Genomic DNA, 57,671 nt, shown 5'->3' on the forward strand with positions numbered 1-57,671 from the left:
CAAGTACACGATGATGGTTATCGACGACCCAAATTCGACTACCACTGTGGCCCATGCCTTTCAAAATACGGTTAATTTCTGGCGAAGGCACCAAAACAGAGCCGATATCATTGGGATTTTGCAGGTTTGAAGTCGACATAAGCTGAGGCTCAACCTTGTCTTCATCCCAGTCTTCAATAGCAAAACCGAGCTTATTACCTAACATAGAAAGCGGAAAACGCAGCTCTATGTTGTAACCCGTGTCGGTGCTTTTAAAGTAGCCTTGGATTTTCGTGACCGGCTCTTGTGTTTTGGCATCAAAAGCATTGACCCAGCCATCTTGACGGGCGGCCACCACATAACTTTTAAACTCACCTTCAGGTGTTTTTAACATGATCTGTAAGTGATCATTACGGGTAAAGCTGAGCACATTTTTAGCACGATACACCAGTGAGCTATCAGTGACTTTAAATGCCGCATAAAGGTAGTTTTCGTATTTGCCTACCATGTGATCAAAACTTAGATCACTTGGTTGATGATCATTACTTAACCCCTGTAAGTAGCGCTTGTCGTAATGCCAAAATAAGCTTTGATAAGGCTGCCACTCCGACAATTTACCATCAAGTTGAATCGGGTTATTTAGGTTATAGGCGTATAAATCTCGACCTTTTACAACTTGATCTAAAAAGTTGGTTTGCGAGTCAAACAAAGCAGGGCGTTCATGTAATGCGGTAGCGAGTGCACGAGTGGTGCCCACTAAGGTTTTTTCTTGCCCTTGTCTTAAGAACTTTTCCATTTCCCAAACATACTCATAGCCAAGCCAAGGCAATAAAAATAAAAAGCAGGATAAGAAAATAAACTTTGTTCTAAGCCCCAAACGCAGCATTAAGCTTGCTCCCAGCGATAACCCATACCGTAAACGGTATCAATGCAGTCAAATGCATCATCTAAAGCAATAAACTTTTTACGAATGCGTTTTACATGCGAGGTAATGGTGCTGTCATCAACATAAATTTTCGCATCACTCATTAATTCGTTGCGGCTTTTAACATGGCCTGGACGCTGCGCAAGTGAATGCACCATCCAAAACTCTGTCACGGTTAAATCAACCAGTTGCTCTTGCCAAAACACCTGCATGCGCTGGGTATCTAACTTTAATGGGCCGCGATGCAAAAGAGCGGTTTGATCGGCGGGTTGATCGAAGGCATCAAGGCGTCTAAACAAGGCACCAATGCGAGCAGCAAGATGCGCCATACTGATGTCTTTGGTTAAGTAATCGTCGGCTCCCATGCGCAGACCGCATACGGTATCAATTTCGCTATCGCGGGCGGTTAAAAATATAATCGGTAAGGTTTTAGAAAGACTGCGTAATGTTTGGCAAAGTAAAAAACCACCATCCACTTCATGGCCAAGGCCAATATCAACAATGGCTAAATCTGGTAAAGATTGACTAAATGCCAGTTCAGCACTGGCTCTGTCAGCAAAGCCTACAACCTGATAGCCCTGAGCACTGAGCATTTCTGTGTAGTTTTCGCGGATTGCTGTTTCATCTTCAACGATTGCTATTTTCTTCATTGTTAATACTTACTTAAATTCTTTCTATAGCGAACTATACCTAATTTTTTGCCTTGCGTACTGGCAAAAACGCGATTGCCATTTTTCTGCCACAATTGCTCAGCAGTTTGCCTTTTTTGATCCCCTTTATTGCCATTTCGACTTGTTTTAATAGCTCCATACCAAGTTCGCAACACCAACCAATGTTGCCAAGCAATTAAGTAGAAAAAGGATTAAACCATGAAAAAATTAATTATTGCCGCTGTTATCACATCTGCTGTATCTGTAGCCCCTTTTGCAGACGCTGCGAGTCAAACTAAACAAGAAACACCAAAAGAAACAGCTATTGGCTTAGGTGCAGGTGCCCTTGTTGGCGGCATAGTCGGCGGCCCAGTGGGTGCATTTATTGGCGCGTTTGCTGGTGGCTTAATTGGCGAAAAAGAAGCGGCAGACAACACTATTGATGAACAAGCCCACGCATTAGTTGTAATGAAAGAGCAAACCGCTGATTACCAACAAGTGATTGCTGATAACGCAGCCCTAAGTGAGCAGCTTGAACTATTAGCTGACGAAAAAGAGCAGTTACTACAAGCCCAATTGAACACCTTATTGGCGATGACGGTACAGTTTAAAACCGGCTCTAGCGAAATAGCCCCACACTTTGCTAATCAACTCGACAAGGTCGCGCAGTTACTGATTGCCCAGCCAAATCTGGCTATCGACTTAAATGGCTTTGCAGATCAGCGTGGTGATGAGTTGGCTAATTTAATGCTTTCAAAACAACGTGTAAATGCAGTGCAAAGCTACTTAATTAAACAAGGCGTACCTCATACCCGCTTAACCGCAACTGCCTTTGGTGAGCAGCAAAGTGTTGCCGATTCAAATAACTACGAAGACAACGTGTTTGATCGCCGCGTAACCTTAACGACACGCCCTGTGTCACAAAGCAGCTTACGCACAGCGCAAAGTAACCACTAATTCATCTGTCGATGGAGTGACATATTATGTTGAGTAACCGTACCAAAAGGCTCCTTTTTGGGAGCCTTTTTATCCTCTTATTAGGTTATGCAGTTAACCCTGCATTTGCAGCCAATGCCAGTGCCGAACTGCGATTTTATGATGATTCAAATAGCCAAGTGTCTTCGGGTTTATTAGTGAAAAACGATGTCACTATGACGCTCACTGGGCTTATTAATCATGTTGTTGTTAAACAACGTTATCAAAACCCGCACCCGTTTGCAGTAAATGCCCGTTATGTGTTTCCGTTACCTGATGAAAGTGCTGTTCATGCCATGCAAATGCAAATAGGTGAGCGCATTATCACCGGTAACATTGCCCTTAAACAGCAGGCTGAACAGCAATTTGAGCAAGCTCAAAAACAGGGTAAACGCGCCGCTTTAGTTCGTCAGCAACGTGCGAATATTTTCTCTACTGATGTGGCAAACCTTGGAGCAGGGGAAGAGATTGAAATTACCTTGCAATACCAAGAGATAATCGGTTTTCGAGATGGTGTGTTTTCACTGCGTTTTCCAACCACTATTACGCCGCGCTACGAACCTTTAACGGCAGAACTACAGCAAAAAGCGAATCTAGAAACAAAAGGCACTGAACAACAGAACGACGCAACAGCTAACACAGCTCAAGTGGCATCAGCGTGGCTAAAGCCTGTTTTTCATCGTACACAAAGCCAAGAGTCTGATGCGAGCCTAAACCTTGCAATTGCGATGGATATTGGCCTTGAACTCAGTGATATCAGCGCTAATTTAGCGGGCATGCAAATCGATAATCCAAGTTTTGGTCGCTATCAATTATCACTTAATCGTGATGTTCCTATGGATAGAGACTTTGAGCTGACATTTAAACCCCTTGATAAAGCTCACTCTCAGGCTGCATTTTTTACCGAAACAGTAGCAGGGCAAGAATATGGTTTACTGATGTTAGTACCGCCAAGCGATCACTTTACCTCGCAAGCTCGTCTTCCTCGTGAAATGGTGTTTGTTGTAGATACCTCCGGCTCAATGCATGGTCAATCTATGGAGCAGGCCAAACAAGCCTTGTTTTATGCCCTTTCGTTATTGGATGAAAATGACAGTTTTAACATCATCGGCTTTGATAACGAAGTGTCGGTATTAAGTGATACACCAATGATTGCCAGTGACTTTAACATTCGTCGTGCAGAGCGCTTTATTTATGGTTTACAAGCAGATGGCGGCACCGAAATCGCAAAAGCACTGACTCAGGTACTTGATGGTAAACAGCATGATGGTTTTGTACGCCAAGTGGTGTTTTTAACCGATGGCAGTGTGGGTAACGAAACGCAGCTATTTAAACAAATTCAAACAGATTTAGGTGACAGCAGGCTCTTTACCGTCGGTATTGGTAGCGCGCCTAATAGCTTTTTTATGACCAGAGCTGCCGATATTGGCCGTGGTACATTCACTTTTATTAGTAGTACCAACCAAGTCCAGCCCAAAATGCAGCTACTTTTTGATAAGCTGGCGCATCCAGCAGTTACTGAGCTTGCTCTTGAAGGCGACAAAGCAGCCCTTGAGTATTGGCCATCGCCATTACCTGACTTGTATTTTTCAGAGCCGGTTTTGGTTGCCGTAAAGCTTGATGGCAGTCAGCACTTAACGTTAAAAGGGCAAACAAACACAGGGCCACTCACCATTAATTTAGCAACCGCCAATGCTGCACAAGGCGAAGGTATCGCTAGACTCTGGGCCAGACAAAAAATTAAATCGCTGCTGCTTTATAACGAAAAACAGGCGGTACGCGCAGAAGTCGAGACATTAGCACTTCAGCATCATTTACTTAGCCCTTTTACGGCCTTTATTGCAGTTGATAACTATGCGGATAATGAAATTGCAGAGCGTTCAATGCAAGTACGAAATAAACTTCCTAACGGCATGACGCTACCGCAAACCGACGGACAAAGCCGGGTGTTTATGCTACTTGGGTTGTTGTTGCTTTCTTTCTCGTGGTTATGGCAATGGCGACGCTAAAAAAAGCGCTGCCATTATGCAGCGCCTTACTTGGTATCGCACTATTTGTTAATGGCGGTTATATGCAGGCGAAAGCTTGGCTTGCACAGGCATTGATTGAGTCTGCTTGGCAGCAAGCTTTGCAAAGTCCTAATGAGCAAGTGAGGCCTTGGTTTTACGCCGATGGTTATGTCACTGCACACATAAATTGGCCAAGCCAGCAGCAAGAATTGACTGTACTTGCCGGTGCGTCGGGGCGAAACCTCGCGTTTGCCCCGGGGCATTTTTTGCCAAGCGGTGAACTTGGCAGCTCAAAAGGGGTGTTAATAGCTGGTCATAACGACACCCACTTTGCATTTCTAAAACATGTTGCAGTGGGTGAGCAGTTCTCTATGCAGTTGCAAAATGGCCAGATTGAACATTATCAAGTTCGCAGCATTGATGTTATTCATCAAAGCGAACAGGGCTTTTTAGCACAATCAGGCCTGTATTTATTAACCTGTTACCCTTTTGACTCGTTAGCTTCCGGGACTGAGTTTAGGCTATTGGTGTCGGCTGATAAATTATCGTCGTCTACGTCAACTTTCAGCTCTTGATGACGTTGACTAACAATAACACCGGCGAATACCACTGCGATACTCACCCATTGCCAAAGTGTGAGTACTTCGCCAAGTAGAATGGCTGACAAAATTAACGCAAAAATTGGAATGAGGTTTGAGTAAGCAGCAGCGGTTAATACCGACACCTTACTGATGGCGTAGTTGTACATGCCATAGCCGCCTAAAGTGACACATGAGCCTAAATATAAAATGCTCAATAGGGCACTTAAATCGTGTTGATTTTCGCTGGGTAGTTCGATGAAAAATAAAAAAGGCGCAAAGAACAAACTACCACTAAACCCTTGAATTGCAATTAAAGTAAGTGGTGAATAGCGGGTCACTAAGTGCTTTACACTGACGGTATAAAAGGCGGCGCACACCATCGCCATCAACTCTAAAAAGTTACCAAGCAGTGGGTTAGGGGCTTGCTCTGTGCTTGGTGATAATAGCGTTAATAAAATACTGCCACCAATACACAAGGTAAAACCAACGACGATGGCTTTACTGATGTACTCTTTTAATATTAAGAACGCCAAAATAGCGACGATAATTGGTAAACAAGAGACAATTACTCCAGCTTGCGATGCCGAAGTATATTCAAGAGCATGCCCTTCAAATAAATAATAAAAACAAGGCTCAGCCAGTGACATACCAATTAAATACTTCCAGTCACCTTGTTTGAACTCAAAGCGGATCACATAGCGCCATAAACATAAGCTAATCAATAATGTGGTTAGCATTCTTAAAAAAATGACTAATACGGGATCATAAACATTGATTGCATGCTTTAAAGCAATGTATGAGCTACCCCATAAAAAGGTCGCAATAATTAAGCATAAACTGGCTGGCATAGGTGTCGCTATTGAGTAAAAAAACGAGAGCGCGATCCTAGCATGAATTTTTTTAACTTGTTCAAAAACTGTTAGCTGGTATATATAAATTCTCTATTTTAATTACAGAATATAAGAATCAAATGCAAAGGCCACACGTCGTTGTTGTAAAGCTGGGCACAAGCGTGCTGACAGGCGGTACCGACAAATTAGATAAAGCACACATGGTTGAACTTGTTCGCCAATGTTGTGAATTAAAAAAACAGGGTTATCAGGTTGTTTTAGTATCAAGCGGCGCGGTTGCTGCAGGTCGCGAGCAACTCATTACCCCCTGTGGTCGTTCTTTGATTGAAAAACAAATGCTTGCCGCTATCGGCCAAGGGCAGCTTATTCATATTTGGCAGAGCTTGTTTGCTTTGTATGGAGTGAATGTTGGGCAAATGCTCTTGACCCGCGCCGATGTGGAAGACCGTGAACGTTACTTAAATGCCCGCGATACCTTAAATGCGCTACTCGCTCATAATGTGGTACCAATTATTAACGAGAACGACGCCGTGGCCACCGCCGAAATTAAAGTCGGCGATAACGATAACTTATCTGCTTTAGTCGCAATTTTAGCAAATGCAGAAAAGCTGTTACTGCTAACTGACCAAGAAGGTTTATTTACCGGTGATCCGCGCTCTGATGTGAATGCCAAACTCATCAATGAAGTGACGCATATTAATGATGAACTCAGAGAACTCGCTGGTGGCAGTGGCACAACCCTAGGTACCGGAGGTATGGCGACCAAACTGCAAGCGGCCGATATTGCACGTCGCGCCGGTGTTGAAGTCATTATTGCCAAAGGCGCTGGCAAAAATGTGATTTTAAATTGCATGGCCGATAAGCTCCCAGGTACACGATTTTTAAAACTCACCGCACCAAAAGATGGCCGTAAAAAGTGGCTTCTTGCTGGGCCTAAAAGTAGCGGACAATTAGTGATTGATGATGGCGCAAGCGCCGCGCTTAAAGAACGTGGTGCAAGCCTTTTGGCTAAAGGCGTAAAAACAGTGCGAGGGCAATTTGAACGTGGTGATGTGATTGAAGTAGTGACGAGTCAAGGCCAGTGTATTGCTAAAGGTCTCGTTAATTTTAATCATCAAGAAATTGATCAAATTAAAGGTTGCCATTCATCGCAAATCACCCAGTTGCTTGCGTTTGCGCCGAGCAGTGAAGTTATTCACAGAGATGATATGATTTTGTTATAGTTTTTTAGTATTTCTGATAAAGTTAACTAAACTAAAGTTATATATAGTTTTGGGGACTTTATAGATGGCGTCTAACGCTTGCGGACATGACTGGGTTGTAGAAATTACGCAACAAGAAGAAGAGGCTGGACTTGACGAGGCGCTTATAAAATCTGTGAGCGAATTGGAAGAGTTTTCGCGCTATGCAATCTATATTAACAAAGTCTTCAAACCCGGTTTCCCAGCCCGTCTACTAAATAAAGACTCGTTGATAGAAGAGCTTACTGAGTCTGAAGTTAATGAACTTATTGATAAGGTTAGCCGTAACAAAATTCGTATAAGTCGAAACTATGGCTTTATTTCGACTTACATACCTGTTTATTACATGGGTAATGTGGTTGGCGTGCTTGTTGTTGAGTCAGAAAAAGAGTTGTCAGAGAGATGTAGTATGTTGGCAATTTATATGCTCAACATTTATGCCAACCAACTAGCGCTGCTTTATAAATCACAATTGGATCCCCTCACTGAGTTACTCAACAGGCAAACTTTTGATAAAAAAGTCATCGATATCGCATCAACTACTGTAAAAGGACAAAGCGAATTAGATCCCCATCATCGCCAATGGTATCTTGCTATTGTTGACATTGACCACTTTAAAAAAGTGAATGACAACTATGGTCATGTTATCGGTGACGAAGTGATTTTGTTAGTCGCTCAACTGTTAAAAAATAACTTTCGTATTGAAGATTACGTGTTTCGTTACGGTGGTGAAGAGTTTGCAGTGCTATTTCAAGCAAGCGACGAGTTAGATGCACGTAATGCACTCAATCGTTTTCGCGGATGTGTTGCCGAATACCCGTTCCCGCAAGTGGGTAACTTAACCGTGAGTAGCGGTTTTATGCCGATTTATGAGTTTGAAATGGTTGCCAGTCTTGTGCAAAAAGCCGATCAAGCCTTGTATCACTCAAAAAACAAAGGCAGAAATTGTGTTACAGCCTATTCTGAATTAGATATCCCAGATTCTCAATGCAGTGATGACTCAATAGAGCTGTTTTAGCCTGTTGCAGCGTCTCTTGCTGTGTTAAAATTGGCCACTATTTTTAGAACCCTATGAGAAGGTGAGATGAAGTTTGTTCGTTGGTTGTTAGGCCGCATCATTTTGTTTTTTGATTTTGTATTCACGCCACGTAGTAAAAAGCGTCCGGCTGCTGAGCAAGCGGCGCTTGATTCAGTGACATCACAATTTAAGTTATATCAATTTAAGGCCTGCCCATTTTGTGTGAAAGTTCGTCGTGCAATTAAGCGTCAAGGTCTTTCAGTTGAAACTCGTGATGCCAAAAGTAACGAGCAATTTCGCCAAGAGCTTTTAGAGCAGGGCGGAAAAATCAAAGTGCCTTGTTTACGTATTGAAGAAAACGGCCAAGTAACTTGGCTGTATGAATCAAACGATATCATTGCTTATTTAGATAAAGTCGCTGCATAAAGCGGCTTTACACTTCGATTATAGCCCGTGCTGTGCTAGCATTTGGGCAAATTTTTTAATTGTCTTTTGAGAGATATAACCATGACAATTCGCACCCGTGTTGCTCCGTCACCGACAGGTGATCCGCACCTAGGTACAGCATACATCGCATTATTTAACTACTGTTTTGCTAAGCAGCAAGGCGGTGAGTTTGTGTTACGTATTGAAGATACAGACCAAGTTCGTAGTACGCCAGAATCAGAGCAAGCTATTATGGATAGCTTGAAATGGTTAGGCTTAAACTGGGATCACGGTCCCGATGTTGGCGGTGAGTTTGGTCCATACCGTCAGTCTGAGCGTAGCGATTTATATAAGAAATTCGCGCATCAACTCGTTGAACAAGGTAAAGCGTTTTATTGTTTTGCTACGAGCGAAGAACTAGATCAAATGCGTGAAGAGCAAATGGCCGAAGGTCTGCGCCCTAAATACGATGGTCGTGGTTTAAACCTTTCTGAAGATGAAATTAAAGCAAACCTTGAAGCGGGTAAGCCTTACGTAATTCGTATGAAGATCCCAAGCGAAGGCACGTTTAAGTTTAACGACTACCTACGTGGCGACATTGAGATCCCATGGGAAAATGTAGACATGCAAGTGCTACTTAAAGCTGACGGTTTCCCAACTTACTTCCTTGCCAACGTTGTTGATGATCATCACATGCAAATTAGCCACATTTTCCGTGGTGAAGAGTGGATCAATTCAGCGCCTAAGCTATTAAAGTTATATGAAGATTTCGGTTGGGAAGCGCCAGTACTTGGTCACTTACCGCTTCTTCGTAACCCAGATAAGTCAAAATTATCGAAGCGTAAAAACCCAACTTCAATCAACTACTATAAAGAAATGGGTTACCTACCAGAGGCACTATTAAACTATTTAGGCCGTATGGGTTGGTCAATGCCAGATGAGCGTGAAAAGTTCACTTTAGATGAGATGATTGAGCACTTCGATATGAAGCGTGTGTCGCTTGGCGGCCCTATTTTCGACATCGATAAGCTTAGCTGGTTAAACGGTATGTGGATCCGTGAAAACTTATCTGATGCAGAATTAATGCAACGTTTTGTTGATTGGAAATTTAATACTGAGCTATTCGCCAAAGTATTGCCAGAAGCAAAAACGCGAATTAATACGCTTTCTGACATGGTTGACCTTGCCGGTCACTTCGTGGGTGGCATTCCAAGCTATGATCCTGCGCTATTAACAGCGGGTAAAGCTGATGAAGATGTAATCCGTCAAGCATTACAGTTCTTCATCTGGCAATTAGAAGGTTTACGCAGTTGGGAAAAACCAGCGATTTTTGCTATCGCAAAAGAAGTTGCGACTTTCCATGAGTTGAAGATTAAAGACTTCCTTGAGCCAATTTTCGTGGCTATTACAGGTAAGACATCTTCAACATCAGTACTTGATGCAATGGAAATTTTAGGTTCAGACCTTTCACGTGCTCGTTTACGTGTAGCATTAGCACATATTGGTGTGTCTAAAAAGCAAGCGAAAAACATCGAACGTGCCTATCGCGATTATCCGCAAGCTTAATCGTAATATAACTTTCAAAAACCGAGCTTTATGCTCGGTTTTTTTATGTTTGATTGACAGGTTAGATGGTTTTTAAGCAAGCTGAGTTAAATGTAATACCTTTTACAAAACAGGTTTGGAAGTTAGCTCTCATATTTGGCTACTGAAATAACCAAAATCAATAACTAAAAACTGAAAACCAATGTAGCAAAATGTACATACTATTTTATATTTCATTCAATATGTTAGATTTAATTGATAGGGGATCATAAGCTATTTTTAACAGTGTAGACTGGAAAATAATTATACAAAAATGTAGGCAAACGATATGATCGCACCTGTAAGCGTTAAGAGTAGGCTATTTTTAGAGTTATATAGTTGCCATAACTGTTTTTTAATTATGGTATCGAGGTGAATCAAGTTAATGAATAAATTGTTTGGCTTAGTATGTTGTTTAACTGCATCAACTGCGTTTGCGCAGGCTGATGATAAACAGCCGCAATTAATTAAAAAGTCGACAATTCATGCCAGCATTACGCTGGGCTATGGGGGAATCGAAAACCCTGTTCTTGATGCTGATGATATTACTTCACCAATTTTACCTAGCTTTGCTTACTATGGTGATAATTGGTATTTCGACGATTTTTCTATAGGTTACAGCTTAATCGAAACAGAGAGTTTTTACGTTGATTTACTTGGCCGATTTAACGATGATGGCTTTTTCTTTGAATTAGATGGCATAGATAAGCTCTATGCTGTGGGTGTGATAAGATCAAACAGTGGCCGACCTACAATACCTACCGCTTCACCTATAAATTTAACGCCAATTAAACGTGATCTATCATACATGGCGGGCTTATCATCTGCATTGAATGTATATGATAACATCTGGCTTAGCGCAGCATATGTGCATGATGTAACTGCTGTGCATAATGGCTACGAAATTTTGTTTAATGGTTATCAAGCATTTGAGCTGCTTTCAGGAGTCGCAGGTGTTGAAATGGGCCTTACTTACAAAAATGAAGAGCTCATTGATTACTACTACACAGTTGCACCTACAGAAAGTAAAACCCGTGTATTTGATTATGACTTACAAAGTGCCATCAATTATTACGTAAAAATTAGCTACGAATACCCAATTAACGATAGTCTAAGTTTAGATTTCAAATTAAAGCACACTTGGCTTGATAGTAACTTAGCTAATTCAACGATGATCCATAAAAATGGCTATTTTTCAGGTTTTACTGGGATTACTTACCACTTTTAGGCCAGCGAATAGTGATCCTCGCCCCGCCAGTTTCTGAGCTATTAGCTAAGCTAATTTTACCGCCATGCCAGCTAGCGATACGATGGACTATATAAAGTCCTAATCCATAACCACTGGCCAGCTTATCACCTTCACCTTGTTTAAAAGGCTCTATTAAGGCATCGGCATTTATTGGTAAACCGGGGCCATCATCTGTAATGCTTATAGAGTAATGGGCTGCTTGTTCTTCACTACTTATTTGGATAGTGTGTTTTGCGTATTTTGTGGCGTTGATCAGTAAATTTTGCACTGCAATAGCCATAAAGCTCGCTTCACAATATGCAGTATCTATTTTTAACTTTGCAATAAATTTGAGCTCTTTATACAAATCGAACTTAGCAATTTCACAATTGATTAGCTTAGTTAAATCAACTTTATCTTGATTAAACACACTTTGTTGATGCTCTAAGCGAGCAAACGATAAATACTGCTCCAAACGCAGTTCAATCTCATCGATATCGCGTTCTATTTGGCTACTTTGCTCTGGTTCTACGTCAGCAATGGATAAAGCAAACCGCATACGTGTAAGGGGAGTGCGAATTTCATGAGAAATAATACGTGATAAATCATTATGAAGCTGAACGAATTTGTTAATGCGTTCAGACATGTGAGTAAAGGTACTAGCAAGCGGTGCAATCGACGAGTTAGGCTTAATATCAAGCTCGATCCGCTGCGGTTTTTTACTGAATTGGTACGCTGCGCGCTGTAACGAGCTTAAATCACGAAACACGGGGCGAATAAACACTAGGATCATAGCACCGAGTAATAGGTAAAAAGCAAAGAACGCAAACCAGTCTGTTTTGGTCTGCGAAATCAAAGTGATCGGGCCTACTTTTTGAATAGTTCCATTGCTGCCTTTGAGATACACAAACTGTTGATTATTTTCGACCACACTAATAATGCCATCGTTTTCGAAAGTAGTTTGTAAAGAACTTGGTAACACTAGCTCATTTTGGTTTAAGGTGCTGATCCGTGAATCTTTATGTTCGGCGATTTGTGTAAGCTCATGGACGCTGAGTTGTATACTCGGCTCATGCTCAGAAAAAAATTCATTATACAGCTGCCCAAACGCGAGAACTAAAGCGATTAGACTCACTGTGATGATTAAATATAATTTAAAAAACTGCTGCTTCATTAATGCGAGATATCCAAGCTGTAACCTTTACCTCTAACTGATTTTATATCAAGCGACTCTTTATGCTCGCTAATCGTTTCTTTTAGTTTCTTTCTTAAGCGGCTGATTTTAAGGTCAATAGCACGGTCTAACCCGTCGTATTCACGACCAATGACATGTTTAAATAAAACTTCACGGGAAACAGGTTGCGGACTGTTTTTAGCCAAATAAGCAATGATCTCGAATTCACTATCGTTTAGGTTGAGTGCTTTACCTTTAAAAAAGATATCTCTTTTCTTTGAGTCAATCCGAAGTAGGTCATACTCATTTGAAAAGCTATCTTGGCCGATGGTATGAGCTATGATTGTTTTTATTTTTGCCAGCAATAGCTCAGGTTTAATAGGCTTGACAAGATAGTCGTAGGCTCCGAGATCTAAGCCTTTAATTTGTGATTGCACAGAATCCAGTGCCGTTAGAAAAATGACAGGGCAACTGTACTTTTCTTTCAACTGAGAAATTAACTCAAAGCCATTGCCATCCGGTAGCATAACATCACATATGATGAGTGAAGGCATGAAGGTGATGTCGCTGTTGCGATAGGCCTCAGCAGTATTAAACACATCTATGGTGTAGCCATGTTTTAGTAAAAACTTTTGAATTAAACTTGCTAGTTTCACATCATCTTCAATTAAAAAAATATGCTGCATTATAAACTCCAGCCAAAACGCCGTTTTATGCGGTAATCTTTAGCTTCGTAATTTGCTATTGAAAGTAGTTGTTTTTTTACAATCTGATTGCTCAATGGGTTTACTAATTTAATAGTCAGTGGGTGCTTTGTTTTAATATTAAGCTGTTCAACAATTAGGTCATTTTGTGTGTAGCACTGGGTGTACTGAGGGCGTTGAGTTACTTCTAAACATAACTCATCAAAAGGGGCGATGCGAAAATGAACTTGTATTTTGAATTCACATGCTTTTTGTTTTGCTTCAGTGACACAAACGGTGGGAGATACTTTAAAAAAAGGCTGATTAGAAAACTCTTCACTCAAACACAGCGACGAAAAAAAGAAACACAAAAGCAGCAATGCCAAATATAATCGTTTGATCATTTACGCACATCTCTGATTTTTAATAGTCTTTTTTTCAAAGTAACATTAACCGTCGAACGTTGATGTAACCAACTAGCACTCATTTGAGTACTTATCTTTGCCGCTTATTATAATTATTATTTATACAACCTAAATGGTGATTACACGATAAAAAACACAATTATCATACCTTATTTATTCTTTGAGCTACAAATAGCGGGATCAACTGCTTTAGATGTATTCAGCTTGTCAGATTGAGTCATTTATTTTGATTCATTAGTGTGTTGTTTTATCAAGAGAAGTGAATGTTTATCTAGTTTAAGTTAATAGTTTTTCACTACAGGCTTGTAAGGGTAAGTCTTATTATTCGCATGGATTTGTTAATCACTTGCTACAAATTGATACAATGTTGCAGTGCTAATATTTGCTTTATTATTTTCAGTAACTTTGCTTAATTTTAACAGATTCGACCTCTCTTTATTTTTTTTCTGGTAGTATAGGCAGGTTATAAGTAGTTTAAGCAGTGAACAAATATGTTAAGTCCTTATTATCAGCAACATGCTGATTATGTTTCAATCTCGCGTGAGCAAGGCTGTCGTTTCGCCAAGTTAGTGGCTGATGATTTCAATCCATTACACGATAAAGACGCTAAAAAGTTTTGTGTACCGGGCGATTTACTTTTTTCGCTGGTTTTAAACCGTTATGGCATAAGTGAAAAAATGGAATTCACATTTGCTGGTATGGTTGATGAAAATTCAAAGCTCACTTTCCCTGAAGGTGCTGATGAGTTTGCCATTACTGATGGCGAAAAAGTCATGCTAAAAGTGAAACGAGAAGGGGCTGTTAGCCAGTGCCCTGAGTTAACAAATAGCTTAATTAAAAATTATGTTGAGTTTTCAGGCACCACTTTCCCGCATGTGATCATTCCACTAATGGGTAAGCAAGACGTGATGATTAACCCCGCGCGCCCAATGGTGATTTACGAGTCAATGCTAATCAACCTTGACCGCCTAGATATCCGCTCACCTGAACTGCAGTTTGCTGAGCCTGATTTTGAATTTACAGGTAAGCGCGGCAAAATTACGCTTCGCTTCAACTTGTTAGAAAATGGCGAGAAAGTAGGTTCAGGTGAAAAGCACATGCTTGTTTCTGGCATTCGTGACTATTGCCAAGCAACCGTTGATGATTTAATTAGTTTTTACAATCAGCGCAAAGAATCATTAAAACCAGTGTGATTTTTTCGGTTGATAGAAAAGGCGCTAATTGCGCCTTTTTTGTTTATTGTGTTAAGCGTACAATAGCGCTTTTATAGTAAACGTACCTCATATCATGTCAGCAGCGACCTTTTCAGAGTTAAATCTTGCACCAGCGCTTTTAGAAGCATTGCAAGCCGAAAATTATCACACCCCAACGGCTATTCAAGCGCAAACTATTCCTCTTATTTTGGCTGGTGCTGATGTAATGGGCAGCGCACAAACGGGTACTGGTAAAACAGCAGCATTTGTTTTGCCTTTATTAGATAAGCTATTGTCCTTAGAAGCGCTACCAAGTGCCGTCAAAGTGCTTATTCTTACGCCAACCCGCGAACTTGCCCAGCAAGTTTTTGCAAGCGTAGAGCGCTACGCTGCGCACACTGATATCAAAGCCGCGCTTGCTTATGGCGGAGCTAGTATTGGTCCGCAAATTAAAGCCATTAAAGGGGCGCAGGTTGTAGTTGCAACGCCGGGACGCTTACTTGATCACCTGATCAAAGGCAGTATTAAACTCTCAAATATTAGCACCTTGGTATTTGATGAAGCTGATCGCATGCTTGATATGGGTTTTATTGATGAGATTAAACGCATCTTGCGTCATGTGCCAAAAGAGCGCCAAACCTTACTTTTTTCAGCCACATTTGATGACAGTGTTTTTAAACTCAGTAAGCAGTTATTGAATGATCCTAAATTAGTTGAAGTGAATAAGCGTAACTCAGCCGCGGTTGAAATTGAGCAGCTAGTTTATGCAGTTGATGAAGATCGTAAGCGAGAGTTAGTTTCTCATATGATTGGCATGAAAAATTGGCAGCAAGTACTGATCTTCACTCGCACTAAACAAACAGCTGATTTGCTCGCTAAAGAAATGTGTAAAGATGGCTTAAAAACAGAGTCTATCCATGGCGATAAAAGCCAAGGAGCGCGTGATAAAGCACTACAAAACTTTAAATCAGGTGCAACAAGGGTGCTGGTAGCAACGGATGTTGCGGCGCGTGGTCTTGATATTGCTTCACTAAAATATGTGATTAACTATGAGCTGCCTTATGTGGCTGAGGATTACGTACATCGCATTGGTCGCACAGGGCGTGCGGGCGAAAAAGGCGTTGCGATGTCATTAGTTAGCATAGATGAGCAGTGGTTACTGGACGAAATAGATATATTGCTCGACACAAGGCTCACGCCGCAGTGGTTACCAGGTTATGAGCCGGACTTAACAAAAGAGCCAAAACAGGTTCGTAAAAATACAAATAAAGCACGACGTTCCCGCGATAAAAAACGTATTTTAGGGCAAAAAAGTAGGAGACGTTCCTAAATTTGGCGTATATTTATACTATCCTCTGGCTAAAGATGAGAGTTTAGTATGTTAGAAGAGAATAAATGGACGTTTCGCCGCGCTGATAAGCAATTCTCCTTAGCAAAGTGGCAGAAAACAATAGATCTCATGACTGAGCTGTTTTCTGCACCCGCGGGCTTTATAGTCCACAAAACTGATAATGTTTATCGCATTATCGTCTCCAGTGAGCAGCAAGAAAACCCCTATGAGGCGGGGGCCGAGTTAAGTGCTGACGATAATATTTTCTGTAAAAAAGTACTGCGTGATATGGCACCGCTCTATGTTGATCATGCCAGTCAAGATAGTCAATGGGATGACAGCCCGCTGGTAAAAGATGGCTTTGAGTCTTATCTTGGAGTGCCTATTAGCTGGCCAAGTGGTGACCCGTTTGGTACTTTTTGCGTAATGGATTTTAAACAAACCCATTATCAACAGAGCTTTTTAGAATTGATAGAACAGCTTCGCGATATGGTCGAAGATGACCTTGCGCTTTTAGACAACTTCACACAGATGCGTGAAATTGCCATGCTCGATTCACTGACCAATATTTATAACCGCCGTGCAATAGACCTGCTTTGCCAACATAAATTAAATATATCGAAACGTCTTGGTTTTGATATTAGTTGTTTATTTATCGATATAAATAGCTTTAAACCACTCAATGATACGTATGACCATGAAGTGGGCGATCTCGCACTGATTTGTTTAGCCGACACCATGAAAGAATGCCTACGTGAAACCGATATTATCGGCCGCCTAGGGGGCGATGAGTTTATTGCCTTATTGCAAGTTCAGCCCGGTGATTGCATAGACAGTATCGCTGATAAGCTTAATACCGCTTTTCAGATAAATTTAGAAAAGCGGGGCATTCCTGTCACGAGTTTAAGTATTGGCTCAGGGGTAATAGCTCAGCCAAAAGAAAATTTTGCTGAGCTATTAAAGCGGGCAGATGAAGATATGTATGAGAAAAAGCAAGCCTCGAAGGCGGCACGCTAAGCTATTTGCTTCTCAGCTAGGTTTAATTCCATGATTGCTTTTAGTAAACGGTAAAGATTGATTGATGCATCAATTTCTTCTTTACGGTTAGTTAAGCTCTCAATATTTAAACCTAGCGGTACATCTAAATGTGCGCAGCTTTGTAAAATTAAGTCGAGATTTTCACGGCAGATACGCACTGATTCGCTTAAAGTATTTGCAGCATCGAGCATACGGTACTTAGTTGCCTCAGGTACAGAAATACCCAACCATTCCATAAACTCTAAAGTTTTTTCACCACCACAAGGGGTAAACGTTAAAATAATGCGTTTTGGTGTTGTGCCTTGTGCTTTACAGCTGCGAGCATAACTGGTGATCAAGTCTATTGTCGCTTGGGCATTATAGACGGCTTGCGAAATAAAAAATTGACAGCCTTGCTGTGTTTTTTTAAGTAGTCTTTCATGTTCATTTCGCTTGCTCGCATGGCGCTCAGCAATCGTAACACCACCTAAAAATACATCACTATTTTGCTCTGCTAAGGTTTTGTATGCATCAGGTAGGCTTAATTTGATATCACCATCAGATGATGGACTACCGACTAGCACTAAGTTTTTTAACTCAAACTCATTACGAGTTTCGTTTAGCCATTCGGTAAATTCAGCTTCGCCACGCTGGGCAACACTTTTATAGGTGATAACATCTTGCTGAGATAAGTTACGTAATAACTTAGAATACTCACGCGGGTCGACAGTCTCTTTGAATGGGAAAGGGCGCGGAATCGCTGTACGGCTGCTTTCATCTTGAATGTCATAAATGATTACACCATCGTATTCAATTTCGTGTAAACGACCAAGAAGCTTTTGCGCAATAGTTTCTAATGTGGCTTTATCTGTGCCTGATTTTGGCGGTGTAGTACCAATTAGGTAGACGCCTTGATTGGTGTCTTCAATTTTCTCTTGTAGTGACAAAGCCATAATCCTCATTCCAGCTCGTGCTCATGTCTATGACAAACAATATAGCAGCCATTTAGACGTCTAGATAGATTTTTTTCATGAAAGTTTTTCAATGACTATGAATTTTACTCATATTGAAAGCCGAGCGTTTCGCTAAATTGACACACCTGTTTACATAAATTATTGCACTGGCTCTCATATTTTCTGGCACTTTGATGCATAATCAATCAGCAATGATCATGAAAAAAATAACTAACAAGGGAACATTATGAAATTTAGATTACTAGCAACCAGTGTTGCTGTAACGCTAGCACTAAGTGGCTGCGCGAGTAATTCACAGTCAACTATGGTTAAAGAAGTCGAAATTGAGCAGCTAGCAAGCCAAGACGATAGTCGTGTATTCAGCCAAGACTACCTTTTAGAAGAGCTTGATAATGGCCTTCGCGTGATGGTGGTAAAAACCGATTACCCAGATGTAGTTTCACTGCAAATTCCGGTATCGGTAGGTTCACGTAACGAAGTTGAAGCAGGTAAAACCGGTTTTGCACACTTCTTTGAGCATATGATGTTTAAAGGCTCTGAAAAATTCCCGCAAGATGTGTATTCAGATATTTTAAAGAATTCAGGTGTTGATAATCGCGCGTACACGACCAACGATTACACTAACTATCACTTAAACTTTTCAAAAGAGCACTTAGACAAAGTACTCGAAATCGAAGCCGATATTTTCCAAAACCTCACATACAGTGAAGAACAGTTCCGCACTGAAGCGCTTACTGTTAAAGGTGAGTATCTAAAGAATAATGCCAGCCCAATTCGCAAGTTACTTTCTGCTGTTCGTAACGAAGCATTCGAAAAGCACACGTATAAGCATACCACGATGGGCTTTTTTGAAGACATTGAAGCTATGCCTGATCAAATGGCATATGGTAAAGAGTTTTTCGCTAAATTTTATAAACCAGAGTATGTATCTTTAGTCATTGTTGGTGATGTTGATCCACAAGAAACCATGGCAATGGTGAAAAAGCATTGGGGTAACTGGAAAAAGGGCGATTACCAAGCAGAAATTCCTGTTGAGCCAAAACAACAAGCTGCAAAATATGTACATGAAAAAAATGATGGTTTACCAGGTCACTGGTTGCTTGTGTCTTACAAAGGCACGGCATGGGATCCAACCCAAAAAGACCGTGCAGCCCTTGATTTAATCTCGCAGCTTTATTTCTCTAACAACTCGGCACTTTATCAAGAGCTAGTTGTTGATAAACAAATTGCTAGCCAAATGTTTACCTATAACCCAGATACTAAAGATCCGGGTTTATTACATGTGTTTGTAAAAGTCGAAAACGAAGCGGACCTTGCTAAAGCCCGTGATGCGATTAACCGTACTTATGCACAAGCACGTACTGAGTTAGTTGATGCACAAAAGTTAGCGGATTTAAAATCAAACCTTAAATACAGCTTTATTAATGGTCTTGATTCATCGCAGTCAATTGCGTCAACGCTTGCAAGCTACATGCATTTTGAGCGCGACCCTGAGGTTATTAACCAACTGTACGCAACTGCTGATAGCATCACTCCTGAAGATATCAAAGCGGTAGCAAACAAGTATTTTGTTGATTCAAGCCGCACTACTGTGACAATGTCGGCGCTTGATAAAGTGGCTGGTTTTGAACAAGAGGTTGATTTAAACGCGCTGGTTGCAAGTATTGAACAAGCCCCAACAGAACGTCACTTTAAAGTACTTGATAAAACAAATAGCTCACCTTTAGTTGATGTTAACTGGTTATTTAATACCGGTGCAGCGGCTGATCCACAAGGTAAAAAAGGTTTAGCTGCACTCACTGCTGCGATGATAGCGCAAGGTGGCTCAGAAACTATGAGCTATAAAGATATTCAAAAAGCCTTATACCCATTGGCGGGAAGCTTTGGCTATCAAATCGATAAAGAAATGATTTCAATACGTGGCCGTGTGCACAAAGACAATGCAGCGAAGTGGTATGCACTTGTTAGCGACCAGTTGTTAAACCCTGGCTTTAGAGAAGATGATTTCAAGCGTCTGAAAAAAGAGCTTATCGATAGCATTAAAGCAGGCCTTAAAGCATCAAATGACGAAGAGTTAGGTAAAGAAGTGCTTTATCATCAGCTTTATAAAGGTCACCCATACGAAAGCTATAACTATGGTGATTTATCAGACCTTGAAGCGTTGACACTTGACGATGTGAAAGCGTTTTATGCTAAGCAGTTTACTCAATCAAAATTAACGGTTGGTTTAATTGGTGCTATTCCAAGTGAAGTTAAATCAGCAATGATGAAAGATTTAACATCGCTTCCACAAGGTAAAGAAAGCCGCTTAATGATCCCAGATGCACCAGCGCTAAAAGGTCATCATGCGACTATTGTTGAAAAATCAGCGCAATCTACCGCTGTATCATTTGGTTTCCCAATCGATACTATTCGTAGCAGCGATGACTGGACAGCGCTTTGGTTAGTTCGCTCTTACTTTGGCGAACACCGCAGCTCAAACAGCTTCTTGTATCAGCGCATTCGTCAAACACGTGGTATGAACTATGGTGACTACGCGTATATTGAGTACTTCCCGCGTGGTATGTTCCAAACAAAACCTGATGCTAATTTAGGTCGTTCAGAGCAAATTTTCCAAGTATGGTTACGTCCGCTTCGTTCTAACAACGATGCGCACTTTGCAACGCGTACAGCGTTATTTGAGCTTGATAAGCTAATTAAAAATGGCATCAGCAAAGAAGATTTTGAAGCGACTCGTAACTTCTTAATTAACTTTGTGCCACAAATGGTTGCAAGCCAAGATCGCCAATTAGGCTATGCGCTTGATAGTGAGTTCTACAACACTGAGAGCTTTGTTGACTATGTGCGCGGCAAGCTTGAAAAGCTAACCCTTGATGATGTTAACCGTGTTATTCGCGATAACCTGCAAACTGAGAATATTCACTATGTGTTTATTACCGGTGATGGCAAAGACATGCAAAAACGCCTAGCCTCAGAGCAAACATCACCTATGGTGTATAACGCTGAAAAACCAGCAGAGCTTGTTGCTGAAGACAAACTGATTGCTGACTATAAACTTGCGATACCTGCAAAAAATATCAGCGTACTTGATGTTGAAAAGGTATTCCAATAACCGCTATTCAATGCCCCTAGTTAGGGGCATTTTGCTCACAATGTCAGTTTGTGTTTGTGCAACAACTAGCTTGTTTCGACCTGTTTCTTTTGCTTGATAAAGGGCTTTGTCAGCCATGTCAATTAACGTGGTCGCATTGTCTAAAAAACCAGGCACTAAAGTTGCTAAACCAATACTTACGGTTAGTTGTTGATTATGCAACTCTTCAATATGTAGCTCGGTTAATTGCGTCATAAACCGAGAGAGTAGTTGATAGGCCTGCTCGCTATGTGTGTTACCCAAAACTAATACAAATTCTTCTCCCCCGTATCTTGCACATAAATCACTGGGTCTGCGGGCAAATTGTGTAAGCAAGTTTGCTAGACTTTTTAAGCAAATATCGCCGACTAAATGGCCAAAGTTATCATTAAGCAACTTGAAATGGTCAAGATCAATCATGGCTATAGAAATGGGCTGTTTTAAACGTAAACAGCGACTCCATTCTTGTTCAAAGAAATTGTCGAAATGGCGACGATTCGCAAGTTGAGTAAGGCCGTCAATGTGCGCGAGCATTTTTAATTGCTGTTCTGCTCGCATTCTTTCAGTAATGTTTAAGTGACTAATAACGACATAGCGCTGTGATTGATATTCTAGTGGTACTGCACGCATCAAAAACCAGCGGCTTTCAGTATCACTGTGGCAAGGGTATTCTAAATAGTATTCTTGCTGTTGACTGTTGATGACTTTTTGTAGGCCTGCGAGTGCTTTTATACCAAATTCATCACCTTGTTTTGCAGCTGATTCACAAATTGCTAAATAGTTTTGTTGGCGCCACTGCACGTCACAACTGCAATTATTATCTTGGCCAAAAGTCTGCCAACTGCGATTAACAAAGATGATATCACCTAGTTCATTGATAACTACGATATGCTCAGAGATGCTATCGAGTATTAATTTTAAGAATTCTTTTGACTCAACCACATTATTACCCAGCCAATACCACTTATGTAAGATTAGCAACAAATGATAAGTTTTCACTGTTATGGTCGTAAAAAATAATCCTAAATAGCTAGCTTTTCTGTGCTGCTGCTTTTTAAGAATATATGGATACGTCTGATAATAGCGAGGAAGGTGGCAAAACGTATTTTAGAAAATTACGTCGTTTTGGGATGCAGCTTCGTGTCAGAATCAAGCCCGAGGCTCAACTCTGACAGAGAACTTATTAAAATAAAGAGGCAATTTTCACGGCAATGCCGCACAATATTGCTACTTTCATGAAGGCTATAAGTGTTGCATAGCCACGTTGTTCCTTGGTCATTGGCTGCTCCTAAAAAATAACTAATACCGTCGCCATACCAAGAGCAAAACTAATAAACGAAGAAGCCGCTACGATTGCAGCGAGATTTTGCTTACTCACTGCGTGTGTTGCGCTTTGTTCAGATACATCGTCATCGAGTTTAATTAGCTCACCTTGGCGTACTTCAAATACTGCGCATAGGCTCATGGTGGTTTCTTTTGATGCCGCACCTTCTTTTTCAACTCGCTGAATGGTACGTAGGCTTACATCACAGGCATCGGCCAATTGCTGCTGCGTCCAATCGAATTTAAGTCTAAGCGTCTTGATTGTATTGGGATTCAGCTGCATCAGTTACTTCCCAAGAAACGGTTCAATGAAAGTAACGACTGCGTAACCAAATATTGCACCACCAATAAAACAGCCTAAGGTAACCATAGCCACTTGTTTTGGGTTATCAGTAAGCGCGGTTTGTGTGCTTTGTTTTACTAATTTACCAGCTTTGTAAAACGAACATTCAAGCTTGCCTGTGAGTATGCTTTGCATCTCAAAATCGACAGCATAAGCAGTATCTTGGTAGTTAAAGTCGTGATGACTTTTAAAGCCGAAGCTGCGCTTTTCACTAACCAATTCGTCGTTTACATATATTTGTTCTTTACCGCTCATGATGTGACCAAAGCATGCGATTTGGTTATCACCATCTTGAAAGTAAAATTTATAACCTAGTTTATGTGAGTTTAGTACGTCGTTTTTCATCATCGTTTCCTTGTTAAGTTGATGATGTAAATTTAATGATTATTTTTGTTTTTTACGCCGTCAGCGATATGCCAGTGCCTATTTTGGCATATGACAGGTAAGATGTCATATCTGTTTTGTTATTGAAATATAAGAAGTTTAATTTAACTGTTGGCTTCAGCTCTGAGTTTGCTTCTGTCATATGAGATAGCCTTAAAACTCCCTTAAAATGAGCAAAAAGTGGTTTTGCTACTCTGGTTATTAGATATAACCAGAACAAATAAACAACGGGTTAGTACATCTTGCTACAAATCCGTTAAACTTAAGCCTTAGCAGTTAGGTACAACCAGAAAGGCAATATTATGCGTCATGAAATTTGGCAAAAGCTCCGTGAAGAAGCAAACGAAGTCGTTTCCCGTGAACCGCTTTTAGCAAGTCACGTTTATTCGTGTGTGTTAAATCATGAATGTTTAGGTTCAGCGCTGAGTTTTATTGTTGCTAATAAACTCGCTGATGCGGTGGTTTCGGCGTTTACTATTCGTGAATTATTCGACCAAGCCTTTGTTAAATGTGACTTAATGCTAACGCATGTTGCTCATGACATAAAAGCAGTTAAAGATCGCGACCCTGCAGCCGATAGTTACTTAACTGTCATTCTTAATCTAAAAGGCTTCCATGCAATTCAGGCTCATCGACTCGCAAACTGCTTATGGCAACAAAACCGAAAAGAGCTTGCTCGCTTCATTCAAAGTAGAACCTCAGAGGTTTTTGGCGTTGATATCCATCCTGCTTGTAAAGTTGGCCATGGTATTATGTTTGACCATGCAACTGGGATTGTAATTGGTGAAACAGCGGTTATCGAAGATAACGTATCGATTCTTCAATCAGTAACCTTAGGTGGTACAGGTAACGAGCAAGGTGATCGCCACCCTAAAATTCGTGCCGGCGTATTAATTGGCGCGGGTGCAAAAGTACTGGGTAACATCGAAGTAGGTGAGGGGGCGCGTATTGGTGCCAATTCTGTGGTGCTGAGTGCGGTTCCAGCACACACTACGGTTGTTGGTGTACCAGCTAAAGTTGTGGGTAAACCAAGCTGCCCTTGCCCAGCAGAAAGCATGAACCAAAACTTTTTAGATGATGGTACGACTACCGCTAGTAATGCATCGCACACCAGTGCTATGTTGTAGTTTTACACCAATAAAGTGCAATGGAATTGTCTAAATTATCTTTTGGATTAGCTGTTATAGCGTCATTTATTTGTGGCGCTGTAACCATGTCATTTTTTCAACCTGACCCACAGCATCAGCCGCAAACTTATCAGCAAGAATTTGTTGAAATGCAAACAATGGAAGCCCCTGAGCAGCAAGCCACTGCTGTAGCGCCTGTTATTAAAAAACAAGTCGCTGAAGTTAATTCAGTAGCTGTTAGCGAAAGCGAGCTTGAGCAACAAGTCGCAGAGCTGAAGTTACAAGTCGAAAACCAACAAGCGGTGATTGCCAGTTACCGTTCAAGTGCGATACCTCCGCAGCAAATCAACTCACATCTAGAGGATCTTTATACTTTATTAGAAGAGCAATCTCGAGATGAGGCGTGGGCTTACCAAATTGAAACAGCCATGAGCGACTTTTTAATTATGGCAGACTTACCCGTGCAGCCAGAATTGAGTATCTCTAGATGCAAAAGCTCAGTTTGTCAGTTTAAACTGCTGCAACCAGAGGGGGTTGATGAGTTGCCAAGCCATTATTGGCGTAACATGACCGATAAAATGGTGGAGCAAAGCTGGTGGAAGCAATTTAAATTTACTTCCACCACCTCAAGTGACGATAGCCTAACCATTATTGCAAGCACGGAGTAATTTTATACAACTTTTGATTGCAGTTGACCATCGGCAAGTTCAGTAGTTATAAGCTCACCAGAACTTACATCGTTAACCGATTTCACCACCCCACCTTGTTGGTTTTTAGTAATGCTGTAACCACGCGCCAACACACTGAGCGGGCTCACAGAATCTAAACGACTCGCCTGTAATGAAAGCTTGTTTCGAGAACCTGAAAGCTGTTGTTGCATTGCCTGTGTAAGCCTAGCATGTAATTGCGCCAGCTGATGCTCGCTCTTAGCTAACTGCTTTTCAGGAGAACGTTGCATTAAGCGTGGTGTTAAGTTAGCAAGTACTCGCTCATATCGCTGAATTTTACTATTCATCGCGCCGTGTAAGGCTAAACTTAGCTCATCTAATTTTTGCGCTTGTTGATTGAGTTGATTACGCGGATGACAAAGCTGTAAGCGGTGCTCAAATTGCGTTGCGGTACTGCGTTTTACTGCCAATGAATGTTTAAAGGCATGATTTAAGTGTCTAACTAACTGCTTAACTTTGTTGTGCAGCTCTTCGCTGTTTGGGCTAACAAGCTCCGCAGCAGCTGAAGGAGTGGCTGCGCGAATATCGGCGACATAATCACTAATCGTGGTATCGACCTCGTGACCAACGGCGCTAACGATGGGTAAGTGACTTGCAAAAATGGCACGAGCCAATTGCTCATGGTTAAAGCACCACAAATCTTCGAGTGAGCCACCACCGCGACCTAATATAAGAACATCTACTTCGTTACGCTGGTTGGCGATGTTTATTTTTTCTATTAGTTGGCTATGGGCATCTGCACCTTGCACCATTGCTGGGTAAATCACGACTTCAAGCTGCGGAGCGCGGCGTTTTAATACAGTAAGAATATCGCGAATAGCAGCCCCTGTGGCAGAGGTGATCACCCCAACACGATTTATATTGGTTGGTAATGGCTTTTTGTGGGCTGAGCTAAATAGACCTTCTGCAGCTAAGCGCATTTTAAGGGCGTCAAATTCTTGTTTTAATAAGCCTTCACCGGCAGGGGCCATGTGTTCAACAATCAGCTGATAATCACCGCGGGGCTCATACAATGACACGCGAGCGCGAACGGTCACTTGTGCACCATTGCTCGGGCGGAACGTTTGACCGCGATTATTGCCACGCCACATCGCTGCTTTTACTTGTGCTCGGTCGTCTTTTAAAGTGAAGTACCAATGTCCTGAGGCTGGGGCAATAAAGTTAGAAATTTCGCCGTTTAATACCAGCGACGAAAAGCCTTGCTCTAAAACATGACGAATTTCTTTATTTAGTCGCGAGACTGTATAAACAGGCTGTGTTGATTGCATGAAAGCCATTAAAAACCCCAGTAAAAAAATCTGTGTGTACTTTAACACAAATAAATGAATAATTTTATTTACTCGTGCCAACAACGCTGATAAAATTTGGCCGCAATTCCTTATACTCAGATCCACATGTGAGAAGTTGCACTATGCTAAGAATCGCTAAAGAAGCTCTTACCTTTGACGACGTACTTTTAGTACCAGGTCATTCTACTGTTTTGCCACACACGGCAAATATTTCAACTCGTTTAACGCGTGGTATCAATCTTAACTTGCCGCTAGTTTCAGCATCTATGGATACTGTTACAGAAGCTCGCTTAGCGATTGCTTTAGCGCAAGAAGGCGGGTTAGGTTTCATCCACAAAAACATGACAATTGAAGAGCAAGCTAAAAACGTACGTAAAGTAAAAACGTACGAAGCAGGTATTGTTTCTTTCCCTGTTACTGTGACTGCGGATCTTACAATTGCTGATGCTATCGCGCTTTCAGAAGAAAAAGGTTTTTCAGGTTTCCCTGTAACCGATGCTGACAATAACCTTGTAGGTATTGTAACAAGCCGTGATATGCGTTTTGAAACTAAGCTTGAACAGCCAGTTTCTACAGTAATGACGAAAAAAGAATCGTTAGTTACTGTAAAAGAAGGTGCAGACCGTGATGAGATTTTAGGTCTAATGCACGAGCACCGTATCGAAAAAATTCTTGTTGTTGATGATGCATTTAAATTAAAAGGCATGATCACTGTAAAAGATTATCAAAAAGCACAAGACAAGCCACACGCATGTAAAGATGAGCAAGGTCGTCTTCGTGTAGGTGCCGCTGTTGGTGTTGGTCCAGGTACTGACGAGCGTATCGCAGCCCTTGTTGAAGCAGGTGTTGACGTATTACTTATCGATACATCACATGGCCACTCACAAGGTGTAATCGACCGTGTTGCTCAAACACGTCAAACATACCCAGATTTACAAATCGTAGCAGGTAACGTTGCAACAGCTGAAGGTGCGATTGCTCTTGCTGATGCAGGTGTTGACGCTGTTAAGGTAGGTATTGGCCCTGGTTCTATTTGTACTACTCGTATCGTAACAGGTTGTGGTGTACCACAAATTACGGCTATTTCTGACGCAGTTGAAGGCTTAAAAGGCCGCGATATTCCTGTTATCGCTGACGGTGGTATTCGTTTCTCTGGTGACATCGTAAAAGCACTTGTTGCCGGTGCATCATGTGTAATGGTGGGGTCAATGTTAGCGGGTACTGAAGAAGCACCGGGTGAAGTTGAGCTATACCAAGGTCGTTACTACAAGTCTTACCGTGGTATGGGTAGCCTTGGCGCTATGAACCAAAAAGAAGGTTCATCAGACCGTTACTTCCAAAAATCGAACGAAGCAGACAAGCTTGTTCCTGAAGGTATCGAAGGCCGTGTTGCTTATAAAGGTCCTATCGCGACAATCATTCACCAACAGGTGGGCGGTCTTCGCAGCGCAATGGGCTTAACGGGCTGTGCAACAATTGAAGAGTTAAATACTAAACCTCAATTTGTTCGCGTTACTTCAGCTGGTATGGGTGAGTCACACGTTCACGACGTGCAAATTACCAAAGAAGCGCCAAACTACCGCTTAGGTTAATTACCTTAAGGTATTGAAATTACATGGGCTAGCATTTGCTAGCCCTAATTTATTGATCATCTCCCTTTTTGGGAGCAGTTCCTGACTAACGAGATACTCCATGAGCAAAGACATTCACGATTCACGAATTCTCATTTTAGATTTTGGTTCGCAATACACACAGTTAATCGCACGTCGTATACGTGAGATTGGTGTTTACTGTGAGTTATGGGCATGGGATGTAACTGAAGAGCAAATCCGCGAATTTAATCCACAAGGTATTATTTTGTCGGGTGGCCCTGAGTCTACAACACTTGAAAACAGCCCACGTGCTCCTGAGTATGTATTTAACGCAGGCGTTCCAGTACTTGGTATCTGTTACGGTATGCAAACAATGGCAACGCAACTGGGTGGTAGCGTACACAGCTCTGATAAGAAAGAGTTTGGTTATGCGCAAGTTGAGAAAGTAGGTAACTGTGCGTTATTCGATGCTATCGAAGACCACATTACTGACGGCGGTGCTGGCGTACTAGACGTTTGGATGAGCCACGGCGATAAAGTAATGGAAATTCCAGATACTTTCAAAACTACTGCTAAAACATCAACATGTCCACATGCTGCAATGTCTTGGGAAGAAAAGCGTTTCTACGGCGTACAGTTCCACCCAGAAGTAACTCACACTCATCAAGGTCAACGTTTACTTGAGCGTTTTGCAATTGATATCTGTGGCTGTGAAAAGCTATGGACACCAGCTAAAATTATCGATGATGCTATCGAGCGTATTAAAGAAACTGTGGGTGACGACGAAGTTATCTTAGGCTTATCAGGTGGTGTTGATTCATCTGTTGTAGCTATGCTTATTCACCGTGCAATCGGCGACAAGTTAACGTGTGTATTCGTTGATAACGGTCTACTTCGTTTAAACGAAGGTCAGCAAGTTATGGACATGTTTGGCAACAAGTTTGGCCTAAACATTGTTAAAGTAGATGCTGAAGATCAATTCTTAGCAGACTTAGCTGGTAAGTCAGACCCAGAAGATAAGCGTAAAGCGATTGGTCATACTTTCATTAAAGTATTTGACGAGCAAGCTAAAAAGCTGAAAAGCGCTAAATGGTTAGGTCAAGGTACTATCTACCCAGACGTAATCGAATCTGCTGCATCAGCAACAGGCAAAGCACACGTAATCAAATCTCACCACAACGTAGGTGGTTTACCAGACGACATGGAAATGGGTCTTGTAGAGCCATTACGTGAGCTATTCAAAGATGAAGTACGTAAAATTGGCCTTGAGCTTGGTCTACCTTACGACATGCTTTACCGTCACCCATTCCCGGGTCCTGGTTTAGGTGTTCGTGTACTTGGTGAAATCAAGAAAGAGTACTGTGACTTACTACGTCGCGCAGATGCTATCTTCATCGAAGAGCTACACAAAGCTGAGCTTTACCACAAAGTAAGCCAAGCATTCACTGTATTCTTACCAGTTAAATCGGTAGGTGTAATGGGTGATGCGCGTAAATACGACTGGGTTGTATCACTGCGTTGTGTTGAAACAATCGACTTTATGACGGCACGTTGGTCACACTTACCTTATGAGTTCTTAGGTGTGGTTTCTAACCGTATCATCAACGAAATCGATGGTATCTCACGTGTTGTTTACGATATTTCAGGTAAACCACCGGCAACAATCGAATGGGAATAGGGCTAGCTCAAAAGAGCTAATAAAGCCTTAAGCCAATAAAAAATGCCAGTCAGTTTTACTGACTGGCATTTTTTTATAGGGATAATGACTGTTGGTTTTCAGAAATCAGCAAATCCAGAAATCGACAACAGCTCTAACTCTGCATAAGCGTGCCAAATCTGAGTAAATAGCCAACCAAAGAGGCTGAACACAGCACACATTTGTGCTGATAAGAGTTTGTGATTAAGTGACAAGGTCTTCCTGTTAACACTTTTGTCAGCCATGAAGCTTAAACTCTCGTGACAAATGTGACGTTTAATGAGTTAGCACCAATAGCTATTTAGTCTTCGATTACACAGAATATGTGACACAGTACGAGTTTTTTTGCTGAGCTGCAGATACTTCATAACAGTTTCCATCTTGGCGCAAAGAAAATGGAGAAGTATCGATAGCCCACCGTTTAAATTTTGTGCGCGTTGTAGTCAGCCTGTTAAATATTTAAGGTTAAACAAGCGTACCTTTCGAGCCATGTGGTTCAGAGCGCAAATATTGAGGCGGAGCCTGAACCTGAGCACCTAGCGCAACGGCAGCTTGCCAAGGCCAATGCGGATTAAAAAGCACAGAGCGACCTAATGCAACCAAATCAGCATCCCCTTGTTTCAGCGCTTCTTCAGCCTGCTGAGGCTCAGTGATTAAGCCTACACCTATTACCGGTATTGTAACTTGTTGGCGAATGGCACTAGCAAACGGAAGCTGATACCCTGGTTTTACATCAATGGATTGCTGCGGCGAAAGCCCACCACTGGAAACATGCAGATAGTCACAACCCAGCTGTTCTAGTTGCTGACCAAACACAATCGATTGCTCAACATCCCAACCGTCATCAACCCAGTCAGTTGCCGAGAGACGAACTCCAACAGGGACTGAAGAAGGGATGGCTTTACGCACAGCTTCAAATACTTCAAGAGGAAAGCGTAGGCGATTTTCCAGCGAACCACCATATTGGTCCTGCCTTTGGTTACTTAGTGGAGAAAGAAATTGGTGGAGTAGGTAACCATGCGCCGCATGGATTTCTATTAGATCAATTCCTACACGTACTGCACGAATTGCGCTGTCAACAAACGCCTGTTTAATACGCGCAAGACCCGCTAAGTCGAGTGACTCTGGTGTTTCGTCTTGCTCATTGAAGCCCAACGCGGAAGGAGCAACTGTTTGCCAGCCACCTTCATCCATCGTCAATTTATGACCTCCCTGCCATGGCACATGACAAGAAGCCTTTCGCCCGGCATGACCAAGCTGAATACCTATACGAATGGGAGACCAGGCGCGAACATCAGACAAAACACTGTCTAATGCGGCTTCTGTCGCGTCATCCCACAGTCCTAAATCTCCCGCTGAAATACGGCCAATAGGTTCAACAGCTGTGGCCTCCAAAATTAGCAATCCAGCGCCAGACGTTGCCAGCGAACCATAGTGCATGCGGTGCCAGGAGCTAGCCTGTCCAGATTCAGCGGAGTATTGACACATTGGTGCGATAACTATGTGGTTTGTAAGATTGAGCTCTCCGATTTTCGCGGCACTAAATAATTGGCTCATTTTAACCTCTCAATGTTGTTTTCAGCAGAATGCCATAGGATGGCCTCACCCCCAATTTTTCTGAGCAAAGTAGGGGAGGCTGAATTCCTCCTGCTGGTACCTATTTTTTGTATTTGCTTATTCAGTTGTTATTGCTGAATAGCATGAATATGAAATGTGATTACTGTGTCTATTAATCATAAGGTTAAAGTGGTCATCACATGTTCCTTTTTCAAGGGCGGTTACTGTTGATACTCAATAAATTGCGAATAAGTAACATTGGCTTTAATTTTAGTTAATTAATGGCTTCCTATTTTCTCATGCCTTGTGCATTTCAATATTCAAAGCGACGAGTCGCAAAAAATCAAAACGGCGAATTAGCGTGCTAATTCGCCGTTTTGTTTATTTAAGAAGCAGTTAAACTAAAAACTGTGTTTTTTTACTTTACCTTTGAAAAAAGCTCTATATAATTCGTCGTCATTGCAGGGGCGTAGTTCCAATTGGTAGAACAGCGGTCTCCAAAACCGACGGTTGGGAGTTCGAATCTCTCCGCCCCTGCCATTTCTTCCTGCTTTACTTTAATCGCAAATCTTCCTATATTACTTGCTCTTAATCATGATTGAGTTGTTATGAATCCAAGTTACGCTGCGATATTCTCTGTACAATCACTCGAGTTAAAACAACATTATCGAACTGTGCCTGAAACTCAGGATGAACAAGTCACTGTAACAGCACAAGCACCTTTAGTACTTCCACTGCAGCTACATCAAGATCTTGAAAAAGCGTTTGCTCCAATAGTGATCACACAGGTAGTAAAAGCTGAGAATATTAGCTGGCAGGATGGCTGTTTAGCCTTGCCGAGTGAGAAGCTCACAGCTGAGCAGAAAAAACAACTTTGGTCTTTAATTGGTGAACAACTTGATAAGCTTTAAACCTGTAGATGCAACCTATATTAGCCAGTTAATGGCTATTGAAAGTGCCTGTCATAGTCATCCGTGGACAGAAAAGACCATGCTGTCGTGTTTAGCTGGTCGCTATTTTAACCTTGCAGCCTTTAGTGATGATGAAATGCTTGGCTTTTACATCGGTGAACAAGCAGGGCCAGACTTTACTCTAATGGATATTTGTGTAGCGCCAGCGTATCAAGGGCAGGGTATTGCAAAACAATTATTAAACGCATTTATTGAGCATGGTGAGCAATACCAAGCAGAGAACTTATTTTTAGAAGTACGAGAATCAAACAAACCTGCAATTGGTTTGTACGAGAGTGCAGGCTTTAGCTCAATGTCAGTGCGTAAAAACTACTACCCAACTGCGACAGGTAATGAAGATGCTATTTTGATGGGGCTAACTTTAAGGCTTTAGTTAAGCGGCCTCTTTTAGGGCACTAATGAGTGCTTCATAACAGTCTGCAACTTGTGCCATTTGGTTCGTGCTCAATGCCATTTCTAGTTGACCTGCCGTTTTGTGGATTTCTTCAAAGCTAAAACACCCTGCGCTGCCTTTAATACTGTGTGCAAGAGATCGTAATGCCTCCCACTCTTTTGCACGATACAGTCGTACCACTTGGCTTAAATAATCAGGCAGTTTAGAACGGTAGTTATCATTGATCTGTTGGAATTTCTCACTTTTCAGTAAGTTTTCCCATTTATTTTGACTGTCTTTTTCAATATTTAAGTAGCTAACTAGTACTTTCTCGAGAGCGTGTTTATCGATTGGTTTAGCCAGTGCCTCATCGCAACCAGCTTCTAAATAAGTATCAACGTCATTTTTCATAACGTTTGCTGTTAAGGCTATGATAGGGCCATCGTATGCAGCATGACGGAGCATTTGCGTTGCTTCTAATCCACCCATTACTGGCATTTGCATATCCATGATAATCAACTGATAGTCATTAACCAGAGCCATTTCTACGGCTTCAGCGCCGTTTTTCGCAATGTCAGGTTCGAGCCCCCAAGTTTGTAGCAATAGTTTTATCAATAATTGATTATCTGGATTATCCTCAGCCACTAAAATATGAGCATCAAAACTATTTTCAGCGAAGGATAATTGTGTATCTGAACCCGGAGACAATTGTTCGTAGTTGTGAATAAACGCATTACGTTGTAATTGTTCAGGGTTTAAATGACAGGCCACTTGCACGGTAAAGCTACTACCTTTACCTAGCTCGCTGACAAGCTTTACATCTCCCCCTAATAGCTGAGCCAAGTTCTTTGAAATACATAAACCTAGGCCTGTTCCACCAAATCGACGAGTTGTTGTGGCATCGGCTTGTTCGAACGGTTTAAATACTCGCTCAACTTCACGCTCAGACATACCAATTCCGGTATCTTCAATGACAAACTCTAATAGCTGTCGCTCATCGTTATAGTGAATATCAAGCGAGATAAAGCCTTGCTCAGTAAATTTAACGGCATTGCTAGCAATGTTTATTAATATTTGTTTTAAGCGTGTGGTATCACTGTTAATGCTTTGAGGAATTGGTAAGTTGTAATTAATATTAAACTGCAGTTGCTTTTGATTCGCTAATGGACGAATGATTGAATCAATATCATGAATTAATTGAACAACCGAGCAAGGGCTTCGTTCGACAGCCAGTTTTTCTGCTTCAATTTTAGATAAATCGAGAATGTTATTTATGAGCTCTAAAAGGTGTTTAGAGTTTCGCAAAATTGTACTTAAATGCTGCTCATCATTCACCGCATCTTTGTTGTGTAGCAGTTGCTCAGTAAAACCCATGATTGCGGTAAGTGGGGTGCGAATTTCATGGCTCATATTTGCTAAAAAGCGGCTCTTTAATTGGTTTGCTTGTTCAGCTTGGGCAATAGCCACTTCAAGTTTGTTATTCATAGCTTCAAGCGCTTTAGTTCGGCTTTCTACTTTTTCTTCAAGGTGGTGTTTGTACTCTTCGAGTTCATCTTGGTAGTCACGAATTTGATTTACCATGTGATTAAAATCGTTAAATAAGACACCCACTTCATCGTTAGTATGCGCAGGTAAATAAACTGATAAGTCACCATCACCTACTCGGTGACTTGCAGCACCTAATAATTCGACAGGGGTTAACAGTAAATTACGAACAACGATATAAATTAAAATTGGTAACGAGATCACTGAGATAATTACAATCAGTGCAGTTATTAAGCTAATTGCTTTACCTGACTGATAGAGTAAATCTTTGGGAGTTGTTGAAATGAAATAGTCGCCGTCCGTCATTTGCACAGCGTAGATAATTCGCTCTTCTTTATCGATACTTGATAATTCAATATCGGCCAGTTTTCCGTAATCAGCTAATCTCTTTATTTGCTCGAGCTCATATTCACTTAAGTAGTTGCCGCGCAGGTCATAATCAGAGCTAAATAAAATTTGCCCTTTAGTAGTTAAGAATAAATTTAGGGTGTTATTAAATGGGGCTTCTAAAATACTGGCGTTTAAAATAGATGGCTCAACATGTACCACAATAAAGCCAAGCTGCTGAGGCTGTTTTAGGTAGTAATCAATGTTATAAATTGGATGCACAAAATAGAGGCTGGTCGAACCGTCTTCTTTGGGGATCATAAATTGCTGTTGACGCAGGTTTGATTTGAGTACTTGTTTGAAAAACGGGTAGCTCTTTGGCGCTGGAGTCAATTGGCTTGAATAAAAAGCGTCACTTTTGCCGTCTGGGGCAACATAATTAATACTAATTATATCTGGGTAAGCTTCTGAATAACTGGCAAATACATTCATTAATTCGCCAAGTCGCTCGATATATTGATTTTTAGAGCCCGGCTCTCGAGACAAAAAGTCGGCAAGTACTGGAGACGTTGATAATAAACGCGTAATAGAATGAAACGAGTCTATGTAGTTGAAGATCTTCTGTTGTTGTTGTTCAACAAAGCGACTCACAATCAGCTCAGCTTGTTTTTTTGTTGAATTGGTCACATTGGTTAACGTAAAGCCACCTAAAAACAACAAAGGTAAAATCACTAATGGGGTGATATACCATAATAATCGAATACTGAGCTTACTGGTTTTCATGACCTAAATTAATATCCTCCGTGCAATTTATCCATAGTATGCGTTACAACTTGATTACACAAGCTTAGCAAAAAAGTGAACAACGAAAATCCCTAACCCAAGGTGAATAATTACTTACAATCGCTGCTTTTTTGGCTAAGACAAACAAGGTATAATACTCGGCAATTCTATTTTATTTTTACAGTGCGCACCGAGCTTTATAATTTATAAGGCAGTTAAGTGCGCTTTGTTATGACTAAAAGCAGCTTACATGTCTAATTTAACTACCGAAATTAATAAACGACGCACCTTTGCGATCATCTCGCACCCGGATGCGGGTAAAACCACCATTACAGAAAAAGTTCTGTTATTCGGACAAGCGATTCAAAAAGCGGGTACCGTAAAAGGTCGTGGCTCAAACCAGCACGCAAAATCAGACTGGATGGAAATGGAAAAAGAACGTGGTATCTCGGTTACTACGTCAGTTATGCAATTTCCTTACAATGAGCGTCTGGTTAACTTACTTGATACTCCAGGACACGAAGACTTCTCTGAAGATACCTACCGTACATTGACAGCGGTTGACTCTTGTCTAATGGTAATCGACGCTGCGAAAGGTGTTGAGGATCGTACTCGTAAATTAATGGAAGTAACACGCTTACGTACTACACCTATCGTCACCTTTATGAATAAGTGTGACCGTGATATTCGTGACCCAATGGAGTTATTAGACGAAGTTGAAACCGAGCTTAACATCGCCTGTGCACCTATCACATGGCCGATTGGTTGCGGTAAAGAGTTTAAAGGTGTGTATCACATTCACCGTGAAGAAACGATTTTGTATAGCACAGGCCAAGGCCACACTATTCAAGAAGTTCGAACAATCAAAGGACTCGATAACCCAGAGCTTGATCAAGCTATTGGTAGCGAACTGGCAGAGCAGCTTCGTGAAGAGCTTGAGCTAGTTGTCGGTGCATCACACGAATTTGACTTAGATCTGTTCTTAGCGGGCGAGCTATCACCTGTGTATTTTGGTACGGCATTAGGTAACTTTGGTGTTGACCATGTACTTGATGGCTTAACAGAATGGGCGCCTGCACCACTACCACGCGAAACAGAAGACCGCCAAGTTGTTGCAACCGAAGAGAGCTTCTCTGGCTTCGTATTTAAAATTCAAGCGAACATGGATCCTAAACACCGTGACCGTATTGCCTTTATGCGTATTGTATCAGGCAAATATAGCCAAGGTATGAAGATGAGCCACGTGCGTATTGGTAAACAAGTGAGTATCTCTGATGCGGTAACCTTTATGGCCGGTGACCGTGAGCGAGCGCAAGATGCTTACGCGGGTGACATCATAGGTTTACACAACCACGGCACGATTCAAATTGGTGACACTTTCACACAAGGTGAAAAAATGAAGTTTGGTGGTATTCCTAACTTCGCACCAGAATTATTCCGTCGTATTCGCTTAAAAGATCCACTTAAGCAAAAGCAATTATTAAAAGGCTTAGTTCAGCTATCTGAAGAAGGTGCTGTGCAAGTATTTAGACCACTTATTAACAACGACCTTATTGTTGGTGCGGTCGGTGTACTACAGTTTGATGTGGTTGTTGCGCGCTTAAAAGCAGAGTACAACGTAGATGCGATTTACGAAGGTGTCAGCGTAAACACTGCCCGTTGGGTAAGCTCTGACGATGTTAAAAAGTTTGAAGAATTTAAGCGTAAATGCGAGAGCAACTTAGCATTAGATGGCGGCGATAATCTCACTTATATCGCACCAAGCCGTGTTAACTTGAACTTATCGATGGAACGCTATCCAGACATCAAGTTTAATCATACACGCGAAAACTAATACACTAAGCTTGCATCAAATTTAAGTGCCCGTACTGCGGGCCATAAAGGTAAAAATTACAATGAATATTCGTACTCTTTTAATCGAAAAAGCAATTGCAGCTATGGTTGCAGCTGGATTACCAGAAGACACAAATCCAGCGGTTACACAAAGTACACGCCCGCAGTTTGGTGATTACCAAATCAATGGCGCAATGGGCGCGGCTAAAAAATTAAAATCAAACCCGCGTGAACTAGCACAAAAAATTATCGATAACCTAGACCTTGCTGATATCGCAGAAAAAACAGAAATTGCAGGCCCTGGTTTTATCAACATTCACTTAAAGCCTGAGTTTTTATCAGCTAGCTTAAAAGCAGCAAATGAAGACGAAAAGCTGGCTGTTGCGCCACATGCAAAAGCGCAAAAAGTGGTTGTTGATTATTCATCACCTAACCTTGCCAAAGAAATGCACGTAGGTCACTTACGTTCAACTATCATTGGTGATGCGGTTGTTCGTGCCCTTGAGTTCCGTGGTGATGAAGTTGTTCGTCAAAACCACATGGGTGACTGGGGTACTCAGTTTGGTATGTTAATCGCACACTTAGAAGATCAAATCAACCAAGGTGTTGATTTAGAATCTGTTGCACTTGCGGATTTAGAAACCTTCTATCGTGATGCGAAAAAACGCTTTGATGATGAAGAAGGCTTCGCCGATAAAGCGCGTAACTACGTGGTTAAATTGCAAAGCGGCGATGCACACTGTGAAAAACTTTGGAAGTTATTCATTGCCACTTCTGTAAAGCACTCTGAAGAAGTTTACAAACGTCTAAACGTAACGCTTACGCAAGATGACATTATGGCAGAAAGTGCTTACAACAGCGAACTTGCAAACATCATCGCGCTATTAAAAGACAAAAACATTGCTGTTGAATCTGATGGCGCACAAGTGGTGTTCTTAGATGAGCTTGCTAACAAAGACGGTGAGCCTTCAGTATTTATCGTACAGAAATCAGGTGGTGGCTTCTTATATGCAACAACCGACTTAGCTGCATGTGATTACCGCTCAAATAAACTCGGTGCTGATCGTATCTTAATCTTTGTAGATGCACGTCAAAGCTTACACTTCAATCAAGTTGAGCTAACAGCACGTAAAGCGGGTTTATTACGTGATGAAACAAGTTATGAATTCTGCCCATTCGGCACCATGATGGGTGAAGACGGCAAGCCATTCAAAACACGTACAGGCGGTACTGTTAAACTTGCAGACTTACTTGAAGAGTCAATCACTCGTGCTGCAGCTAAACTTGCTGAGCGTGAGTCAGATTTAAGCGACGAAGAGCGTAGCGAAATTGCCCGTAAAGTGGGTATTGGCGCAGTGAAATATGCGGATCTGTCTAAGCACCGCACTAGCGACTATATCTTCAACTGGGACACTATGCTGAGCTTTGAAGGTGCAACAGCCCCTTACTTACAATATGCATACACGCGTGTTCGCAGTATTTTCCGTAAATCAGGTATCGATGCTGCCTCATTAACAGCTGACGTTGCAATCAACGAGCCACAAGAAAAAGCGCTAGCACTTAAACTTCTACAGTTAGAAGAAGTGCTTGATCTAATGATCAGCGAAGCAACACCGCACGTATTATGTGGATACCTATACGAACTAGCAAGCCTATACATGACGTTCTACGAAGCATGCCCAGTTCTAAAAGAAGGCGTAGAGCCAAGCGTACGTGACAGCCGTTTAGTACTGTGTAATTTGGTTGCGAAGACGCTGAAGTCAGGATTGGACCTGCTAGGTATCGAAGTAATGGAGCAAATGTAATCTGCTTCGTGTAGTTCGCTTTAGCTGCGTTAATGAGTTTATTTAGCCTAAGTCACATACAAAACACGTATGCTCCTTGGCATAAATAAACTCATTGCCTTGCTAGCACTCCTACACTTGCAGAAAGTTTAAGAACTCAAAGGGATAAGTCGGTTTTCCGCCTTGTCTTAGGCTAAACTACTTAGGTGAATTCTGCTTCGTGTAGTTCGCTTTGAAAGCACTCCTACACTTGCAGATGATGCGCTTTGTAGGTTGGGTAGAGCGTAGCGAAACCCAACAAATTGACAGCTCAACAACCTTGATTAATCTTTAGCTGATAGCGATAGAGGGAATTTTATGAAACTTGAAGATATTCGCCGTGAATATTTACAGGATGGTTTATCTGAAGACATGCTTGATGCGTCTCCGATCAAGCAGTTTGAAAAATGGCTTGAGCAAGCTGTTGCCACTAATTTGCCTGATCCTACGGCGATGGTAGTCGCAACGGTTGATGAACATGGCCAGCCTTCGCAGCGTATCGTACTGTTAAAGCATCTTGATGAAAATGGCTTTGTGTTTTTTACCAATACCGGCTCGCGCAAGGCGCAGGAGCTTAAAGGTAATAACAAAATCTCTCTGCATTTCCCATGGCACCATATGGAGCGACAAGTCATTGTTTATGGTGAGGCTAAACCCTTACCAACAACTGCTGTTGCTAAGTACTTTTTATCGCGTCCTAAAGAAAGCCAATTAGCTGCATGGGCATCTCAGCAAAGTCGTCCTGTGTCATCACGTAAGGTGTTAATGGAAACATTTGCGAAAATGAAGCAAAAGTTTTCTGATGGTGAAATCCCATTGCCTGATTTTTGGGGTGGCTATTGTGTTGAGCCTACTAAAATTGAGTTTTGGCAAGGTGGTGCGCACCGCCTGCACGACCGCTTTATGTATCAACGCCAAGCCGACGGTAGTTGGCAGTTTGGTCGTTTAAATCCGTAAATGCGTTTTATCGATTCCCATTGCCACCTTGATTTTAGCGAATTTGATGAAACTCGCACAGAGCTCATCAAAGCATGCAAGCAAGTAGGAATTGAGCATTTTATTGTGCCAGGTGTGAGCTTGGCACAATCTACAGCACTTTTTTCTTTTGCCAAATCAGAGCCAAGTATTTCAGTTGCTTTAGGCTTACATCCTTATTTTTTATCTGACCACCAAGCTCATCACCTCGCAGAATTAGAGCAGTTAGCAAAAGCCAATTTAGGCCAGTTTATTGCCATCGGTGAGTGCGGTCTTGATCGTAGTATCGACAACCTCGATAAACAAACGCTGCTTTTTGAAGGGCAGATAGAGCTTGCCAATCAACTTGCTTTGCCACTGATTGTGCATCACAGACAAAGCCATGATTTAATTGCCCGCTCATTTAAGCGCTGTAAACCCAAATATGGAGGGGTTATTCATGCTTTTTCAGGCTCAGAACAACAAGCCTCAAGTTATATAAAACAAGGTTTTAAGCTTGGAGTCGGTGGCGTGATAAGTTATCCACGCGCGGCGAAAACTCGTAAAGTCTTAAGCGCTATAGAGCCACAGCATTTAGTGCTTGAAACCGACTCGCCGTCAATGCCACTTGCAGGCTTTCAAGGGCAGGTAAATACGCCGCTTAAGGTGCGTGATGTATTTGCACATTTATGTGAGCTTAAAGGCGTGATAGGTGATGCAAAGCAGCAACTTGCTGCTGAACTTTATGATTCTTGCTCTGCACTTTTTTTGATATAGCGATTAAATTGCCAGCGTTTTAGGCCACGGCCAAGTTGCCACGTAAAAATACAAGTAATTACGAGCATAAGTAATACTTGTCTGCCTAAGTCATGAAAGCTACTGTGGCTGGTGGCTATCGATGCTTGCGTAAGATACGTTATTGCCACAAACCCCAGTGGTCTCTCGTTATCACTTATAACGGGCTCAACAAATGGTGTTTTTAATTTACTAATGCCCGGCGTTGAATCCGGTAACAAACCAAAGGTATGGTGACTTTGCCAGTTATCACTGGCAGCTACTTGAATACCTTGTTGGTCGTAAATTATTGCAGCTAACACATACTCATCTGCAGCTATGTGGTTACATAGCGCCTTTAATTCTGGTTTGTTTTTTTCTAGTAGTGGGGTTTTAGCGTTTAGGGCCATAAACTTGGTTAAGCTTATCGCTGTGCTGTCTGCACTATCATAAAGTAACTGATGACTTTGAAAACTACTATTAACGGCAACCCAGCTCAGCAGCACAAAACAGGCTGCAGCTAGACTTAAACGCACCAAACGTTGGCGGTATGTAGCCGAAAATGGAGTTTTTAGTTGGTTATTTTTCATAGTCACCGTATACGCTGCTGACAGCTTTTCAATTTGATGGTACAACTAAACCAGTATAATAACCTTATTAGTTCATTGATTGCGAGTAGCTCATGCGCGCGCAAGGACAGACATAAGTCTAATGTGGAGCCACTATGTCACAGCTTAGCTTAGCTGCTACACCTTCAGCAAATTTAGCTGAACAAATCAGCCTAAATTGCTGGTATAAAATTGAAAACAAACACCTTATTACAACAGACTTTACGCCAAAAGCAAGTCAGGGCGTATTTAGCGTAGCATTCGGTAAAGTACTTAATGCTGAGCAATTACTTGCTATTAGTGAGTTTTTAGCGGCACAAGGGTTTAGCAACTTATCGCTATGTTGTTATCAGCCAATTGCAGACATGCCTGTGGCGTGGAGCTTTCATAGCGATGCAACAACAACACTCAGCCCACTGGTATTAGTTGAGTTTGCCAAGCAAATTGGTATTCAACTGGTGCAGTTGACTAATCCACCTACGGTTGATGAGCCTGGTCTATTATTAATGGACATGGACTCTACCGCGATTACTATCGAGTGTATAGATGAAATAGCACGACTTGCTGATGTATATGATGAAGTGGCTGCTGTGACCGCCCAAGCAATGGCTGGGCAATTAGATTTTGCACAAAGCTTAAAACAGCGTGTTGCTAAGCTTGAAGGTATTGATGTTGATCTAATCGATGGCTTAAAAGCACGTTTACCACTTATGCCGGGTGTTAGTGAATTATGTCAATACTTAAAACAGCATAATTGGCATTTAGCCATTGCATCAGGTGGTTTTGTACCATTTGCTGAGCAAGTGCAAACACTAATAGGTTTAGATGAAGTGCACGCTAATACCCTTGAGTTCAAAGATAATCGTTTAACAGGTAAAGTGATTGGCACTATTGTTGATGCTGAAGAAAAAGCCCGTGTACTTAAACGAATCGAAGCAAAGCTTGCCTTAAATAATCGTCAAACTGTTGCCATGGGTGATGGAGCTAACGATTTAAAAATGATGGCTGCGGCAGGGCTTGGTGTGGCTGTTCACGGTAAACCTAAAGTGGTTGAGCAAGCACAAACGGCTATTAACGAAGGTTCGTTGCTGCAAGTTGCTTACTTGTTAGGCCTACCGTTAGATTACTCGCTTTAACCAGATTGCTTTGCGTTTACTCATTTCGTCGATCAGCCTTTGGTCAATATCAAAATGGGTAAGCGCTTCTTCGGTTATATCAATTAAATCTCCCACACCAGCAACAGCCCATAATGCTTCCTCTAAATCTTTTGCTTTGTGTAAAGCATATTGACTGATGTACTTAAGCTCATTCGATAAGTAATCAATATCAGGCCGGCCTGTGCGTGATACATATAAACGAAATACAAACACTAAGTCGTTTTTCAGTGCTTTTTTTACAAATAGTGTTTGTGATGTGTAATCCTCATCGCTAATGCAGCGGCTGGTAATTGAGTCAGCAATTGTGCCTAAACGTGGGTTAAAACAAACAAAAAGTGTAAATGGCAAAGGTGCATCTTGACGACTACGATCTTTGATAAGTGGGGTGATCACTTCGGTTATTTGGTCTGTCGACAACAAGCCATCAATGCTGGTGCTTTCATTAAGCAGTGCAAAATTTTGTAAAAGCACATGTAATGGACTTGGGTATAAGCCTTGCCCAATAGCACCTATTTTAAAATGCGCTGATTCTTTATGGAGATAAAGCGGAAATTGGCAAACACTTTTTGTTACCATGTTTCTAAGTGCAGTAGAGAGCCCAGGAATCTTAGGGGTTTCTTCACACACTTTTAGCTTATCTTTATTATTATCAATCAACACCGTGAAAAAGGTTATTGCCATATGAGGCAAATCGGTTACTCGATGTACTTTTAAATTCACAGTTGTAAGCGACTTACTTATTGCCATAACTTCATAGCTAAGATCACTTAGGTCGTGTTTTTTGGTGATTTTCTGTAGCTCAGGCAAGCTTAACTTAATGATATCGCCCTTTTTAAAGTCTACAGGTTTCTCACATTCAATTTGTAACCCCATAACTGAAAGATCACGTGTGTAGCCCTGCACAAGTTGCTCTTTATGCTTAACCGTGACAGATGTTTTATACAAGAATCGCTTATGGGCTCTTAAATTCACATACTCTAAGGCAACAGGCTCTAGATGAGGCGGTGACTTGTGTTTACTGTGGCCAAATTGTTTTAATTGATTAACCGCAGTTTTATCAAATACACGTTGTTGGTATTTTTTCTGCTCATACTCACTACCCACTGAAGTCAAAATCAGCAAGTATTTAACGTCTTTTAGCATGCCTTGCACACGTGGAGTCGGTGGCTTATTGAGCTTTTCGATGTTTTTACCTGCGCTACTTGGTAACGTCAATGGAATGTATGAATCTTCTGGATGGCTTGGCATTAGCTGAAGCTTAAAACACTGCCAGCTATCTTTTTGACTACCAAACCCTAAAAACAAATCTTTTAAATGAGGCTGATTATTTAACTCAGAGCGAGTTGCTGAATAGTAATATATTCTGCCAGATACTGTATGAGTAAAAGTGTAAATATAGTCTTCTTTTACGGCATCAGGGCTACTGAGTAAGTGAGCAATGCGCTGCTGATTAACAATACTGTATAAACATGACACTTTTCGCTCATCACAAAAGTAACGCTGAATAAATATATTGTTTTCTGTTGTTAAGGCGAGACTTGGGTAAAGCTTGTCACCCTGCAAACTTAAAAACGTATAGAGCGAAGTCACTCGAGGAATATAGTATTGCTCATATCCTTTAGAGACAACAGCATCTAAGGTATTGTCTAAATTAACTTTATAGCGTCGTTTATTGCCGTGGATAAAGCTATTTAAAAAGTCGTCAAACTGCTTGTTATTTTCTATAAAGGTACGTTTTAAGCGCACATGATTATATTCACGCGATACCTTTTCGACGGCAATGACTTCATATTGAATACCATTTTTCAGACCCAGCTCAAAGTCCTGCTCGAGACCAACCAAGCGTAAGCCAATTAATTGGCCTTTTTTTAATTTATATCGGGGGGCAAGTTTGATTTTTGCACCGCTTAACGAGATATCAGAAGTTGATGCTGAGACTTTCGTTTCTTTATCAATTTCAACCGAGATCTTGATGGAGTAATTCATGCGCTCTTCAGAGCGGCTTTCATAAGAAGCAAATTTGATAACTTTTGCGGTTAACTGATTACTACTGTCATCGCTAATGAGGTCTTGCTCGGCGGCTTTTTTTTGCATCACTCGGTGATTGTTTTCGGTATTCATTACCGCTTCATAGACTGCAAGGGTATAGCCACCGTGGCGTTTAATCGCATCTTCAAACACTTCAATGGCGGTGTCATCCATAAAGTGCTGTTTGCCTTCATACTCGTAAGGTTTTACTTGTCCAGTGACTTGACCACGCAAATCGATAAAGCGTGCTACAGGCTGAGATAAACGCGACATCTCCATTTTGATCAAAAACTGCTCTGGCTTAGTTAAGCTGGCTGTTTTTGCTTTAAATAGCTTGTCGAATTGAGGTGTGCCTAAATTCGCCTTTAGTTCTTCAACTAGACTTTCGTATTTAAGCAAGATATCTTCAGGCATTTATAAAACCATCACTGTCTATCAAATAACGTAGTATTACTCGGCGGTGTTTTGCAGCTCACTACGCGAGTAGTAATTACTTTGTTGTTTTATTAGTTATTGTTATAAGTACTAGCCAATAAAATGGCAAGTTCTCTGGTATTTATTATTAAGCAAAAACTGTGCCCTTAACTTGTTCTTTAGTCAACAGTTAACATATAAGAAGGTCGATAGGGAGCAAGTTACCATGTATTATCTTCGATGTTTTTAAATCTACTATACATCAATTACCTTAGTAGTCAGTTTTACTTTGTCTACTAGATGCTTGAAAATAGTGGTTCAGTAAATACCAGCTATCCAAACAGGTAAGGCCGAATGGCAAAATCAGCAAAAATCGAATTTGTCTGCACTGAGTGCGGCATGAATTATCAGCGCTGGCAAGGGCAGTGTAAATGTGGTGCATGGAATACCCTTGCAGAGTTTAAACCGTCAGCAGGGCAGTCAAAGCAAGCTGCAAGTCGAGCTGCAATTGCAGGCTATGCCGGTAATGTGGGCGGCGGTTCAAAAAAAATAAATGAAGTTGCAACCACTGAAGCTGAAAAGCGCCTCACAGAAATTGGTGAATTAGACAGGGTATTAAGTGGCGGCGTGACCACAGGCTCAGTGAATATTATTTCTGGGGATCCAGGGGCAGGTAAAACCACCTTGTTGTCAGATTTAGTTGCACGTATGTCAAAAGTAATGCCGTCTTTATACTGTACAGCAGAAGAGTCATTATCACAGTTTAAAAATCGGGTTAACCGCTTACGTCTAGATTACAACGAAGATGAGCTGTACTTACTATCTGAAACCAGCGTTGAAGCAATCATTGAAGAACTTGATAAACATAAAATAAAGTTTGCTGTTATCGACTCAATTCAGGCTGTTTTAACAGAAACGGCAAATGGTACTCCAGGGTCACCCTCACAAGTGAAAAGTGCGGCTCAGGCGCTCACGCAATATTGTAAGCAAAATGATGTGACCATGTTTATTATCGCTCACGTAAACAAAAATAACGAAATTGCTGGGCCACAGACCTTAGTACACATTGTTGATGCGTTATTACACATTGACACCAATGATGGGCAAGTAAGGACATTACGTGCCAATAAAAACCGTTTTGGCGATATCGACACTGTGGGCATTTTTAGAATGTGTGAGCGAGGTATGCTGAGCGTTGATAATCCTAGCGAAATCTTCCTATCAGGCTCAACGACTGAGTCGCCGGGCTCTGCGATTACTTGTATTCGTAAAGGCAATCGTAACTTACTACTCGAAATTCAATGTCTAACCACAGAAACCGAAGCTGAATTCCCTCAACGAGTGTGTGTTGGTTTAAACATGAATCGTATCAAGATGCTCACGGGGATTTTACGAAAACACACTAAAACTAAAATCTTCCATGATACGTTTTTTAATATAGTTGGTGGTTTAAAAATTGATGAGTCAGAAACCTGCATTGATTTAGCGTTAGTTACAGCACTTTTAAGTAGTTTGAATGAGTTTGTGGTGCCACGGACTACTTGTATTATGGGCGAGTTGAGTTTAAATGGTGATGTAAGACCAATAGACAGTGGCGTACCTCGAGTTAAAGAAGCGGCGCAACATGGCTTTACTGAAATCTTTATTCCTTATCGTAATTACCATAAATCAATGGAAGGCTTAGGTGCAAAAATTACCCCAGTGAAAACTGTGCATGAATTACTGTCGTTAATTAACTAAACACAATTTGATACACTGATAAAAAATTTACACCAATTAAAGGAAATAAAATGAAGAAGTTAATTATTGCGGCGGTTGTTGCTGCGGCAGTCGGTGGCGTAGCTTACGCAAACTATGCTGTGACACAGGAAGTGAAAACAGTGGTTGATCAGCAGCTGAGTGCTTTATCAGCACAAAGTGGTGTAGATATTACTTATAGCGATATTTCAGCGAGTGTTTTTGATAGCAGCATGGAGCTTTCGGGTATCAAAGTACAAAGCCTTGATAGCAATGAAGCTATTGCAACCATAGATACGATTGAAGTATCAGGTTATGAGCAAGACAGCATTCCACCTCATACCGGGTTTGTGATGACAAACTTTCGATTCAGTGATGATTTCCTCGCTCAGTTACCGCAAAACGCCAACAACAAATTAGCGTCTACAAGCTATAACGTTAAGTCTTCGCTAGATTACAATAAAGACTCTGGTGATAGTGCGTTTGCAGTTAACGTGACTGCAAATGAAGTGGCCGATGTTCACTTTAATTTAGGGTTGGCGAAATCAACTCCTTTAATGGAAGCGTCATTGGCTATCAGCAAGATGCAAAACTCAACACAAAATGGCCAGCTCACATTAGAGCAGCAACTGCAACAGCAATCAAAAATGATGGCGGCCATGAGCCAGTTAGAGCCACGAAGTATTTCAATGTCAGTTGCTGATGAAGGTGAGTTAAAAGCGGTTGTAGAGAGCTTCTTGCAAGCGCAAGGTATGACTCATGAACAGTTCCAGCAGGTTGTTGCTATGCAGTTACAACAAGCGCCGGTTAGCACTGACTTAGAGACTGCTATTACTAATTTTGCTCAAGGCTTATCATCATTATCGGTTTCGGCAAACTTGCCAGAAGGTCAGTCTATGATGCAAATCAATCAGCAAATTATGGCGTTAATGGGACAACCTGAAGAACTTGCCAAATTTATTAACCTTCAAGCAAGCGGTAAATAAGGCTAAGGTGCAGACAACCTTAAAGTGTTGCTCCGTCTTGTGAGCTTACTTTAAGGTTGTTTTTAACTTTTCGGATGCCTCGGTTATGCTCCAAAAACTTTTGTGCTAAAGCACGTTGAAATCCTGTCTTGGTAGAGCCGATAAGCTCAACCGTATCACCCTCTACAATCACCTGTAGATTAGAAATAGTAAAGTTAGGGTTGCTGGTAAGTTTCTGCAAAGCATATTGTTGCAATCTAGGTTGTGCTGATGTGCTTGATGTTAAAACACTGGTATTTGCACTCACCTTTGTCGCACAAGCTAGTAAAAATAAACAACTTAATGAGATCAGTACTACGGTTAATTTAAAGCGGTTCATACGATTCCCTCGCGAAGACTCTGTTGCAGAACCAGTTACAATTATCATTCCAATTTTAAGTTTCTGATTATAAAGTGATTTTATGCTTGGTAGGTTAAAAGGTATGAACTAATTACACAGTAATTAGTAAAAAAGTACATGCAGCAGAGAGCAAAATGCCGAGACGAGCTCGGCATTTTCAAGTAAAGATATTAAGCTATTTTTTCTTTTTTACTTTTGCTTTGGCTTTTTTCTTCGCCTTGATCTTTGCAGGATCTTTTTTCTTTTTAGATGGGATCTTTGCTTCTTTGTGTTGAGGCTCAATACCTTTAATTACGCGACGTTTAAGCTTTTGCTCAATGTAGCGTTCAACCTTGCCCAGAATAGCCACATCGTGAGCTTCAATAAATGAAATCGCAATCCCTTTTTTGCCAGCGCGGCCAGTACGGCCAATGCGGTGTACATAGATATCTGCAGTACGCGGCATATCAAAGTTAATAACATGACTAATATCGGCGACATCAATGCCACGTGCAGCAACATCGGTTGCCACTAAGATATTATTGCGACCAGAGTGAAAGTTCTCCATCGCTTTCATGCGTTTGTCTTGTGGCATTTCACCACGTAGCCATGCAACGCGTAACCCTTCGTTGTTAAGCTCACCAATCAAGGTTTCTAAGCGTTCACGGGTTTTAACAAACACGATTGCTTTATGTATGTCTTCACCGTTTAGGATCTCGACCAACATTTTTAGTTTATGGTTATAGTCATCAGCTAGGTGAACCCACTGATGAATTTTAGCTTTCTCTTTTCGGGTTGACTCTGCTTCAAGTAGTGCAGGGTCATTTAAAATTCGTTCTGCAAATAACTCAACGCTGTCGCCTTCAAGTGTTGCTGAGAATAAGAAACATTGGCGACGATTACGTGCTTCGTCACAAATTCGCAGCATTTCTTTACGAAAACCCATGTCTAGCATGCGATCAGCTTCATCAAGAATAAGCAGTTCAACATTCTCAGCATGGAAATTCTCAGTTTCGAGGTATTCCATTAAGCGCCCTGGCGTGGCAATTAAAATGTCGTTATTACTCTCGAAAATTTCTTTATGTGTCCCGTAGTTAATACCGCCGGTCACTACACCAATTTTGAGGTGTGTTTGCGCAGCAAGTAATTCACATTGTTCATGGATTTGATAAGCCAATTCACGAGTCGGTGTCATGATCAGCACGCGAGCAAAGCCTGGATCGCGACGAGGGAAATCAAGCAAGTATTGAATTGCAGGGATCAAAAAAGCGGCTGTTTTACCAGTACCAGTTGGCGCAGATGCTAAAATATCGCGGCCTCTTAGCGCTTCAGGGATCGCTTGTTGTTGAATACTGGTTGGTGTATCAAAACCCATTTTATTAATGGCATTTAACAGCTTGTTATTGATATCAAATTCAGAAAATTGCATAGAGTGACGTAAATAGAGGACAATTAGGCCTAATTATACGCGTTAACGCGGCTGTGGTGAATGAAAAGGTGAAAAAATGTCAGGCTTTGTGTTTAAACAATTTTCGGTGGAGCAAACTCGTGCTGCAATGAAGGTGTCAACGGATGGCATTTTGTTAGGCGCATGGGCCACTCTTACTAACGCCACTCGTATATTAGACATAGGGACTGGAACAGGGCTGCTGGCCTTAATGGCAAAACAGCGAGCGCCACAAGCAACAGTGATGGCGATCGAGATTGATCATGATGCCTGTATTGACGCCCGCGCTAATTTTACCAATAGTCCGTGGTCAGATATCCGTCTTTATCAAGGTGCCGTGCAGTCATTTGATTCACCAGAGCCCGTTGATGTTATCATCACTAACCCGCCATATTTTAACGCCAGCCTCAAAGGAGAGAATGCGCCACGTAATGCTGCACGTCATACTGATGGCCTTAGTTTTAACGAATTAATAGCTGCATGTAGCAGGCTTAGTCATGACAAAACGTTGTTGAATGTTATTTTGCCTTGTCCGGAAGCTGAGCAATTTATTGCTATTGCAAAGCAATTAGGTTGGCATTTAAATCAACAATGTTTGATTCAAACAACACCCAAAAAAGCGCCGAGCCGCTGCTTAATGTTATTTAGCCAACAGGCTATAGAGTGCAAAAAATCGCAGTTGGTTATTCATGCTCAGGATGGTAGTTACAGCGCCGATTATCAAAGGCTTTGCAAAGCCTTTTATTTGAAAATGTAACGCTAATATAAGATTTTTGGCGATTCTAATTACTGTTCGGGGATCGCAGGTGGACGTAACTGTATCACCTCATCAAGTTGAATTTGCTGAACATATTCAAGTTTAAGTAAAGCATCTAGTACTCTTTTACAATGTTGTTTATCAATATCAGCACTACAAAAGTTGATGATATTAAATTGCCGTTTGATGTTCAGTCCCGTTATGTCAGGCAGTGGTTGCGTGGTTTCAACTAAAACACGAATGCTGGGATAGGGATCGGCATAACCAGAGTGTAATAATTTTTCGATGTTAAATAGGTTATCTTTAAGTTTGCCTAGTTCATTCGCTGTTTTCACGCTTTGTGGTATAAATACTTGTTCGTTAAGGCTATTTATTGTAATTTCGCCTTTGGCGTGAAGTGGGTTAATTTGATGATTGTCATATTGAATAACATCACCAGTCACTAAAGTGAATTGTTTCATTGTGTATCCTTTCAATTGGTTATCCATCCACCTCAAGCATAACAAAATGATGCGTCTAAAAAAATTAATTGTAGTAATAAATTCTTAATAAAGTAGGTGATCTATGTTCCGTTTAGCGTTTGTACTCGCTGCGATGTTATTTTCTCAACTATGTGCTGCAGCAACCAGCCCGGTAGGGCTTTGGAAAACAATTGATGAAGAAACGAATGAAGCGAAATCACTCGTGCGTATTAGTGAACAAAACGGCGTGCTGGTTGGCAATGTTGAAAAAATATTGAATCCAGCTAAGCAAGATGCACGTTGTGAAAAATGTAAAGGTGATAAGAAAAATCAGCCTATTTTGGGGTTGCAGATTATTGAAGGCGCAAAGGATGCCGGAGATGGAAGTTGGCAAGATGGTGAAATTCTTGACCCTAATAATGGCAAAACCTACACTTTAAAATTGACACCACAACAACAAGGTAAGGTGCTTGAAGTGCGTGGTTATATTGCTTTTTTCTATCGTAATCAATATTGGCAACGCGTTGAATAAAAAAAAGCCAAGCATTGCTTGGCTTTTCCTTACAAGTGACTTTTACAAACTTTCGCTGTATTCAGTCATTATTTGCTCAACCCAGTTGGCAATACGCTCATCGCTGAGTTCGTATTGACTGTCTTCATCAAGGGCTAAGCCAACAAATTGTTTGCCATCTTCAGTCAGCGCTTTTGATGCTTCAAACTCGTAACTGTCATCGTTTGGCCACTTTCCTAATAAGGTGATGCTTTGATCACAAATTTCATCGTGCAGCATGCCAAGAGCATCTTGGAACCATTGACCATAACCTTGTTGATCACCCATGCCAAACAGAGCCACTGTTTTGCCATTTAGATTAACATCTTTGATATCATCCCAGATAGACTCCCAGTCTTCTTGAAGCTCACCAAAATCCCATGTAGAAATGCCGAAGATAACGAAATCGAATTGTTCTGCATTTTTTAATGGTTCATCTTTGATGTTATGCAAGCTCACAACGTCTTGCCCAATAATATCGCGAATTTTCTCTGCCGCTATTTCTGTATAGCAGGTAGTCGAACCATAAAATAAACCAATCTGCATCGTATTTATCACCGTGTGTTTGCCTGATATGATAGCTACTCAAGCCGCTTGAAGTATCTACCTTCATGTAGTTTGGTAATATTTTACCGTAAGGCCTATTTAATTGATACCTTGATAAGGATGAGAGTAACCGTGGCGGATAATACTTCACAAGCACAAGCAGGTGTCATGACTGAACAAAATGCAGAGCATTTAGAGGTTTTTTTAGATACCTTGTATTTAGAACAAGGAGTCAGTGAGAATACTCTTGCCGCTTATCGAAGTGACCTCGATAAGTTTTGCCAATTTATTAAAGACACAGACTTACTTGCAGTAACAGCAGAAGATATAGAAGCTTATTTAGCATACCGTGTCGATTTAGGACTAAAGTCGCGCAGCACGGCTCGAAGTATCAGTGCGCTCAAGCGTTTTTATCAGTATTTTGTGCGCGAAAAAGCAATCCCCGATTCGCCGATGGTTAATATTGCGCAACCTAAGGCGGGGCAATCGTTACCAAAAACTCTCTCTGAAGCCGAAGTAGAAGCATTGCTTGCAGCTCCTAATATTGAAGATCCAATGGGGCTTCGCGATAAAGCCATGCTTGAACTTTTATATGCCACCGGGCTGCGTGTTACTGAGCTGGTAGGGCTAAGAATGGAGCAAATAAACCTGCGCCAAGCAGTCGTATTCGTAAAAGGTAAAGGTAATAAAGAACGATTAGTCCCTTTGGGTGAAGAAGCAATGTACTGGCTTGAACAGTTTTTAAAAGTAGGGCGCTCGCAGATGATTAAACACGCTACCGACTTTGTGTTTCCGTCTAAGCGGGGCATTGGCATGACCCGACAAACTTTTTGGCATCGCATCAAACACTATGCTATTTTGGCAGCAATAGAGTCACCATTATCACCGCATACGCTCAGACATGCTTTTGCGACGCACCTTTTGAATCATGGGGCAGACCTTCGTGTTGTGCAAATGATGTTAGGTCATAGTGACTTATCAACAACACAAATTTATACGCATGTAGCGAATGAAAGATTAAAGTCGGTACACGAGCAGCATCACCCTCGTGCATAGTGCAACTTTTTTTAAGATGTACCGGTCTATGTAAAAAATGTTCAGGATATAGGATAGTTATGAAAAAGTTAGTTTTAGCCACGGCACTATTTGGCACAAGCTTAAATGTTTTTGCAAATGGCGTATCGACGACAGAAGCCGCTGACGCACCAATTGTTTCAAAATTTGCCGAGTTAGGTGTAAAGGTTAAGCAAGTTAACCCAAGCCCTGTGGCTGGTCTTAAAGAGCTAATTACCGATAAAGGCGTGTTATACGCAAGCCCTGATGGCCAATTCTTAATGCAAGGTACGTTGATTGACCTAAACAACCGTGTAAATCTAACCGAGCATGCGTTAAGTGATGTGCGTAAACAAGGCGTTGCAGAGTACGAAGACTCGATGATTGTTTACAAAGCAAAAAACGAAAAGCATTCAATCACAGTATTTACAGATATCACTTGCGGGTATTGTCGTAAATTACACCGCGAATTAGACGACTTTTTAGAGGCGGGTATTACTGTTAAGTATTTAGCTTTTCCAAGAGGCGGTTTAGCGGGCAAAGGTTACCAAGACTTAATGAATGTGTGGTGTGCTAAAGACCCAGCAGAAGCGTTAACAGAAGCTAAAGCGGGCGCAGAAGTAGCTGCAGTCCCAGGTTGTAACGCCCCGATTGCAGAGCATTACCAACTTGGTCAAAGCTTTGGTATGTCAGGTACACCGGCAATTATTTTAGAAGATGGTACGATGATCCCAGGTTATCAATCAGCTGCGCAAATCAGCCAAGCACTTGATGCTTTACCAAAAACATCGTCATAACTATTTTTAAACGAAAAGGCCTATTTGTCGTAGGCCTTTTTTATTCGCCTTAAGTTAAGAAGTACACTTTCCAACATGGAAAAAATAATTCAAGTTCGTCCTCGGGTTGATGACTCACACCTGCCAAATCATTTACATCCAGTCATTAAACAAATTTACGCATCAAGACAGGTGCAAGACGCAATAGAGTTAGATAACAGTGCAGCAACGTTACATGACTTTCGGTTGTTTAAAGACATCGACAAAGCCGTGTTGTTGTTGCAAGACGCATTAAAAGCACAAAGCCGCGTGTTAATCGTGGGAGATTTTGATGCTGACGGTGCAACCAGTACAGCAACCTTGATGCAAGGTCTTGCCATGTTTGGTTTGAAAAACCTTGATTACTTAGTGCCAGATAGATTCAGTTTAGGGTATGGCCTAAGTCCTGCGCTTGCAGAGCAAATTGTGGCCATGCAGCCTGAGCTTGTGATTACCGTTGATAACGGTATTTCATGCATAGATGGCATTGCAATTGTAAAGCATGCGGGTATTAAGGTGCTGGTGACTGATCACCACTTGCAGGGCGAGGCATTACCTAATGCCGATGCCATTGTGAACCCGAATCGTCATGACTGCCAATTTCCATCGAAATCAATAGCAGGCGTTGGGGTGGCTTTTTATCTGCTTATCGCTTTACGTAGTCACTTACGTGATCAAGGGTATTTTCAACATCAGCCAATGCCGAATTTGGCCGAATTACTTGATATTGTTGCCCTTGGTACTGTTGCCGATGTGGTCGCCCTTGATGCCAATAACCGTACCTTAGTGCATCAAGGTTTAGCTCGTATTCGTAGCGGTAAAACACGTCCAGGTATTAGTGCTCTCATTGAAGTGGCAAATCGTAATGCAGCGCGCTTAAGTGCCAGTGACTTTGGCTTTTCATTGGCGCCACGCTTAAATGCAGCAGGGCGCTTAGATGATATGAGTTTAGGTATAGCCTGTTTATTATCGAGCGATATTAATCAAGCCCGCCGCATTGCCAGCGAGCTCGATAGTCTCAATCATGAGCGCCGTGAAATAGAGCAGGGCATGCAAACTGAAGCGCAAGCTGTGCTTGACCGTTTAGCCTTTAAAACAGATTCAGTGCCTGATGCCATTTGTTTGTATCAAGCTGATTGGCACCAAGGTGTTATTGGCATTTTGGCTGGTCGCTTAAAAGAAAAGTATCACCGTCCTACGATTATTTTTGCAGCCGGCGATAACGGTGAAATTAAAGGCTCTTGCCGCTCCATTGAAGGGCTGCATATGCGTGATTTACTTGAGCGCATAAATACCTTACACCCCCATCTTATCAGCAAGTTTGGTGGTCATGCTATGGCGGCAGGTTTAAGTATTAACGAGCAATGTTTTAATGAATTTAAAACAGTGTTTGAACACATGGTGGCACAAACACTCAGTGAAGAGCATAAGCAAAGTATTTTACTTACCGATGGTGAACTGCCAAATGATTGCTTCTCGATGGAGTTTGCCAACCTGTTAAAAAATGCAGGGCCTTGGGGGCAACAATTTCCAGAGCCAGTGTTTGAACATGTGTTCGAAGTGGTGCAGCAGCGTATTGTTGGTGAAAAACACTTAAAACTGGTTTTAAAACATCAATCTGGAAGGTTAGTTGACGCAATAGCATTTGCTGTTGACGTGCGTGCCTGGCCCGACACCGAAGTACGCTATGTAAAAGCGGCATACCAACTCGATATAAATGAATTTCGTGGCAAATTCTCGTTACAACTAATTATCCGAGAGCTACAAAAAACCACATAAAAATATCGTTATAATCGACATAAAAGGCTAATAAAACGCTCGGTTTTTTGTTAAAATCGGGCGTTTTTAATATTTGTAGATAATTTACCGTAATTATTGTCGAAAGCGGTGCGCGGTAAATCAGCCATTTTGGAGTAATGTACATGTTTGAAGTGAATCCTGTGATTAATCAAATCAAGGAAATTCGCGAACGTACTGAACTGCTTCGGGGGTATCTTTGACTACCCTCTTAAGAAAGAGCGGTTAGAAGAAGTTAACGCAGAACTTGAAGATTCAGCAGTGTGGAATGAGCCAGAGCGAGCTCAAGCCCTAGGCCGTGAAAAGTCGGCACTCGAAGCTATCGTTGAGACCATTGATAATTTAGTGGCCGGTACCGAAGATGTTGAAGGCTTAGTTGAGCTTGCTGTTGAAGCAGAAGACGAAGAAACCTTTGCCGAAGCAGAAACTGAATTAGCCGATTTAAACGCACAGCTTGAAAAGCTAGAATTCCGTCGTATGTTCTCGGGTGACCATGACCAAAACGATGCGTACCTTGATTTACAATCAGGTTCTGGCGGTACTGAAGCGCAAGACTGGTGTAACATGTTGTTGCGTATGTACTTACGTTGGGGTGAAGCGAAAGGCTTTAAAGTTGAACTTGTTGAAGCAACTGATGGTGATGTGGCTGGTATCAAAGGCGCAACAGTGCGCTTTGTTGGCGAATATGCATACGGTTGGTTACGTACAGAAACCGGTGTTCACCGTTTAGTACGTAAGAGCCCGTTCGACTCAAGTGGTCGTCGTCATACCTCGTTTGCATCGGCATTCGTTTACCCAGAAATCGACGATAATATCGAAATTGATATTAATCCGGCTGACTTACGTATTGACGTTTACCGCGCATCTGGTGCGGGTGGTCAGCACGTAAATACAACAGAGTCGGCGGTTCGTATTACGCATATACCAACCAACACTGTTGTACAGTGCCAAAATGAGCGTTCACAGCATAAGAATAAAGACCAAGCAATGAAGCAGTTAAAAGCGAAGTTGTTTGAACTTGAAATTCAAAAGCAAAATGCCGAGAAGCAAAGCCAAGAAGATGCTAAATCTGATATTGGCTGGGGTAGTCAAATTCGTTCATACGTACTTGATGACTCGCGCATTAAAGATTTACGTACCGGCGTTGAAAACCGTAATACTCAAGCGGTTCTTGACGGCGACTTAGATAAATTTATTGAAGCCAGCCTTAAATCTGGCCTATAACCACCGAGCTAAAAAAGAGCTAAAAAATGACTGATCAAATCCAAGACGAAAATAAGTTAATCGCTGAGCGTCGTGGCAAATTAGACGCAATCCGCGAAAATTGCCCAGCCAACGGTCATCCAAACCAATTCCGTCGTGAACATTACACGGCTGATTTGCAAGCTGAGTTTGGTGATAAATCGAAAGACGAATTAGTTGCTGAGCAGCACGTTGTATCAGTAGCGGGTCGTATTCTTGCAAAACGTGGTCCTTTCCTTGCGTTACAAGATATGAAAGGCCAAATTCAAGCGTACGCGTCAAAAGACGTACAAAAAGAATTAAAAGCAAAATACGGTCAACTTGATATCGGTGACATCATCGGTGTTAAAGGTGCACTAAATAAATCAGGTAAAGGTGACCTATACGTAGAAATGACAGAGTACGAGTTACTAACTAAGTCATTACGTCCGCTACCAGAAAAATTCCACGGTTTATCTGACCAAGAAACTAAATACCGTCAACGTTATGTTGATTTAATTACCAATGAAGCGACGCGTGAAACCTTCCGTATTCGCTCAAAAGTTGTTGAAGGTATCCGTCGTTTCTTAGCTGATCGTGACTTCATGGAAGTTGAAACACCGATGCTACAAGTGATCCCAGGTGGTGCGTCTGCTCGTCCATTCGTAACACATCACAATGCACTTGATATCGATATGTACTTACGTATTGCCCCTGAACTTTACCTAAAACGTTTAGTGGTAGGTGGTTTTGAGCGTGTATTCGAAATCAACCGTAACTTCCGTAACGAAGGTTTATCAACACGTCATAACCCAGAATTCACAATGATCGAATTCTACCAAGCATACGCTGATTATATTGACCTGATGAACATCACTGAAGACATGTTACGTACTGTTGCTACAGATGTACTAGGTTCAC

The 57,671-nt window shown here is 41.5% G+C and carries 50 protein-coding genes, 1 tRNA gene and 1 pseudogene (1 of these 52 running past the window's edge); 33 read left to right on the forward strand and 19 right to left on the reverse strand.

The window, feature by feature from the left end:
• Both L1267_RS14670 and pdsR read right to left on the reverse strand, forming a co-directional pair.
• Positions 1 to 865: pseudogene (locus L1267_RS14670) on the reverse strand (proteobacterial dedicated sortase system histidine kinase); the annotation flags it as partial.
• On the reverse strand, positions 865 to 1,554 hold the full coding sequence (gene pdsR, locus L1267_RS14675) for a proteobacterial dedicated sortase system response regulator (RefSeq protein WP_063527939.1): 690 nt from the start codon (positions 1,552 to 1,554) through the stop codon (positions 865 to 867). The gene pdsR and the pseudogene L1267_RS14670, both read right to left, overlap by 1 nt.
• Positions 1,555 to 1,773: 219 nt before the next feature.
• Here pdsR and pdsO point away from each other — a divergent pair, with 219 nt between their 5' ends.
• From pdsO to L1267_RS14690, 3 genes are read left to right on the forward strand one after another with little or no spacing between them, the layout of a single operon-like run.
• On the forward strand, positions 1,774 to 2,511 hold the full coding sequence (gene pdsO, locus L1267_RS14680) for a sortase-associated OmpA-like protein PdsO (protein ID WP_063703305.1): 738 nt from the start codon (positions 1,774 to 1,776) through the stop codon (positions 2,509 to 2,511).
• 26 nt (positions 2,512 to 2,537) lie between these two features.
• Positions 2,538 to 4,538: a marine proteobacterial sortase target protein gene (locus L1267_RS14685; protein WP_235383270.1), complete on the forward strand. Its 2,001-nt coding sequence runs from the start codon at positions 2,538 to 2,540 to the stop codon at positions 4,536 to 4,538.
• Positions 4,526 to 5,113 (forward strand): class GN sortase, encoded by a 588-nt coding sequence (locus L1267_RS14690; RefSeq protein ID WP_235383271.1) that lies wholly within the window; start codon positions 4,526 to 4,528, stop codon positions 5,111 to 5,113. Before L1267_RS14685 ends, L1267_RS14690 begins: the two co-directional genes overlap by 13 nt.
• On the opposite strand, the gene L1267_RS14695 is transcribed toward L1267_RS14690, so the two are convergent.
• Positions 5,020 to 5,967: a DMT family transporter gene (locus L1267_RS14695; protein WP_235383272.1), complete on the reverse strand. Its 948-nt coding sequence runs from the start codon at positions 5,965 to 5,967 to the stop codon at positions 5,020 to 5,022. The two genes, L1267_RS14690 and L1267_RS14695, sit on opposite strands and share 94 nt — an antisense overlap.
• 122 nt (positions 5,968 to 6,089) lie before the next feature.
• Between L1267_RS14695 and proB the strand changes: the two genes are divergently transcribed.
• The 5 genes from proB to L1267_RS14720 all read left to right on the forward strand — a co-directional run bounded on the left by proB (position 6,090) and on the right by L1267_RS14720 (position 11,467).
• A complete protein-coding gene (proB, locus tag L1267_RS14700) occupies positions 6,090 to 7,193 on the forward strand; it encodes a glutamate 5-kinase (RefSeq protein WP_235383273.1) in 1,104 nt (367 codons plus the stop codon).
• A gap of 64 nt (positions 7,194 to 7,257) precedes the next feature.
• On the forward strand, positions 7,258 to 8,229 hold the full coding sequence (locus L1267_RS14705) for a GGDEF domain-containing protein (RefSeq protein ID WP_135925963.1): 972 nt from the start codon (positions 7,258 to 7,260) through the stop codon (positions 8,227 to 8,229).
• 66 nt (positions 8,230 to 8,295) lie between these two features.
• A complete protein-coding gene (locus tag L1267_RS14710) occupies positions 8,296 to 8,655 on the forward strand; it encodes a glutathione S-transferase N-terminal domain-containing protein (RefSeq protein ID WP_135925962.1) in 360 nt (119 codons plus the stop codon).
• An 81-nt stretch (positions 8,656 to 8,736) separates the two neighbouring features.
• A complete protein-coding gene (gene gltX, locus L1267_RS14715; protein WP_135925961.1) occupies positions 8,737 to 10,221 on the forward strand; it encodes a glutamate--tRNA ligase in 1,485 nt (494 codons plus the stop codon).
• A 403-nt stretch (positions 10,222 to 10,624) separates the two neighbouring features.
• Positions 10,625 to 11,467 carry a MipA/OmpV family protein gene (locus L1267_RS14720; protein WP_199526280.1) on the forward strand — a complete coding sequence of 281 codons (843 nt, stop codon included), beginning with the start codon at positions 10,625 to 10,627 and terminating at the stop codon, positions 11,465 to 11,467.
• Here the strand turns inward: L1267_RS14720 and L1267_RS14725 are convergent.
• The 3 genes from L1267_RS14725 to L1267_RS14735 are packed head-to-tail and all read right to left on the reverse strand — an operon-like array spanning position 11,451 to position 13,728.
• Positions 11,451 to 12,641, reverse strand: a complete 1,191-nt coding sequence (locus L1267_RS14725; protein WP_235383274.1) for an ATP-binding protein — start codon at positions 12,639 to 12,641, stop codon at positions 11,451 to 11,453. The genes L1267_RS14720 and L1267_RS14725 overlap by 17 nt on opposite strands.
• Positions 12,641 to 13,327, reverse strand: a complete 687-nt coding sequence (locus L1267_RS14730) for a response regulator transcription factor (RefSeq protein WP_135925958.1) — start codon at positions 13,325 to 13,327, stop codon at positions 12,641 to 12,643. The genes L1267_RS14725 and L1267_RS14730 overlap by 1 nt, the downstream gene beginning before the upstream one ends.
• Positions 13,327 to 13,728 carry a DUF3019 domain-containing protein gene (locus L1267_RS14735; RefSeq protein WP_235383275.1) on the reverse strand — a complete coding sequence of 134 codons (402 nt, stop codon included), beginning with the start codon at positions 13,726 to 13,728 and terminating at the stop codon, positions 13,327 to 13,329. Before L1267_RS14735 ends, L1267_RS14730 begins: the two co-directional genes overlap by 1 nt.
• A gap of 512 nt (positions 13,729 to 14,240) precedes the next feature.
• Between L1267_RS14735 and L1267_RS14740 the strand changes: the two genes are divergently transcribed.
• The 3 genes from L1267_RS14740 (at position 14,241) to L1267_RS14750 (ending at position 17,289) form a co-directional block, all read left to right on the forward strand.
• The gene (locus L1267_RS14740; RefSeq protein ID WP_235383276.1) at positions 14,241 to 14,942 is read left to right on the forward strand and encodes a DUF3581 domain-containing protein; all 702 of its coding nucleotides are present in this window, start codon (positions 14,241 to 14,243) and stop codon (positions 14,940 to 14,942) included.
• Positions 14,943 to 15,036: 94 nt separating this feature from the next.
• Complete coding sequence (locus L1267_RS14745; protein WP_235383277.1) at positions 15,037 to 16,272, forward strand: DEAD/DEAH box helicase; 1,236 nt, start codon at positions 15,037 to 15,039, stop codon at positions 16,270 to 16,272.
• 48 nt (positions 16,273 to 16,320) lie between these two features.
• Positions 16,321 to 17,289, forward strand: a complete 969-nt coding sequence (locus L1267_RS14750; RefSeq protein ID WP_235383278.1) for a sensor domain-containing diguanylate cyclase — start codon at positions 16,321 to 16,323, stop codon at positions 17,287 to 17,289.
• Here the strand turns inward: L1267_RS14750 and L1267_RS14755 are convergent.
• Positions 17,286 to 18,242, reverse strand: a complete 957-nt coding sequence (locus tag L1267_RS14755) for a methylenetetrahydrofolate reductase (protein WP_235383279.1) — start codon at positions 18,240 to 18,242, stop codon at positions 17,286 to 17,288. The genes L1267_RS14750 and L1267_RS14755 overlap by 4 nt on opposite strands.
• Before the next feature lie 247 nt (positions 18,243 to 18,489).
• Between L1267_RS14755 and L1267_RS14760 the strand changes: the two genes are divergently transcribed.
• Positions 18,490 to 21,375: a M16 family metallopeptidase gene (locus tag L1267_RS14760; protein WP_138558360.1), complete on the forward strand. Its 2,886-nt coding sequence runs from the start codon at positions 18,490 to 18,492 to the stop codon at positions 21,373 to 21,375.
• A 3-nt stretch (positions 21,376 to 21,378) separates the two neighbouring features.
• Here the strand turns inward: L1267_RS14760 and L1267_RS14765 are convergent, their stop codons facing one another.
• From L1267_RS14765 to L1267_RS14775, 3 genes are all read right to left on the reverse strand, one after another.
• Positions 21,379 to 22,392, reverse strand: a complete 1,014-nt coding sequence (locus tag L1267_RS14765; protein WP_235383280.1) for a sensor domain-containing diguanylate cyclase — start codon at positions 22,390 to 22,392, stop codon at positions 21,379 to 21,381.
• Positions 22,393 to 22,681: 289 nt separating this feature from the next.
• Entirely contained in the window at positions 22,682 to 22,999 is a 318-nt protein-coding gene (locus L1267_RS14770; protein WP_135925951.1) for a helix-turn-helix transcriptional regulator, read from the reverse strand.
• Positions 23,000 to 23,002: 3 nt separating this feature from the next.
• Entirely contained in the window at positions 23,003 to 23,404 is a 402-nt protein-coding gene (locus L1267_RS14775) for a hypothetical protein (protein WP_235383281.1), read from the reverse strand.
• Positions 23,405 to 23,745: 341 nt separating this feature from the next.
• Here L1267_RS14775 and cysE point away from each other — a divergent pair, with 341 nt between their 5' ends.
• Both cysE and L1267_RS14785 read left to right on the forward strand, forming a co-directional pair.
• On the forward strand, positions 23,746 to 24,570 hold the full coding sequence (gene cysE, locus L1267_RS14780) for a serine O-acetyltransferase (protein WP_135925949.1): 825 nt from the start codon (positions 23,746 to 23,748) through the stop codon (positions 24,568 to 24,570).
• 86 nt (positions 24,571 to 24,656) lie between these two features.
• Positions 24,657 to 25,238, forward strand: coding sequence for a hypothetical protein (locus L1267_RS14785; RefSeq protein ID WP_138558359.1), 582 nt, complete (start codon positions 24,657 to 24,659; stop codon positions 25,236 to 25,238).
• A 2-nt stretch (positions 25,239 to 25,240) separates the two neighbouring features.
• On the opposite strand, the gene xseA is transcribed toward L1267_RS14785, so the two are convergent.
• Entirely contained in the window at positions 25,241 to 26,575 is a 1,335-nt protein-coding gene (xseA, locus tag L1267_RS14790) for an exodeoxyribonuclease VII large subunit (protein ID WP_442960565.1), read from the reverse strand.
• Positions 26,576 to 26,709: 134 nt separating this feature from the next.
• On the opposite strand from xseA, the gene guaB reads away from it, so the two are divergent.
• Both guaB and guaA read left to right on the forward strand, forming a co-directional pair.
• Entirely contained in the window at positions 26,710 to 28,179 is a 1,470-nt protein-coding gene (gene guaB / locus L1267_RS14795) for an IMP dehydrogenase (protein ID WP_235383282.1), read from the forward strand.
• Positions 28,180 to 28,279: 100 nt separating this feature from the next.
• Positions 28,280 to 29,857: a glutamine-hydrolyzing GMP synthase gene (guaA, locus tag L1267_RS14800; RefSeq protein WP_135925945.1), complete on the forward strand. Its 1,578-nt coding sequence runs from the start codon at positions 28,280 to 28,282 to the stop codon at positions 29,855 to 29,857.
• Positions 29,858 to 30,340: 483 nt separating this feature from the next.
• Here guaA and L1267_RS14805 read toward each other — a convergent pair whose 3' ends face one another.
• Positions 30,341 to 31,432, reverse strand: coding sequence for an NADH:flavin oxidoreductase/NADH oxidase (locus tag L1267_RS14805; protein ID WP_235383283.1), 1,092 nt, complete (start codon positions 31,430 to 31,432; stop codon positions 30,341 to 30,343).
• A 463-nt stretch (positions 31,433 to 31,895) separates the two neighbouring features.
• Here L1267_RS14805 and L1267_RS14810 point away from each other — a divergent pair.
• The 3 genes from L1267_RS14810 to rimI all read left to right on the forward strand — a co-directional run bounded on the left by L1267_RS14810 (position 31,896) and on the right by rimI (position 32,776).
• Positions 31,896 to 31,972 (forward strand) — tRNA-Trp (locus L1267_RS14810).
• A gap of 68 nt (positions 31,973 to 32,040) precedes the next feature.
• On the forward strand, positions 32,041 to 32,343 hold the full coding sequence (locus tag L1267_RS14815) for a hypothetical protein (RefSeq protein WP_135925943.1): 303 nt from the start codon (positions 32,041 to 32,043) through the stop codon (positions 32,341 to 32,343).
• Complete coding sequence (gene rimI / locus L1267_RS14820) at positions 32,330 to 32,776, forward strand: ribosomal protein S18-alanine N-acetyltransferase (RefSeq protein WP_235383284.1); 447 nt, start codon at positions 32,330 to 32,332, stop codon at positions 32,774 to 32,776. Before L1267_RS14815 ends, rimI begins: the two co-directional genes overlap by 14 nt.
• On the opposite strand, the gene L1267_RS14825 is transcribed toward rimI, so the two are convergent.
• Positions 32,777 to 35,431, reverse strand: a complete 2,655-nt coding sequence (locus L1267_RS14825) for an ATP-binding protein (RefSeq protein ID WP_235383285.1) — start codon at positions 35,429 to 35,431, stop codon at positions 32,777 to 32,779.
• Between the two features lie 250 nt (positions 35,432 to 35,681).
• On the opposite strand from L1267_RS14825, the gene prfC reads away from it, so the two are divergent.
• From prfC to L1267_RS14845, 4 genes are all read left to right on the forward strand, one after another.
• Positions 35,682 to 37,265: a peptide chain release factor 3 gene (prfC, locus tag L1267_RS14830; protein WP_235383286.1), complete on the forward strand. Its 1,584-nt coding sequence runs from the start codon at positions 35,682 to 35,684 to the stop codon at positions 37,263 to 37,265.
• Positions 37,266 to 37,326: 61 nt separating this feature from the next.
• Positions 37,327 to 39,069: an arginine--tRNA ligase gene (gene argS, locus L1267_RS14835; protein ID WP_135925888.1), complete on the forward strand. Its 1,743-nt coding sequence runs from the start codon at positions 37,327 to 37,329 to the stop codon at positions 39,067 to 39,069.
• Positions 39,070 to 39,405: 336 nt separating this feature from the next.
• On the forward strand, positions 39,406 to 40,044 hold the full coding sequence (gene pdxH, locus L1267_RS14840; protein WP_135925887.1) for a pyridoxamine 5'-phosphate oxidase: 639 nt from the start codon (positions 39,406 to 39,408) through the stop codon (positions 40,042 to 40,044).
• Positions 40,045 to 40,818, forward strand: a complete 774-nt coding sequence (locus tag L1267_RS14845; RefSeq protein WP_235383287.1) for a TatD family hydrolase — start codon at positions 40,045 to 40,047, stop codon at positions 40,816 to 40,818. It begins immediately after the preceding gene.
• On the opposite strand, the gene L1267_RS14850 is transcribed toward L1267_RS14845, so the two are convergent.
• Complete coding sequence (locus L1267_RS14850) at positions 40,785 to 41,405, reverse strand: AhpA/YtjB family protein (protein ID WP_135925885.1); 621 nt, start codon at positions 41,403 to 41,405, stop codon at positions 40,785 to 40,787. The genes L1267_RS14845 and L1267_RS14850 overlap by 34 nt on opposite strands.
• A gap of 134 nt (positions 41,406 to 41,539) precedes the next feature.
• Between L1267_RS14850 and serB the strand changes: the two genes are divergently transcribed.
• Entirely contained in the window at positions 41,540 to 42,559 is a 1,020-nt protein-coding gene (serB, locus tag L1267_RS14855; RefSeq protein ID WP_235383288.1) for a phosphoserine phosphatase SerB, read from the forward strand.
• Here serB and L1267_RS14860 read toward each other — a convergent pair.
• Positions 42,542 to 45,022: a PilZ domain-containing protein gene (locus L1267_RS14860; protein ID WP_235383289.1), complete on the reverse strand. Its 2,481-nt coding sequence runs from the start codon at positions 45,020 to 45,022 to the stop codon at positions 42,542 to 42,544. The genes serB and L1267_RS14860 overlap by 18 nt on opposite strands.
• 354 nt (positions 45,023 to 45,376) lie before the next feature.
• Here L1267_RS14860 and radA point away from each other — a divergent pair, with 354 nt between their 5' ends.
• Positions 45,377 to 46,762, forward strand: a complete 1,386-nt coding sequence (radA, locus tag L1267_RS14865) for a DNA repair protein RadA (protein WP_235383290.1) — start codon at positions 45,377 to 45,379, stop codon at positions 46,760 to 46,762.
• Between the two features lie 50 nt (positions 46,763 to 46,812).
• Positions 46,813 to 47,745 (forward strand): hypothetical protein, encoded by a 933-nt coding sequence (locus L1267_RS14870; RefSeq protein ID WP_235383291.1) that lies wholly within the window; start codon positions 46,813 to 46,815, stop codon positions 47,743 to 47,745.
• A gap of 19 nt (positions 47,746 to 47,764) precedes the next feature.
• Here L1267_RS14870 and L1267_RS14875 read toward each other — a convergent pair whose 3' ends face one another.
• Together L1267_RS14875 and srmB are read right to left on the reverse strand one after the other, a co-directional pair.
• Positions 47,765 to 48,151, reverse strand: a complete 387-nt coding sequence (locus tag L1267_RS14875) for a BON domain-containing protein (RefSeq protein ID WP_235383292.1) — start codon at positions 48,149 to 48,151, stop codon at positions 47,765 to 47,767.
• A gap of 148 nt (positions 48,152 to 48,299) precedes the next feature.
• On the reverse strand, positions 48,300 to 49,532 hold the full coding sequence (gene srmB, locus L1267_RS14880; protein ID WP_235383293.1) for an ATP-dependent RNA helicase SrmB: 1,233 nt from the start codon (positions 49,530 to 49,532) through the stop codon (positions 48,300 to 48,302).
• A 76-nt stretch (positions 49,533 to 49,608) separates the two neighbouring features.
• Between srmB and L1267_RS14885 the strand changes: the two genes are divergently transcribed.
• Positions 49,609 to 50,307: a tRNA1(Val) (adenine(37)-N6)-methyltransferase gene (locus L1267_RS14885; RefSeq protein WP_235383294.1), complete on the forward strand. Its 699-nt coding sequence runs from the start codon at positions 49,609 to 49,611 to the stop codon at positions 50,305 to 50,307.
• A gap of 29 nt (positions 50,308 to 50,336) precedes the next feature.
• Here L1267_RS14885 and L1267_RS14890 read toward each other — a convergent pair whose 3' ends face one another.
• Positions 50,337 to 50,768, reverse strand: a complete 432-nt coding sequence (locus tag L1267_RS14890; RefSeq protein WP_235383295.1) for a hypothetical protein — start codon at positions 50,766 to 50,768, stop codon at positions 50,337 to 50,339.
• Between the two features lie 103 nt (positions 50,769 to 50,871).
• Between L1267_RS14890 and L1267_RS14895 the strand changes: the two genes are divergently transcribed.
• Positions 50,872 to 51,300 (forward strand): DUF2147 domain-containing protein, encoded by a 429-nt coding sequence (locus L1267_RS14895; protein ID WP_235383296.1) that lies wholly within the window; start codon positions 50,872 to 50,874, stop codon positions 51,298 to 51,300.
• A 42-nt stretch (positions 51,301 to 51,342) separates the two neighbouring features.
• Here L1267_RS14895 and fldB read toward each other — a convergent pair whose 3' ends face one another.
• On the reverse strand, positions 51,343 to 51,864 hold the full coding sequence (gene fldB, locus L1267_RS14900; protein ID WP_138558615.1) for a flavodoxin FldB: 522 nt from the start codon (positions 51,862 to 51,864) through the stop codon (positions 51,343 to 51,345).
• Positions 51,865 to 52,032: 168 nt separating this feature from the next.
• Here fldB and xerD point away from each other — a divergent pair, with 168 nt between their 5' ends.
• From xerD to lysS, 5 genes are all read left to right on the forward strand, one after another.
• Positions 52,033 to 52,920: a site-specific tyrosine recombinase XerD gene (gene xerD / locus L1267_RS14905; RefSeq protein ID WP_421968032.1), complete on the forward strand. Its 888-nt coding sequence runs from the start codon at positions 52,033 to 52,035 to the stop codon at positions 52,918 to 52,920.
• Positions 52,921 to 52,979: 59 nt separating this feature from the next.
• Positions 52,980 to 53,714 (forward strand): bifunctional protein-disulfide isomerase/oxidoreductase DsbC, encoded by a 735-nt coding sequence (dsbC, locus tag L1267_RS14910; RefSeq protein WP_138558617.1) that lies wholly within the window; start codon positions 52,980 to 52,982, stop codon positions 53,712 to 53,714.
• Positions 53,715 to 53,789: 75 nt separating this feature from the next.
• Positions 53,790 to 55,511, forward strand: coding sequence for a single-stranded-DNA-specific exonuclease RecJ (gene recJ, locus L1267_RS14915; RefSeq protein ID WP_235383297.1), 1,722 nt, complete (start codon positions 53,790 to 53,792; stop codon positions 55,509 to 55,511).
• A gap of 143 nt (positions 55,512 to 55,654) precedes the next feature.
• Positions 55,655 to 56,753 (forward strand): peptide chain release factor 2 gene (gene prfB / locus L1267_RS14920; protein WP_135925871.1). Its coding sequence is split into 2 segments (ribosomal slippage): positions 55,655 to 55,729 and positions 55,731 to 56,753, totalling 1,098 coding nucleotides; the frame shifts between segments, so codons are not numbered across the junction.
• Positions 56,754 to 56,779: 26 nt separating this feature from the next.
• A protein-coding gene (lysS, locus tag L1267_RS14925; RefSeq protein ID WP_135925870.1) for a lysine--tRNA ligase crosses the window boundary here: on the forward strand, positions 56,780 to 57,671 show its 5' portion. 644 nt of this gene lie beyond the right edge of the window; the window shows 892 of its 1,536 coding nt (coding positions 1–892); the start codon lies at positions 56,780 to 56,782; the stop codon falls past the right edge of the window.

Origin of the sequence: Pseudoalteromonas sp. OFAV1 (assembly GCF_021532595.1) — a bacterium.
Classification (GTDB): domain Bacteria; phylum Pseudomonadota; class Gammaproteobacteria; order Enterobacterales; family Alteromonadaceae; genus Pseudoalteromonas; species Pseudoalteromonas lipolytica_C.

What these genes read in the sequence shown, in the direction of transcription:
- pdsR (WP_063527939.1), bottom strand. Translation starts at nt 1,554, where the DNA reads ATGAAGAAAATAGCAATCGTTGAAGATGAAACAGCAATCCGCGAAAAC.
- pdsO (WP_063703305.1), top strand. Translation starts at nt 1,774, where the DNA reads ATGAAAAAATTAATTATTGCCGCTGTTATCACATCTGCTGTATCTGTA.
- L1267_RS14685 (WP_235383270.1), top strand. Translation starts at nt 2,538, where the DNA reads ATGTTGAGTAACCGTACCAAAAGGCTCCTTTTTGGGAGCCTTTTTATC.
- L1267_RS14690 (WP_235383271.1), top strand. Translation starts at nt 4,526, where the DNA reads ATGGCGACGCTAAAAAAAGCGCTGCCATTATGCAGCGCCTTACTTGGT.
- L1267_RS14695 (WP_235383272.1), bottom strand. Translation starts at nt 5,967, where the DNA reads ATGCCAGCCAGTTTATGCTTAATTATTGCGACCTTTTTATGGGGTAGC.
- proB (WP_235383273.1), top strand. Translation starts at nt 6,090, where the DNA reads ATGCAAAGGCCACACGTCGTTGTTGTAAAGCTGGGCACAAGCGTGCTG.
- L1267_RS14705 (WP_135925963.1), top strand. Translation starts at nt 7,258, where the DNA reads ATGGCGTCTAACGCTTGCGGACATGACTGGGTTGTAGAAATTACGCAA.
- L1267_RS14710 (WP_135925962.1), top strand. Translation starts at nt 8,296, where the DNA reads ATGAAGTTTGTTCGTTGGTTGTTAGGCCGCATCATTTTGTTTTTTGAT.
- gltX (WP_135925961.1), top strand. Translation starts at nt 8,737, where the DNA reads ATGACAATTCGCACCCGTGTTGCTCCGTCACCGACAGGTGATCCGCAC.
- L1267_RS14720 (WP_199526280.1), top strand. Translation starts at nt 10,625, where the DNA reads ATGAATAAATTGTTTGGCTTAGTATGTTGTTTAACTGCATCAACTGCG.
- L1267_RS14725 (WP_235383274.1), bottom strand. Translation starts at nt 12,641, where the DNA reads ATGAAGCAGCAGTTTTTTAAATTATATTTAATCATCACAGTGAGTCTA.
- L1267_RS14730 (WP_135925958.1), bottom strand. Translation starts at nt 13,327, where the DNA reads ATGCAGCATATTTTTTTAATTGAAGATGATGTGAAACTAGCAAGTTTA.
- L1267_RS14735 (WP_235383275.1), bottom strand. Translation starts at nt 13,728, where the DNA reads ATGATCAAACGATTATATTTGGCATTGCTGCTTTTGTGTTTCTTTTTT.
- L1267_RS14740 (WP_235383276.1), top strand. Translation starts at nt 14,241, where the DNA reads ATGTTAAGTCCTTATTATCAGCAACATGCTGATTATGTTTCAATCTCG.
- L1267_RS14745 (WP_235383277.1), top strand. Translation starts at nt 15,037, where the DNA reads ATGTCAGCAGCGACCTTTTCAGAGTTAAATCTTGCACCAGCGCTTTTA.
- L1267_RS14750 (WP_235383278.1), top strand. Translation starts at nt 16,321, where the DNA reads ATGTTAGAAGAGAATAAATGGACGTTTCGCCGCGCTGATAAGCAATTC.
- L1267_RS14755 (WP_235383279.1), bottom strand. Translation starts at nt 18,242, where the DNA reads ATGGCTTTGTCACTACAAGAGAAAATTGAAGACACCAATCAAGGCGTC.
- L1267_RS14760 (WP_138558360.1), top strand. Translation starts at nt 18,490, where the DNA reads ATGAAATTTAGATTACTAGCAACCAGTGTTGCTGTAACGCTAGCACTA.
- L1267_RS14770 (WP_135925951.1), bottom strand. Translation starts at nt 22,999, where the DNA reads ATGCAGCTGAATCCCAATACAATCAAGACGCTTAGACTTAAATTCGAT.
- L1267_RS14775 (WP_235383281.1), bottom strand. Translation starts at nt 23,404, where the DNA reads ATGAAAAACGACGTACTAAACTCACATAAACTAGGTTATAAATTTTAC.
- cysE (WP_135925949.1), top strand. Translation starts at nt 23,746, where the DNA reads ATGCGTCATGAAATTTGGCAAAAGCTCCGTGAAGAAGCAAACGAAGTC.
- L1267_RS14785 (WP_138558359.1), top strand. Translation starts at nt 24,657, where the DNA reads ATGTCATTTTTTCAACCTGACCCACAGCATCAGCCGCAAACTTATCAG.
- xseA (WP_442960565.1), bottom strand. Translation starts at nt 26,575, where the DNA reads ATGGCTTTCATGCAATCAACACAGCCTGTTTATACAGTCTCGCGACTA.
- guaB (WP_235383282.1), top strand. Translation starts at nt 26,710, where the DNA reads ATGCTAAGAATCGCTAAAGAAGCTCTTACCTTTGACGACGTACTTTTA.
- guaA (WP_135925945.1), top strand. Translation starts at nt 28,280, where the DNA reads ATGAGCAAAGACATTCACGATTCACGAATTCTCATTTTAGATTTTGGT.
- L1267_RS14805 (WP_235383283.1), bottom strand. Translation starts at nt 31,432, where the DNA reads ATGAGCCAATTATTTAGTGCCGCGAAAATCGGAGAGCTCAATCTTACA.
- L1267_RS14815 (WP_135925943.1), top strand. Translation starts at nt 32,041, where the DNA reads ATGAATCCAAGTTACGCTGCGATATTCTCTGTACAATCACTCGAGTTA.
- L1267_RS14825 (WP_235383285.1), bottom strand. Translation starts at nt 35,431, where the DNA reads ATGAAAACCAGTAAGCTCAGTATTCGATTATTATGGTATATCACCCCA.
- prfC (WP_235383286.1), top strand. Translation starts at nt 35,682, where the DNA reads ATGTCTAATTTAACTACCGAAATTAATAAACGACGCACCTTTGCGATC.
- argS (WP_135925888.1), top strand. Translation starts at nt 37,327, where the DNA reads ATGAATATTCGTACTCTTTTAATCGAAAAAGCAATTGCAGCTATGGTT.
- pdxH (WP_135925887.1), top strand. Translation starts at nt 39,406, where the DNA reads ATGAAACTTGAAGATATTCGCCGTGAATATTTACAGGATGGTTTATCT.
- L1267_RS14845 (WP_235383287.1), top strand. Translation starts at nt 40,045, where the DNA reads ATGCGTTTTATCGATTCCCATTGCCACCTTGATTTTAGCGAATTTGAT.
- L1267_RS14850 (WP_135925885.1), bottom strand. Translation starts at nt 41,405, where the DNA reads ATGAAAAATAACCAACTAAAAACTCCATTTTCGGCTACATACCGCCAA.
- serB (WP_235383288.1), top strand. Translation starts at nt 41,540, where the DNA reads ATGTCACAGCTTAGCTTAGCTGCTACACCTTCAGCAAATTTAGCTGAA.
- L1267_RS14860 (WP_235383289.1), bottom strand. Translation starts at nt 45,022, where the DNA reads ATGCCTGAAGATATCTTGCTTAAATACGAAAGTCTAGTTGAAGAACTA.
- radA (WP_235383290.1), top strand. Translation starts at nt 45,377, where the DNA reads ATGGCAAAATCAGCAAAAATCGAATTTGTCTGCACTGAGTGCGGCATG.
- L1267_RS14870 (WP_235383291.1), top strand. Translation starts at nt 46,813, where the DNA reads ATGAAGAAGTTAATTATTGCGGCGGTTGTTGCTGCGGCAGTCGGTGGC.
- L1267_RS14875 (WP_235383292.1), bottom strand. Translation starts at nt 48,151, where the DNA reads ATGATAATTGTAACTGGTTCTGCAACAGAGTCTTCGCGAGGGAATCGT.
- srmB (WP_235383293.1), bottom strand. Translation starts at nt 49,532, where the DNA reads ATGCAATTTTCTGAATTTGATATCAATAACAAGCTGTTAAATGCCATT.
- L1267_RS14885 (WP_235383294.1), top strand. Translation starts at nt 49,609, where the DNA reads ATGTCAGGCTTTGTGTTTAAACAATTTTCGGTGGAGCAAACTCGTGCT.
- L1267_RS14890 (WP_235383295.1), bottom strand. Translation starts at nt 50,768, where the DNA reads ATGAAACAATTCACTTTAGTGACTGGTGATGTTATTCAATATGACAAT.
- L1267_RS14895 (WP_235383296.1), top strand. Translation starts at nt 50,872, where the DNA reads ATGTTCCGTTTAGCGTTTGTACTCGCTGCGATGTTATTTTCTCAACTA.
- fldB (WP_138558615.1), bottom strand. Translation starts at nt 51,864, where the DNA reads ATGCAGATTGGTTTATTTTATGGTTCGACTACCTGCTATACAGAAATA.
- xerD (WP_421968032.1), top strand. Translation starts at nt 52,033, where the DNA reads ATGACTGAACAAAATGCAGAGCATTTAGAGGTTTTTTTAGATACCTTG.
- dsbC (WP_138558617.1), top strand. Translation starts at nt 52,980, where the DNA reads ATGAAAAAGTTAGTTTTAGCCACGGCACTATTTGGCACAAGCTTAAAT.
- recJ (WP_235383297.1), top strand. Translation starts at nt 53,790, where the DNA reads ATGGAAAAAATAATTCAAGTTCGTCCTCGGGTTGATGACTCACACCTG.